The following is a 55,196-nucleotide window of genomic DNA, read 5'->3' on the forward strand; positions in this document are numbered from 1 at the left end:
GCTCGAGGCCGCCGCGGCGGCCGGCGTGCTCACGGGCTCCGCCCCGGACACGGTGCTCGGCACGGGCACGCAGACGGCGCGCGCCGCGATCGACGAGGGCCTCATCGGCACCCCCATCGCGGCGACCGCGACGATGCTGACCCCGGGCCACGAGCGCTGGCACCCGGCGCCGGACTTCTACTACGTGCCCGGCGGCGGCCCGCTGCTGGACATGGGCCCGTACTACATCCATGCCCTCGTGACCCTGCTGGGCCCGGTCGCCTCGGTGATCGGGGCGAGCAGCCGCACCCGCTCCGAGCGCACGATCGGCTCCGGCCCCCGCGCCGGGGAGTCGATCCCCGTCACCACGGACACGCACGTCACCGGGGTGCTCGTGCACGAGTCGGGGGCGCTGTCCACGCTCGTCATGAGCTTCGACGCGGTCGCGACGACGATCCACCCGATCGAGGTGCACGGCAGCGAGGGCACGCTCGCGGTGCCGGACCCCAACCGCTTCGACGGGGACGTCGAGCTGCGTCGCCTGGGCGGCGAAGGCTGGGAGACGCTGCCCATCAGCGCCGGCTACCCGGAGGCCTCGCGCGGCATCGGCCTGCAGGACATGGCCGAGCGCGGCGCGGGGCTGCGGGCCTCCGGCGCGCTCGGGCAGCACGTGCTCGAGGTGATGAACGGGGTGCTCGAGGCGGCCGCGTCGGGCTCCCGCGTCGAGATCACGAGCACCGTGGAGCGCCCGGCGGCGGTGCCGCTGGCAACCCGCGGCACCCCCGCCTCGACCCCCGCCTGAGCCCACAGACTGTCCCCTGCCCCCATCTCGACCGAAAGGACTGTCGATGCCTGCCTCCGAAGGCGCCAACTACGCCCCCGCCCCGATGCCGAAGCCGGTCGTGGAGCCCGGGGAGTTCGTGTTCGCCGCGATGCACCTCGACCACGGCCACATCGGCGGCATGACGCAGGGCCTGATCGGCGCCGGCGGCACGCTGAAGTGGGTGTACGACACGCAGCCGGAGCGCCTCGCGGCCTTCGCCGAGCAGTTCCCGGGCGTGAGGGTCGCCCGCAGCGAGGAGGAAGTCCTCGAGGATCCCGAGGTGCGCCTGGTCGCGGCCGCGGCGGTCCCCGGTGACCGCGCCGCGCTCGGCATCCGCGTCATGGAGGCCGGCAAGGACTACTTCACGGACAAGACGCCGCTGATCAGCCTCGAGCAGCTCGCCGAGGCGAAGGCGGCCGTGGAGCGCACGGGCCGCAAGTACGCCGTGTACTACTCCGAGCGGATCCACGTGGAGTCCGCGGTGCTCGCCACGCAGCTGATCCAGCAGGGCGCCCTCGGCGAGGTCGTGCAGGTGCAGGGCATGGGCCCGCACCGCCTGGGCGATCCGGCGAGCCGCCCCGACTGGTTCTACGAGCGGGCGCGCTACGGCGGCATCCTCACGGACATCGGCTCGCACAACTTCGAGCAGATGCTCACCTTCACCGGGTCCGACGACGCCGAGGTGCTCTCGAGCGCGATCGGCAACTTCGCGCATCCCGAATACCCCGAGCTCGACGACTTCGGCGAGGCGCACATCGCGCTCTCCTCCGGCGCCTCGGGCGCGGTGCGGGTGGACTGGTTCACGCCGGACGGCCTGCGCACCTGGGGCGACGGCCGCACCTTCGTGGTGGGCACCGAGGGCTACCTCGAGCTGCGCAAGTACATCGACGTGACGACGGACAACGGCCCGGACCAGGTCATCCTCGTGAACGGCGAGGGCGAGCAGCGGATCGAGGCGCACGGGAAGGTGGGCTACCCGTTCTTCGGGGAACTCGTGCTCGACGTGCTGAACGGGACCGAGAAGGCGATGACCCAGGCGCACGCCTTCAAGGCGGTCGAGCTCGCGCTCATCGCCCAGCGCGACGCCCGCGTGCTGCGAGCCGCCGGCCAGTGACGCTCTGAGCCACCCCTCGCGGCCCCGGCCTCCTTCGGGAGGCCGGGGCCGCGTCATGTCGTCATCGATGTGCGGTCGGCGATAGTTCGTGATCCGAACTTGTTTTAGTTCGCATTGCTCACTACATTGGGTGGACGTGAGCCCCTCCACCCCCGTCCCCCGCGACGACCTCCCCCAGCAGCTGACCCTCCTGTGCAGCCAGTTCGCCCGGATGGCCGCCCGCTCGGCGAAGGTGGGCGTCTCCTCCGTCTCCTGGCGCGTGCTCGCGACGATCCAGCGCCGCGGCCCGCTGCGGCTCAGCGAGATCGCCGAGCGCGAGAACGTCTCGCGCTCCACTGCGACCGCCGTGATCCAGCGGCTCGAGGACGAGGGGTTCGTGGACCGCGCGACGGACCCCACCGACTCCCGCTCCTGGCTGGTGAGCCTCACCGCGGCCGGGGACGAGCAGCTCGCCGTCTGGCGCGGCCAGATGGCCGAGCACGTCGGCCCGCTGCTGGAGCCCCTCCCCGACGAGGACCTCGAGACCCTTTCCCGCGCCGCCGGCATCCTCGCCGCGCTCGTGGAGACCCACGACGCCTGACCCCTCCCCCGAAAGAAGCCCTGCATGACAGCCAGCGCCCCCACGCTCCGCGACGCCTTCACCCAGCCCAAGGCGGTCTGGGCGATCGCCTTCGCAGCGACCGTCTCCTTCATGGGGATCGGCCTCGTCGATCCGATCCTCCCCGCCATCAGCGCCCAGCTCGACGCGACGCCCTCGCAGGCGATGCTGCTGTTCACGAGCTACCTGTTCATCACCGCGATCGCCATGTTCTTCACGAGCTGGTTCGCCTCCCGGGTCGGCGTGCGGACCACGCTGCTGATCGGGCTCGCCCTCGTCGTCGTCTTCGCGGCCCTCGCCTCGACCTCCGGCTCGGTCAACGAGATCATCGGCCTGCGCGCCGGCTGGGGCCTCGGCAACGCCCTGTTCATCTCCACCGCGCTCGCGGCGATCGTCGGCGCGACCGCGGGACCCTCGGGCGGCGCGATCATCCTGTACGAGACCGCGCTCGGGATCGGCATGGCGCTGGGCCCGCTGCTGGGCGGCCTGCTCGGCTCGATCTCCTGGCGCGCCCCGTTCATCGGCACCGCCGTGCTCATGGCGATCGGCCTCGTCGCGATCCTCGTGCTGCTGCGCCGTGAGCCGCGGCCGGCGCACGTCTCCCCGCTCGCCGCGCTGCGTGCCCTGCGCCACCCCGCGCTGCGCACCCTCGCCCTGACGGCGGTGTTCTACAACTTCGCCTTCTTCACCCTGCTCGCCTACTCGCCCTTCCCGCTCGAGGCCGCGGCCGCCGCGCAGGGCACGGAGTTCGGGGCCATGGGGATCGGCGGCGTGTTCTTCGGCTGGGGCCTGTGCCTCGCGATCACCTCGGTGTTCGTGGCGCCGGTGCTCACCCGCGCGATCGGCCTGATCCCGACCCTGCTGACCACCCTCGCGCTGCTCGCGGTGCTCATGGTGGGGCTGTTCGCGCTGCACACCTCGATGGTCCGGATCATCGCGCTCATCGTGGTGGGCGGGCTGCTGCTGGGCGTCATGAACACGGCGCTCACCGAGACCGTCATGGAGGCGACCGACCTGCCGCGCGGCGTCGCGAGCTCCGCCTACTCGGGCGTGCGCTTCCTGGGCGGTGCGATCGCGCCGGCCGTCGCCGGTCCGCTCGCCGCCGCGACCTCCGCGGGCATGCCGTACCTGCTGGCCGCGGGCACGCTCGTGCTCTCGATCCTCATGCTGATCATCGGCCGGCGCCACCTCGCCGCGGTGAGCCACCAGCCCGTCCACCTCGAGGCTGAGGAGGAGGCCGAGGCGATCGCCGTGGGCGACGGCGCCTGAGCCCCACGCATCTCCCGACGGGACGGCCGTCGCGCTCCCGCGCGGCGGCCGTCCCGTCGTCGTGACCCACGGAACCCTTGACCCTCTCCTCCTTAACGATATATCGTGATGCTGTCGCGACACGCACGGTGCGCGGCACCCCAGACCAGACAGAGGAGTTCCCCCATGCGACAGCATCATCACGATCATCACCACCACCATTCCCCCGACGACCCCCGCGAGGGCTTCCGCGGCGAGCGCCGCTACCGACCCGAGGACGGCGACCCGCGCGGTCGTCGCGGCGGTCGGGGCCACGGCCCGCGCGGCGGCGGGCCCGGCCGCGAGGGTCGCGGGGAGTTCGGCCCCGGTGAGGGCTTCGACCCCCGGGGCCCCCGTGGTCCGCGCGGTCCTCACGGCCGCGGCCGGCGCCCCCGCGGCGACGTCCGCACCGCCGTCCTGCTGCTCCTCGCCGAGGAGCCGATGCACGGCTACCAGCTGATGCAGACCATCTCCGACCGCACCAGCGGCCGGTGGACCCCGAGCCCCGGCGCGATCTACCCGACCCTCTCCCAGCTCGAGGACGAGGGACTGGTCGAGACCGCGAAGGAGTCCGGCCGCAAGCTCGCGAGCCTCACCGAGGCGGGCGCCGCGCACGTCGCGGAGCAGCGCGAGGGCTGGAGCGACCCCTTCGCCTCGCCCGGCGGCGACGCCGACCAGCAGATCCCCGACGTGCGCATGGCGCTGCACGACCTCGCGGGCGCCGTCCGCGAGGCGGGCCGCTCCGCGGACGCCGAGCAGCTGACCCGCGTGGCCGCGCTGCTCGCGACCGCCAAGCGGGACGTGTACGGGATCCTCGCCGCTCCCGTGTCGCAGCAGGACCCGGACGCCGAGGCATGAGTCGTCGGCCCCTCGCAGACCACCGCGCCCGCATCCCCTCCCCGGGGGTGCGGGCGCGGCGCATGTGGGGGCTCGGGCGGGAGGTCCGCATCGTCCCAGCGCGGGTGCACGGTCCAGGCGTGAGCGGTGCCGGAGGTGTCCCAGAGGTACTCCTCGTCGCCCAGTCCCTCGAGCCGGGGACGGAGGAACGGCGTCCCGTGGACATCGATCTGCCCCCGCAGCACGGTGGGCAGGTCGCCGTCCGCACCGCGGGTCTCGGTGGTCGTGCCGTCGTCGGCGCCTCGGAGGACAGTTCCTGTCCGCAGAGCGGGGCACACTGTCCCCATGAGCGAGGTGACGCGGCGTGCCCTGCGGCTGCTGGCGCTGCTGCAGTCCCGGACGGTGTGGACCGGGCCCGAGCTCGCCGACGAGCTCGCGGTCACCGTGCGCACCGTGCGCCGGGACGTGGACCGGCTGCGCGAGCTCGGCTACCCGGTGCTGACCTCCGCGGGCCACGGCGGCGGCTACCAGCTCGGTGCCGGTCAGGCCCTGCCTCCGCTGCTGCTGGGCGTGCAGGAGGCGGTCGCGGTCGCCGTCGGCCTGCGGCTCACGGCGAGCTCCGGGATCGACGGCCTCGACGAGGACGCCCTGCGCGCCCTCACCTCCCTCGACCGGATCCTCCCCCCGCAGGTGCGCTCGCAGATCTCGGCGCTCACGGGCGCGCTGCAGGTGGTCACGGGGCCCACGCCGTCGGCCCGCCCGGAGGTGCTGCTCGCCCTCGCGGGCGCCGTGCGCGACGGGGTGCGGGTGCGCGTGGACCACGAGCGGGCGGACGGCTACCGGGCCGAGCGCCGCCTCGAGCCCTACCGGATCCTGTCCTTCGAGCGGCGCTGGTACCTCTTCGCGTGGGACCTCGAGCGGGAGGACTGGCGCAGCTTCCGCCTGGACCGCATGCACGCCGTCCGCGCCTCGACCCTCACGTTCCCGCGTCGGCCCACCCCGGACATCGAGGCGACCGTGCGCGCGGCCGTCACCCACGGCCCCTACCCACAGGCGGCGACCGTGCGGATCGGCCTCCCCCTCGAGCAGGTCGCCGAGCGGATCCCCGGCCGTGCGGCGACCCTCGAGGCCGACGGGCCGGACGCCTGCATCCTCCGCGCCGGGGACGACGACCTGCGCTGGATCGCGGTGCGGCTCGCCCAGCTCGGCGCACCCGTCGAGGTCATCGACCCGCCCGAGCTGCTCGACGTCATCCGCGGGATCGGGGACTGGGCGAGCGCCGTCGGCCGGTCAGAGGATCAGCAGGGCGAGCGCTGAGACGACCGTCAGGACCAGGACGACCGACTCGAAGGCCTTCTGCGGGATGCGCCGCGCGATCCGGGTGCCGAGGAAGGCGCCGATCAGCACGACCGGCACCAGCAACAGGTCCATGACGAGCGTCGAGGAGGAGAGCAGGCCGAGGCTCGCGGAGAACGGCAGCTTGAGGATGTTGACGACCGCGAAGAACCAGGCGGAGGTGCCGAGGAAGGTCAGCACCGGCATCCGCATCGCGTAGAAGTACATCGACATGACCGGGCCGCCCGCGTTCGCGACCATCGTCGTGAACCCGCCGAGCAGGCCGTAGCCGGCACGTGCCGCGGTGACGCCGGCGCCGACGTGCTCCTCCCCCTCGGGCCGCTCGGGGGCGGGGCGGCGCCGACGGATCACCGTCACCGCGACGAGGGCCAGCAGGATCACGCCGATGGTCGTGCGGACCACGTCCCCGCCGGCCAGCCAGAAGAAGAGCGTGCCGACCACGAGGCCCACGAGCACGCTCGGGATGAGCCGCAGCAGCGTGCGGACGTCCGGCTCGCGGCGGTAGGCGTACAGCGCCGTCCAGTCGCCGACGATGAGCAGGAGCAGCAGCGCCGCCGTCGACTCCTTCGCAGGCAGGGCCAGGGCGAACAGGCCCACGGCGATCGTGCCGCCGCCGGGCAGCGCGGTCTTGGACAGCCCGACGACGAGCGCACCGAGGACCACGAGGAGCCACGAGGCGACGGACAGGGCGGGGAGCAGGGAGACGAGGTCCATCGGGGGACGGGATCCTTGGTCGAGCAGGGCGACGCCGGGCGGGCGCGGGGACGACCGATCCTCTCACCGGGCGGGGGTCGCGTGCAGGACGGGTCAGCTCCGACGCAGCCGCACCACACCGAGCAGCACCATCCCCGCGACGGGCAGCAGCGGCCATCCGGTCACGCCGCCCTCCCCCACGACGCCCACGGAGGCGACGACGCCGAGGCCCGCGACGACGGTGACGGCGGCGAGGACCGGCCGCCACGGGGCCGGGGCGGGGCGGCGATCCTCCCGGGGGTCCTCGAAGCGGCCCATGACCAGCACCACGAGTCCGGTGAGGGCGAGCAGCGCCGCGGCCCACAGCGGCCTGGTCGCCCACCAGGCGCTGCTCGACGGCTCGGGCAGCAGCACCCTCGCATCGAGGGCGAGCAGCAGGTGCGCGAGGGCGACCATGGCGGTCAGGTGCCACAGGAACCAGGTCATGATCCGACGGTTCACGAGCACGGTGACGAACCACAGGCGGGGCCGGCGCAGCAGCGTCTCGAGGGGCTTCTCGAGGCTCAGCACGAGCCCGGCCTGCAGCATCCCGAGGAACGCCATGGTCACGCGGGTGGGGCTCGAGTTGGAGAGGTCGTCGGCCGCGGAGGTGATCATCGAGACGGGGTAGGGCCCCGCGAGCACGAGCGTCAGCAGCCCGGCGAGCCCGATCGCCGCGAGCAGCAGTCGCCGCCGGAGGCCGTCGAGCCGACCGTCGAGCCACGCGTAGCCGAACTGGTGGAACGCCGCCCACACCAGCAGGTAGTTCGGGAAGCCGAGCAGCGGCTGGTCGGCGGCGATGCTGATCGCGTCGACCGCCCCGGCGAGCACGATGCCGCCGACGATCGACCACCAGCCCCACCGCTCCCACAGCAGCAGGCACGGCGGCGCGACGAGGATGACCATGAGGTACGCGGCGAGGAACCAGGTGGGGATCAGCGCCATCTGCGAGGCGAGCTGCACGCCCGCGTACGGCGCACCGGCGGCGACCGCCACGATCCCGATCACCTGCCATGCGAGGAGCAGCGGGATCAGCGGGATCCCGAGCCGGCGCAGGCGCGTGCGCAGCCATTGGCCGTAGCCGACGCCCTTGCGGCGGGCCGATCGCCAGGACAGGGCGTTGGAGTAGCCGCCCACCAGGAAGAAGATCGGCATCACCTGGAACACCCAGGTCAGCGGGTGGGTCCAGGTCGCGATGTCGAGCACGCCGTGGGGCAGGATCCCGCCGTCGGCGTCCACCGCGATGATCGTCCAGTGCCCGAGCACCACCACGGTGATCGCGGCGGCCCGCAGCAGGTCCACGACCCGGTTGCGGCTCGCCGGGGTGGCGGCGTCGACCTGCTCGGCACGGCTCGGTCGCGGGGTCGTCATCGGCCGAGCGTAGCCGCTCAGGGCAGGATCGCGTCCGTGTACCCGCCGTCGACGCGCAGCGCCCCGCCGGTCGTCGCCGAGGCGAGCGGGGAGCTGAGGTAGACGACCATGTTCGCGATCTCCTCCGGGCGGATCAGCCGCTGGACGAGGGACTGCGGGCGGTGCAGCCGCATGAACTCGGCCTCCGCCTCCTCCCACGGCAGGGACCCGTCGACGAGCTGGTAGACGAAGTCCTGCACGCCCTCGGTGTACGTGGGGCCGGCGATCACCGAGTTCACGGTGACGCCCGTGCCGGCGGCGTCCTTCGCGAAGCCGCGGGAGACGGCCAGCAGCGCCGTCTTGGAGACGCCGTAGTGGATCATCTCCGCCGGGGTGACGATCGCGGAGTCGCTCGCGATGTTCAGCACCCGGCCCCAGCCCGCCTCCTTCATGCGCGGCAGCGTCGCCCGGATCAGGCGCACCGCGGCAAGCACGTTGACCTCCCAGTACCGCTGCCACTCCGCGTCGGTGATCTCGAGCGCGGGCGTCGCACCGAACACCCCGAGGTTGTTGACCAGGATGTCGACGTCACCCACCTCCGCGAGCGCGGCGGCGAGGCCGTCCTCGGTGGTGACGTCCCCGGGCGCGGCGACCAGGAGCTCGCGCGGGACACCAACGCCGACGAGCGCGTCGACCGCCTCGGCGACCCGCTGGGCCGTGCGACCGTTGACGGCCACGCGGGCGCCCGCCTCGGCGAGCCGCTGGGCGATCGCGAGGCCGATGCCCTGCGTGGATCCGCTGACGAAGGCGGTGCGATCGGTGAGGTCGAGGGTGAGCATGCGGTCCTCCTTGATGGGTGCCGGCGATGTGCCGCGACCCTACTCGCAGCCCACCCCGTCGCCGTCGCCGTCGAGGTGCTTCGCGTAGCCGGGCTCGCCGCGGTGGATCGGGTCCGCGCCGGCCTCTCGGACCTCGGTGCAGTTCTTGTAGTACACCGAGCCACCGGAGGAGCTCTGCTGCTTCTCGGGCGCCTCCGTCGTCGGCTCCGCCTCGGCCTCCTCGGGGGCGGTCGTCACCACGTCGCCGTCGCCGCGGTCCGGCGTCGGGTCGTCGTCCTCGACCGCGGCGAAGCCGTCGCAGGTCCCGAGCACGCGCTCCATGGCGTCGCCCTCGGCGGGCTTCACCCACAGCTCGTACTTGGCCTTCACGGCGATCTGCCGTGCCACGTACTCGCAGCGGAAGTCCTTCGCGGGCGGCAGCCAGGTCGCGGCGTCACCGTCGCTCTTCTGCCGGTTGAGGCCCGAGTCCACCGCGAGGAGGTTCAGCGGGTCGTTCGCGAAGGCCCGGCGGGTGTCGTCGTCCCAGCTCGAGGCGCCGGTCTGCCAGGCGTCGGAGAGGGCGACGACGTGGTCGATGTCGACCTCGGAGTCACTGCGGTCGAAGTCGATCTCCTCGCCGCCGTAGGGGTCGTCGAGGGTGCCGGTGAGCACGACGCAGCCGTCGGTCCCGGCCTTGAGGGTGATCGCGGTGAGGTCGCGCCGCAGCACGTCGTTGCGGGTGTCGCAGCCGTTGCGATCCACGTCGTCGCGCCAGTGGAACAGCTCCCGGTCGTAGCCGGTCTTCGGTGCGCGGCCCTTCTCCTCGAGCCCCGCGAGCACGGCGAGCGCGGTGCCCGCCTCCGGGGCCTCCGTCGTGGGAGCCGAGGTGGTCGGGGCGGCAGTCGTGGGCGCTTCAGTCGTCGGGGCGGCCGTGGTCGGAGCCTCCGTCGTCGGCGCCTCCGTCGTCGGCGCCTCCGTCGTCGTCGGATCCGGCTCCTCGATCTGCTGCACGGCGGTCGGCGGTGCGCTGTCGGTGGGGGCCGGCGGTTCCACGGCGGAACCCAGCGCGATCAGCCCGACGAAGCCCGCGACGAGCACGGAGCTGATGATGCGGCTCGCCCATCGGGTGGGGGAATCGGAGACGAGCGGGCGGCCCTGCGCGTCGCGGGTCCGGCCGACGAGCAGGAGCACGAGGTCCACGAGCCACCAGACGTAGAGACCGCCGAAGGTGAGGAGCTTCAGCGCCCCTGTCCTCCACCGACCCAGGTAGAAGCGGTCGGCTCCCAGCGCCCCGAGGAACAGGGAGAGCACCCAGGTGATCGCATAGCTCTTCTGCCCGCGTCGCTGCGGCGATCGTCCGATCCGACCGTCGTCCTGCACCTGTCCGTCCTCCTCGCGACACCCCTTGTGTCCTCCTGACAAGAGTACGGACGAGTCCGATATCCGAGTCCCTGCTCCCGCGTGCTCCCCGAGGGCTGGCCGCAGGGCCCGACCTCTGCGCAGCGGCTCGATTCACCGGACGTCGCCACGTTCTGCGGGCCGAACGGCTGAGCGGTCCTCCGGCTCAGAAGGGCGGCGGCTCGGGCTCGGCGATCTCCTCGTCGAGCGGGGCGAGCGAGGCGATGAGGCGCTCCGCCTCGTGCTCCGCCCAGGCGTCCTCGAGCAGCTCCACCATGGCCGGGGTGAGCAGGTCCGTGTTCTGGCGGGTGTCAAGGGTGAGCAGCTGACCGATCTCCCAGTGGGTCGTCGTGCCATCCGGCGCCTTCTCGGGATCGATGAGGCGTTCCGTCTTCAACCGGTGGTGCCACCAGCACAGTCGGTGGAGGTTCCGGATCTCCGTCGCTCCCCCGCTCCCGGGGTCCTCGTGGCTGAACTCCTCGATGTGGTCGATCTCCGCCGGGGTGAGCCGGCCGCGGATGCAGCCGGGCACCGCACACACCGGGTCCCGCAGCCGCAGGTGCTCGGCCATCGCGGTCGTGGGCCGGTACTGAGCGGCAGGGACGGGGAGGAAGGCGCCGTCAGCCGGGTCGGTGAGGATCCGGTGCCAGGTGCGGGACCCTGCGGCGAGCCGGCGCGCGAGCGGCGCCGGCAGCGGGATGACGCCGTCGAGCGTGCCGGGGGCATCGGCGAGCCCCAGGAGGGTCAGCGCGGGGACCACGACGTTGACACGGGCATCCGCACCCCGGCGCTCGACGCCGGGCGTCTCCAGCTGGCTGCGGGTGAGGATCGCATAGCGCAGCGCGGCGAGCGGGAGCGGGTGACCGCTCGCGACGACGTCGCCGTCGAGGTCGAAGGGCACCGGCTCCCCGGCCTCGAGCGCGCGGCGCTGGGCGCGCTGGACGGACCGGGCGGTGCCGTCCACCTGCTTCATGAGCGCATAGATCTCGGGGATCGGGCCGAGGACCGAGAGGCAGGCGAGTCCCGAGCCCTCCGCCAGGATCTCGCATCGCACGTCCCGCATCGCCGCGGGGCCGGGGCGCGCAGCATCCGTGTCCCACCAGGTCACGAGCAGGGACAGCTCGCGACGGTAGCGATCCGCCGGGATGTTCTCGAGGTCCCATTCCGCGACATAGGAGTCCACCACGCGGCGCTGCTGCGGCGCGAGCGGGCGGACCTTGCGCACGAGGTGCTCGAAGGCGGGGACGGAGATCTCCCCCGCGGCGAGGCGCCGGAGGACGAGCGGCAGGTCGGTCACGGCGAGGCGTGCGTCGCGCAGCAGGCGCTCCGCGGTGGGGAGGTCCGTGCGCAGCGTGTTCGCGATGACGACGGCGTTGACGTCCGCCTGGTCGTCGGCGTCCTCGACCCACAGCAGGTGGATCTCGCCGATCTCCTCGGCGAGCTCGCGGGACTTGCGGCGCTGGCGCACGAGGAGACGCTCCGCGATCGGGACCTCGACGCCGTCCATGCGGACGTCCGACTCCGCGGCGATGCGCTCGAGGGTGAGCGGCCTGCGCGCGCGGATGATCCGTCGCGGCGGGAAGGACGGCGGCGCGGCGACGGCGAGCGGTGCCCCGATGGGCGCCTCGGCGCCTGCCGTCCCCTCACGCATCTCCCCCACCCCTCCCGTGCCGCCGACGGGCCATCAACCCGTCGCCTGTCATCCCAGTTTAGAACACGCGTTCGCCCACGGGAAGTGATTCGATGCGGAAACCTGAAATTGTGGACAACAGCGCGGTGGGGAGGAACGACTGGGCACCAACCTGCGCCGATCCTCCTCGGCGTCGTCGGCGGGACTCGCGCCGGTTATCCACCACCCCGTCCACCAACGTGGATAACCAGGCGATGTGGAGGAAACGCTCGAGCCTCGTCCGCCGCAGCGCGACGGTGCCCCGCGCCCGCCGCCTCCCCTGCACGGGGCAACCGGGGACGATGCCCTCGAGGAAGCGGTGGGGCTCCCGGGTGCGGGCGGCGCGGCGGCGCCCCGATCCCCAGCGGGGTGTGCTCGGGGCCGCGGGTGGCCCGAGCGCGGCCCCCTCCGCCGCGACGAGCGCGGTGAGCGGCGAGCGGGTCCCGGTCCGCACCCGGGCCGGCGGCTCTCGCGGGACCACAGGCGCAGGCCGAGTGCACGAGGGGATGCGCGTGAACGACCGGTCAGCTGCTCGCGATCGACGGCGGCATGATCACCCTGCGCACGCGGCGCTGATCAGGAGTCGACGAGCGTCACCGAGAAGGAGTAGCGGCTCGCGCGGTACACGTGGAAGCCGTACTCGACGACGCTGCCGTCGTTCGCGAAGGACTTCCGCTCCATCGTCAGCAGGGCCGCGCCGATCTCCTCGTCGAGCAGCTCCGCATGCTCCTCGTCCGCCACGGTCGCGCCGATCCGCTCCTGCGCGAGCACCGAGACGATGCCCCGCTCGCGCAGGCACGCGTACAGGCCGTTCGCGGCGAGCTCCGCGCGCGAGGGGGCGATCCGCTCGGGGACCACGTTGCGCATGACCGCGAGCGGCTCGTCGTCCGCGTAGCGCACGCGCAGCAGGTCGAGCACCTGGTCGCCCGGGGCGAGCTGGAGCCGGTCCACCGCCTCCGGGGAGGGACGGCCCACGCGGTACTCGACGATCTCCGTGCGCGGGGACTTCCCCGCCGTGCGGAGATCGTCGTAGAGGGAGGTCAGCGCCACCTGCCGGCTCACCGGGGCCTGCACCACCTGGGTGCCCACGCCGCGCTTGCGCACGAGCATGCCCTTGTCCACGAGGTCCTGGATGCCCTGGCGCACCGTGGGCCGGGACAGGCCCAGCCGCTTCGCGAGCGCGAGCTCGTTCTCGAGGCGGCTGCCCGGGGGCAGGGCCCCCGAGCGCACGGCCTCCTCGATGGCGCCCGCGAGCTGCAGGTAGAGCGGCGTCGAGGAGGACCGGTCGACCTGCACCTCCACGAGGGTCCCCTCGGGCGGGATCGTGGTCATCGCGGGCTCCTTCGTCGCCGGATGCTGGTCCGGACAAATATACGGGCGCTGTCAGCTGTCCTGCTTGAGCTTCGGGAGGTAGATCTCGCCGGTCGTGACGTCCTCCTCGAGCTGCTCGAGGGTGCGGCCGCGGGTCTCCGGCACCCACCTCAGGACGAAGAGGAAGGCGACGACGTTGAGCACGGCGAACACGAAGAACGTCGAGGAGAGCCCGAGCCCCGCGATGATCGAGGGGAAGAACAGGCCCAGGATCGAGTTCGTCATCCACAGCACGAACACGCTCACGCCCATGCCGAAGGCGCGCATCTTCTGCGGGAAGATCTCCGAGAGCGTCACCCAGGTCGCCACGTTCAGGCACAGCTGCATCGAGCCGACGAAGGCGGTGATGAGCGCGAGCAGCACGAACGGCTTCGCGGTCCCCTCCGGCATGACCGAGGCGGTCGTGCCGATGAGCACGTGGAACAGGGCGACCAGGCCGTAGCCCCACAGGAAGGTCTTGCGGCGGCTGAAGCGGTCCATCATCTGCAGCGCGACCACCGCGGCGACCACGGAGATCGTGGCGGGGGCGATGCTCGCGATGAGCGCGCCGCCGCGGCCGAAGCCCGCGACCTCGAGCACCCGCTCGCCGTAGTACTGGATCGCGTTGATGCCGGTGGTCTGCTGGAAGAAGCCCAGGCCGCAGCCGATCAGCACGATCTTCACGAGGTTCTTGTTCCGCAGGATCCCGGCGACGCCCATCGAGGTGCGCTGGGACTCCGCGTGGCGGGCGAGCGCGATGTCCTCGAGCTCGGGCTCGGCGCGGCCCTCGGGGCGCAGCCGGTCGAGGATCTCGAGGGCCTGCTCCTGGCGGCCCTTCTCGACGAGCCAGCGCGGGGACTCCGGCATGCGCACCATGCCGAACAGCAGCAGCACCGCGGGGACCGCCGCGAGCAGGAACATGACCCGCCAGATGCCGGGGAACTGCTCGCCCCAGACATTGCCGATGATCGCGTTCATGATGATCGCGAGCAGCTGGCCCAGCACGATCATGAACTCGTTGCGGCCCGCGAGGGAGCCGCGGATCTCGTAGGGGGCGAGCTCCGCGAGGAACACGGGAACCACCACGGAGGCGGCGCCGACGGCGAGACCGAGGACGATCCGGCCCGTGACCACGAGCGCGAGGCCCGGCGCGGTCACCACGAGCAGGACGCCCACGATGAACAGCACCGCCATGACGAGGATGGTGGTGCGTCGGCCGATCGCGTCGGAGACCCGGCCGCCCGTGAGGGCGCCGACGGCGCTCGCGAAGAGCAGGGAGCTCACGGCGACGCCGAGGCCGATCTCGGAGAGCCCGAGATCCTCGGTCATGAAGCCGCCGGCGCCGTTGATGACGCTCGTGTCGTAGCCGAAGAGCAGGCCGCCGAGCGTCGCGACGAGGGCGACGAGGCCCAGCCGGCGCTTGTAGGGGCCGGGGGTCAGCGGCGGGAGCTGCGTGGTGCCCTGGGAGACCGGGGGGACAGGACTGTGGGACATGTCGAGACTCCGTTGTCGTCGAAGGGTCAGGGACGGGGACGGGCGGTGACCGCGACGAAGCCCTCGGCGGTGAGGGCCTGCTCCGCGGCGCGGCAGGTGGCGGCGGCGAGGTAGCCGTCCCAGGAGGTCGCGGAGCGCTCGGCGACATTCGAGCCGTCGGCGATCGCGGCGATCCAGGCCTGCACCTCGGCGTCGTAGGCGTCGACGAAGCGGGGGCGGAAGTCCGCCGGCATCACCCCGCCCCAGGTGCCCCCCTCCTGGTGGGTGGTGACGCGGCCGTGCTCGAGGCCGATGGTCGCGATGCCCGCGGAGCCCACCGCCTCGGTGCGCACCTCGTAGCCGGACGCCGTGTTGACGTACAGCTCGTCGGTGACGATGCGGCCGGCGTCGGTGCGGAAGAGCAGGAGCATCGGGTCGTGCTGGCCCTCGGCGGCGCGCGGGCCGGCGACGGGCAGGATCACCTGCACGCCGGTGACCTGCTCGCCGAGGAAGTAGTGGATCGCGTCGACCTCGTGCACGGCGGAGTCGTAGACCATCATCGTGTCCGTGAAGCCGGGCAGGGTGTGGGCGTTGCGGTGCTTGAGGTTCAGCAGGCTGATCTCGCCCAGCGCGCCCGCCGCGATCGCGTCCCGCAGCTCCGCGTACTCGCGGTCGAAGCGGCGCATGAAGCCGAGGGACACGTAGGGCACGCCGGTCTCCGCGCGGGCCGCGGCCTCCGCCTCGACCACCTCGTAGGCGTCCTCGGGGTTCATCGCGAGCGGCTTCTCGCAGAGCACGGGCTTGCGGGCGTCGATGCAGGCGATCGCCTGGTCGCGGTGGAACTGGCCGGGGCTCGCGATGAGCACGGCGTCGACGTCCTCCGCGGCGATGAGCTCCTCGGGGGAGTCGACGACGCGGCAGCCGGGGACCGTCGCCGCGATCTCCTCCGCCTTCTCGCGGAAGTAGTCGGTGACGACGGCGACGCGGGCGCCCTTGATGCGCCGGGCGATGCGGGTGACGTGGTCGGCGCCCATCTGGCCCACGCCGATCACGCCCACGCGGATGTCGCTGACAGGGGCGGTGGTGGTCATCGGGTCTCCTCCCAGGTGCCGCGCACCCAGGTCTGGTCGGGGTGGTCGGTGATGTCCCAGGCGCGCTCCGGGGCGGGGCCCGCCATGACGTTGAGGTAGTACATGTCGTGGCCGGGGGCGGCCGCGCAGGGGCCGTGCCAGCCGTGGGGCACGAGGACGGTGTCCCCCGAGCGCACCTCGACGAGCAGGTCCAGCGGCTCGGCCTCGCGGCTCGAGGTGGTCCGGTGGAAGCCGAAGCCGGGCGTGCCGGCGGGGGCGTCCTGGATCTCGTAGTAGTAGATCTCCTCGAGCTCCGACTCCGATTCCGTGGTCTCGTCGTGCTTGTGCGCGGGGTAGCTGGACCAGTTCCCGCCGGGGGTGATGACCTCGCAGGCGATGAGGCTGTCGCAGTCGTCGAAGGAGCCGACGGTGCCGAAGTTGCGCACCTGGCGGGTCATCGTGCCGCCGCCGCGGCTCTCGACGGGGACGCCCTCGGCGCGGATCACCGCGGCCGGGAACGGCCGGGTCGCGACGGCGGCGGTGAGGGCGAAGCGGCCCCCGTCGTCGCTCGCGACGACGAGGTGGGAGTCGATGCCGACGTAGGCGACGTCGGTCGCCCCCGCGAAGACGCTCTCGCGGCCGCGCAGCACGAGCTCCTGCACGCCGCGGGCGTCGCTCACGGTCACGGTGCAGGCGCCGCTGAGCGGGACGACCATGAGCTCGGTGCGGGCGGTGCCGATCTCGGCGCGGCCGCCCGGCTCGAGGGCGAGCACGCGCAGGCCGGTGTGCTCCCAGCCGTCCCGCTCCCCCGGGTCCACGACGGTGTCGTAGGGGCCCTGGGCGGTCGAGCCGGCGGGGAGGTGCAGCTGTGTCCCGGTCATGGGGTTCTCCTTCCGGTGGGTCAGCGGATCATGGCGACGGAGGCGGCCACGGCCGCGGTGACGTCGTCGTCCGCCGGGTAGAGGAGGGTGCGGCCCACCACGAGGCCGCGCACGTTGGGGCGGTCCAGCGCGCGCTTCCAGGTCGCGCGGAGGGTCGCGGGGTCGTCCTGCGCGGGGTCGCCGCCCAGGATGAGGGTGGGCAGCGTGGTCGCGTCCATGACGCGCTCCATGTCGTCCACCGCGGGCAGCTTGAGCCACGTGTAGGCGCTCGTCGCGCCGAGGCCCTGGGCCACGTGGATCGAGCGGATCACGGCCTCCGGGGAGAGGTCGTTGACGACCTTCGTGCCGGGGCCGCCGGGCCGCGAGGACCAGAACGGCTCGACCATCGCGATGAGCTCGTGGCGGGCGAGGTCGGTGACGCCCTGCGCGGTCGCCTCGAGGATGAAGGAGGTGCGGTCGTCCTGCAGGTCGATGCGGGTGAGCATCTTGCCGCCGTCGAAGCCGGAGGCCTTGATCGACGCCGCGTCGTAGGCGGTGAAGCGGTCCTCGATCTCCCACGAGCCGCCCTGGAGGCCGCCGCGGTTCATCGAGGCGAAGACGATCTTGTCCTCGAGGGCGCCGAGCAGCAGGAGGTCCTCGAGGACGTCGGCCGTGCCGAGCACGCCGTCCACGCCGGGCACGGCGAGCGCCTCCCGCATGCGGTCGAGCATCTCGGTGCGCGAGGCCATGGCGGTGGGCCGCGAGCCGACGCCGAGGGCGCCGCGGGCGGGGTGGTCAGCCGCGATGATCATCATCGTGCCGTCCGTGTCCGCGACGGTGCGGCGGGAGCGGGAGGCGGCGAGCCGCGCGATCCGCGCCGGGTCCTCGATGCGGATGCGGGTGACGTCCTCGTAGGAGGTCGCGAACTCGCTCATGCGCGGGCCTCCTGGCCGGTGCCGCGGGAGCGCAGCGCGGAGAGCATCTGCTCGACCGTCTGCCCCTGGTTGGGGTCGCCGCCCGCGAGGAGCGTGTCGATCTCCTCGGTGGTGGGCATGGCGGTCGAGCACTCGAGGCGGCTCGTGACGATCGCCCCGGCCGCGTTGCAGCGGGTGAGGGTCTCCTCGAGGGACTGCCCGGTGAGCAGCCCGTGGCAGAGGGAGCCGCCGAAGCTGTCCCCCGCGCCGAGGCCGTTGATGACCTGGATGAGGTTGGGGGCGACCTCGACGCGCTCGTCACGGGTCTTGCCGAGCACACCGCGCGGGCCCTGCTTGACGATCGCGATCTCGACGCCGGCCTCGAGCAGGGCATCGGCCGCGCGCTCGGGCTCGGTCTCGCCGACGGCGACCTCACACTCCTCCTTGTTGCCGACGGCGACGGTCGCGTACTGCAGGGCCTCGCGGTACTGCTCACGGGCCTCCCGGGCCGAGTCCCAGAACATGGGGCGGTAGTCGAGGTCGAAGACGGTGTGGGTGGTGCGGCCGCGGGCCTGCAGGGCCGCGTGGTGGGCGCTGCGGCTGGGCTCCTCGGAGAGGCCGGTGCCGGAGAACCAGAACAGGGGGACCTCGCGGATCGCCTCGAGGTCGAGGTGCTCGGGGGCGATCTGCAGGTCCGGGGCGCTGGGCCTGCGGTAGAAGTACAGCGGGAAGTCGTCCGGCGGGAAGATCTCGCACAGGGTGATGGGGGTGTTCAGCTCCCCGTTCGGGACGACGAAGCGGCCGGAGACGCCGAGGCGCTCCATCTCCTGGACCACGTAGCGGCCGAAGGGGTCCTCCCCCACGCCGGTGATGACGGCGGGGCGGTGGCCCAGGCGCGCCGCGGCGACGGCGACGTTCGTGGGGCTGCCGCCCAGGAACTTGCCGAAGCTGCTGATGTCCTCGAGTCCCTTGCCGATCTCGAGCGGGTAGAGGTCCACGCCGCTGCGACCGACGGTGATGATGTCGAGCTCTGCCATGGGGATCCGTTCCTCCAGGTCCTGCGTCGTTGCGGGCGGGGCGCCGGCGGCTCGGCCGACGTCCCTGTCGGGATCATCCTCGCACCGCCGCTGCCATTTGTCCATACAAAGTCGGAGATTGTTCGGCGGTGTCTAGGTGAGCTCGCCGGTGAGGAACTGCGCGCGGCCGTGACCGAAGGACCAGTCCTCCCGCGCGTTCTCCACGACGGAGACCACGAGGTCCTCGGGACGCACGAGCCCCGCCCCGCCGAGCCGCTCCGCGAGGGCCGCGTAGACCGCCTGCTTCTGCGCGGCCGAGCGCCCCTGATGGGTGATCTGCACGATCACGACGCCCTCGCCGCGGTCGATGCCGAGGCCCGTGTCCTCCGCGATGATCGCGCCCACGGGCAGCGTCTCGAGGATCTGGTAGCGGTCCCCGGGCGGGGCCGCGAAGTGCTCGAGCATGACCTCCTGGACGAGGTCGGCCAGGCGACGGGACTGCTCGGGCGTGCGCACGGCCTGCTGCGTGATCCGGACGAGCGGCATCACAGACCCGCTTCCCGGGCCGCGGCGAGCAGGGCGCCGGCGCCGCGCTCGAGACCCTCGACGCGGTCGAACGCCGCGTCCTCGTGCTCGATGTTGATCGCGAGGTCGCCGTCCACCGCGGCGAGCGCGCGGAGGAAGCCGGCCCAATAGTCCACGTCGTGGCCCTCGCCGATCGCGACGAAGCGCCACGCCGGGTCCTCCGGCCAGGTCGAGCAGAAGTGGCCCACGCCCGTGGGCGTGCGCGCCGCCGGATCCTCCGGCACCGGACCGAAGACCGGGTCGAGCACACCGCGCACGGCCGCTCCGGGCAGCACCGTCGTGTCCTTCGCGTGCACGTGCGTGATGTGCGAGCCGAGGCGCTCGATGCAGGCCACAGGGTCCATCTGCTGCCAGAAGAGGTGGCTGGGGTCGAGGTTCACGCCGAGGTGCGTGGGCTCCACACGGTCCAGCAGCTGCTCGAAGGTCAGCGGCGTGAACACGAGGTTCCGCGGGTGCATCTCGAGGGCCACGCGCACGTCCCGCTCCCGGGCCAGCGCGTCGATCTCCTTCCAGAAGGGCACGGCGACGGACCACTGGTACCCGAGCACCTCGAGGTCGATCCCGTTCCACGGGTTCACGACCCAGCTGGGGTAGCGGGCGCCCGGGTCCGAGCCCGGCGTCCCGGACATGGCGACCACGTCCCGCACCCCCAGCTCTCCCGCGAGCTCGATCGTGCGCCGCAGGTCGTGGGCGTGGGGCACGCCCTCGGTGGGCAGCGGGGAGAGCGGGTTGCCGGAGACGGTGAGCCCGTTCAGCGTCATGCCGCGCTCGGTGAACTGGGCGAGCAGATCACGCCGGGCGCGGTCGCTCGTGAGCAGCGCGTCCACGTGCGCGTGCGGCGAGGGGATGAAGCCGCCGGTGTTGATCTCCGCGCCGGTGAGGCCCGCGCCCGCGAGCACGTCGAGGGCCTCGGGGAGGGTGCGGTCCTGCAGGCAGGCGGTGTAGGCGCCGAAGGTGAAGCTCATGATGCTCTCCTCTCGGGGGGAAGGTCAGTCGATCGCGACGGCCGCGCCGCCGGCCGCGGCGGAGTCGGCGACCGCGCCGAGGATCCGCATCTGGCGGTAGCCGTCCTCGAAGCTCGCGCAGGGCGGCAGCGCGCCGTCGGTGATGCCCGCGACCTGCTGCAGGAAGGCGTGCGCCTGGTAGGTGAACTGCTCGATCTGGTTCAGGCCCACACCGCCGAAGGCCATCGAGGAGCCGTTCGCGAAGTAGGGGAAGGAGGGGTTCACGAGCACCTGGCGCAGCCCGCCGAGGCCCTCCGGGGAGGAGGAGTCCGCGAGCTGGATCTCGCCCGTGCGGTCGAGCGACCAGGTGGCCGTGCCGCCCGTGCCGAGCACCGCGAGGTTCTTGTAGTTGGGCAGGCCGTGGGCCACGCGGGAGACGGAGAAGGTGCCCGCGGCGCCGGAGGCGAAGCGCGCGGTGAAGGTGGCCATGTCGTCGTTCTCGACCTCCTCCTTGGGGGCGTCGGCCGCCGCGGCGACCCCCCGGCCACCCGCGACGGCGCCGCCCGCGACGGGGCGCTCGGCGATCGTGCGCACGAGCTGCGCGCCGGAGACCTCGACGACGGGGCCCATGATGAACTCGGCCGAGTCCACGAGGTGAGAGCCGACGTCGCCGAGGGCGCCGGTGCCCATGGGGCCCTTGTAGCGCCAGGCCATGGGCACGTTCGGGTCCGCGCCGTAGTCGCACCAGTAGCGGGCGTCGAGGTGGGAGAGCTCGCCGAGCGCGCCCTCCTGGGCGAGCTGCGCGAGCTTCGCGATGCCGGCGTTGCGACGGAAGGTGTAGCCGGTCGCGAGCACGAGCTCGGGGTGCTCCTGCTGGAGGGCGGCCATGGCGGCGGCGTCCTCGAGGGTCCCGGCGAGGGGCTTCTCGCACAGCACGTGCTTGCCGGCCGCGGCCATGGCCTCGGCGATCTCGCGATGCAGGGCGTTGCCGACGACGATCGAGACCACGTCGATCGACTCGTCCTCGGCGACGGCGCGCCAGTCGCCCACGGCGCTCTCGTAGCCGTAGCGGGCGGCGGCGTCCTCGGCGAAGGGCAGGTGGGCGTCCGCGATGGTCGCGAGGCGCACGGGCGGCAGGCCCAGGTCGTAGACGGTGCCGGCCTGGCGCCAGGCGTTGGCGTGGGTGCGGCCGGCCATGCCGGCTCCGATCACGGCGACGGAGAGGGGTGCGGTCGTCATCGAGAGCTCCTGTCGGAGAAGGGAGAGTTTGTCAGCACAGTGCGCGAGCGTCATTGCTGGTTTGTTCTGTCGATACGGCGGATCGACCCTGACGAACGGGGACGCTAGCACGCGGTCCACGGCCCGCGGAAGGCCTTGGACACCTCTTTTGGCATCGCATGTTCTGACAAAGTGTTGACAGCGGGGAGCGTGCTCGTCATGCTGGTCCCCGTACGAACTCACCGTCGAGTCGCCCTGCCCGACGGTGCCATCCCGAGGCCCGCTCCCCCGGAGCGCGGCCGGTCACCCGGAGGCAGCATGAGCGTCCCCCGTCCTGCAGAGACCGCAGGCAGCGACACGATCCGGCTCACCGTCGGCCAAGCCGTCGTCCGCTTCCTCGCCGCCCAGCACACCGAGCGCGACGGCGTCCGGCAGCGTCTGATCCCCGGCACCTTCGGCATCTTCGGCCACGGCAACGTCGCCGGCCTCGGCCAGGCTCTGCTCCAGAACGCCGTCGACCCCGCCGAGGGCGAGGCGGACATGCCCTACTACCAGGCCCGCAACGAGCAGAACATGGTGCACACGGCCGTCGCCTACGCCCGCACCCGCCACCGCCTGCAGACCCTCGCCTGCACCGCCTCGATCGGCCCCGGCTCCACGAACATGGTCACCGGCGCCGCGCTCGCCACGATCGACCGCATCCCCGTGCTGCTCCTGCCCAGCGACGTCTTCGCCCACCGCGCCGTGGACCCCGTGCTCCAGCAGCTCGAGGACGAGCGCGCCATGGACGTGACCGTCAACGACGCCTTCCGCCCCGTCTCGCGCTACTTCGACCGCATCTGGCGGCCCGAGCAGCTCATCCCCTCCCTGCTCGCCGCGATGCGCGTGCTCACCGACCCGGCCGAGACCGGCGCGGTGACGATCTGCCTCCCGCAGGACGTGCAGGCCGAGGCCCACGACTTCCCCGCCGCCCTGTTCCGCGAGCGCACCTGGCACGTGGGCCGTCCCGTCCCCGAGCCCGCCGCCCTCGAGCGCGCGGCGGAGGCGATCCGCGGGGCCCGTCGGCCCGTGCTCATCGCGGGCGGCGGCGCGATCTACTCCGAGGCCTCCGCCGCCCTCGAGGCCTTCGCGGGCGCCACCGGGATCCCCGTGCTCGACACCCAGGCCGGCAAGGGCGCGCTGAGCGCGGACCACCCGCTGTGCATCGGCGGCGTCGGCGCGACCGGCAACGACGCCGCCAACACGCTCGCCGCCGAGGCGGACCTCGTGATCGGCGTCGGCACCCGCTACACCGACTTCACGACCGCCTCCCACACCGCCTTCCGGAACCCGGACGTGCGCTTCGTGAACCTCAACGTCAAGGCCTTCGACGCCGCCAAGCACTCCGCCGAGATGGTCGTCGCCGACGCCCGCGCCGGCCTCGACGCGCTGCGCGAGGCGCTCGCGGGCTGGCAGGCGCCCGCCGAGCACGGCGAGCGCGCCCGCACCCTGCGTGACCAGTGGGAGGAGCTCGTCGCCCCCTGCTTCGCCCCGCACGACCAGGAGCTGCCCGCCCAGACCGAGATCTTCGGCGCGCTCAACGAGCTCATGGGCGACGAGGACGTGGTCATCAACGCGGCCGGCTCCATGCCCGGCGATCTGCAGGCCCTGTGGAAGGCCCGCTCCCCGCGGCAGTACCACCTCGAGTACGGCTACTCCTGCATGGGCTACGAGCTGCCCGCCTCCCTCGGCGTGAAGATGGCCGCGCCGGAGGCGGAGGTCGTCGCGATCATCGGCGACGGCACCTTCCAGATGGCGCCGCAGGAGATCGCGACCATCGTCGCGGAGGATCTCAAGGTCATCCTCGTGATCCTCCAGAACCACGGCTGGTCCTCGATCGGCGCGCTCTCGGAGTCCCACGGCTCCCAGCGCTTCGGCACGAAGTACCGCATGCGCAGCGGCGAGAGCGGCCTGCTCGACGGGGACAAGCTCCCCTTCGACATCCCCGCGAACATCCGCTCCTACGGCCTCGAGGTCGCCGAGGTCAGCTCCACCGCCGACTTCCGCGACGCCTACCGCCGCGCCGAGGCCTCCGAGCACGCCACCGCGATCGTCGTCAACACCGACCTGTACGGCCCGCACCCGCCGGGCAGCGGCTGGTGGGACGTGCCCGTCTCCGCGACGAGCCGGCTCGAGTCCACCCAGGCGGCCCGCACCGAGTACGAGGCGGCCCTCGCGCCGCAGCGCCACTACCTCTGAGGAGAGACATCACCATGACCTACGACGTCCAGCACTGGATCGCCGGCGCCGAGACCCCCGGCAGCGGCTCCACCCAGCCCATCCTGAACCCCGCGACCGGTGAGCAGGTGGGCACCCTCCACCTCGGCGACGCCTCGACCGTCGACCGCGCCGTCGAGGTCGCCGCCGCGGCCCAGCGCGAGTGGGCCCAGGTGTCGCTGTCCAAGCGCACCCAGATCCTCTACCGCATGCGCCAGCTCATGATCGAGCACACCGACGAGATCGCCGAGGTCATCACCCGCGAGCACGGCAAGACCGTCGCCGATGCGAAGGGCGAGATCGCCCGCGGCCTCGAGACCCTCGAGTTCGCCACCTCCATCACCCAGGACCTCAAGGGCGGCTTCTCCGAGAACGTCTCGAGCGGCGTGGACGCGCACACCCTGCGCCAGCCGCTCGGCGTCGTCGCCGGCATCACGCCCTTCAACTTCCCCGCGATGGTGCCCTTCTGGATGCACCCCGTCGCGATCGCCACCGGCAACGCCTTCATCCTCAAGCCCTCCGAGCGGGACCCCTCCGCCTCGAGCATCGTCGCCCGCCTCTACCAGGAGGCCGGCCTGCCCGACGGCGTCTTCCAGGTGGTCCAGGGCGGCAAGGAGGTCGTCGACGCGCTGTGCGCCCACGAGGGCATCGCCGCCGTGAGCTTCGTCGGCTCCACCCCGATCGCCAGGCACGTCCACCATGCCGCCTCGGCGACCGGCAAGCGGGTCCAGGCCCTGGGCGGCGCGAACAACCACGCCGTCGTCATGCCGGACGCGAACATCGAGTTCGCCGCCGCGCAGATCGCCTCGGGCGCCTTCGGCTCCGCGGGCGAGCGCTGCATGGCCGTGCCGGTCGCCGTGACCGTCGGCGACGTCCACGAGCGGTTCCTCGAGGCGATCGCGGCCGAGGCGGGCAAGCTCCGCGTCGGCCCCGGTGACCGTGAGGACACCGACATGCCGCCGGTCATCACCGCCGATGCGAAGGCCCGCGTGCTCCGCATGACCGACGAGGCCGAGCAGGCCGGCGGGCGGATCGTCGTCGACGGCCGCGGCCTCGTCGTCGAGGGCTTCGAGAACGGCAACTTCGTCGGGCCGACGGTCATCACCGACCTCGACGCCACGCACCCGACCTACACCGACGAGGTCTTCGGTCCGCTGCTCGTGGTCATGCACGTCGACAACTTCGACGAGGCGGTCGCGCTCGTGAACTCCTCGCCCTTCGGCAACGGCACCGCGATCTTCACCGACTCCGGCCACTACGCGCGCCGCTACCAGGAGGAGATCCAGGTGGGCATGATCGGCGTGAACGTTCCGATCCCGACCCCCGTGGGCTACTACTCCTTCGGCGGCTGGAAGGACTCGCTGTTCGGCGAGCACCACGCGCACGGCCCCGAGGCCGTCGGCTTCTACACCCGCCAGAAGGCGATCACCACGCGCTGGCCCGCGCAGAACGAGACCGTCGAGAGCTCCATGAGCTTCCCGACCCACGACTGAGCCGGGCGGGCGGCGCGCGCTCCGTGCCGCCCGTCGGCCCCGTCGGCCCCGCCCCCATCCCCCTCGCCCCCACGCCTCCTTCTCCGCGATGGTCCGATTTCGTTCCAGATCCGACTCCGGAGTGGAACGGAATCGGACCATCCGCGAGGGGGCGGGCCGGGACCGCCAGCAACAGCCATGACCTCCGCATCGAAGGAGATGCCCCAGATGACCAGCACTTCCCCCGACGTCGCCGTCGACCGCTCGCGGAATCCCGAGAACCGCCTCACCATCGGCGTGTGCCCCGACCAGTGGGGCGTGTGGTTCCCGCAGGACGAGAAGCAGATCCCCTGGCGCACCGCGCTCGGCGAGATGGCGGAGGCCGGCTTCTCCGTCATGGAGACCGGGCCGTGGGGCTACTTCCCCCAGGACGCGACGGAGCTGCGCTCCGTGATGGACGAGCACGGCTTCCGGGTCGTCGCCGGCACCGGCTGGGGCGTGCTCCACCAGGAGGAGGCGTGGGCGGAGACCGAGCGCACCTTCCGCGCGATCGCACAGACCCATGCCGAGGTGGGCGCGGAGTACATGGTGCACCTGCCGCCGCTCTACCGCGACGACAAGACCTGGGAGTTCACCGACGAGCGGCATCTCACCGGGGACGCCTGGCGGCTCTACGTCCAGAACGCGAACCGGCTCGGGAAGCTCCTCAAGGAGGACTACGGGCTCACGATGGTGCTGCACCCCCACGGGGACAGCCACATCGAGACGCCCGAGGAGATCTCCCGGATCTTCGAGGCGACGGACCCGGAGCTCGTCTCCTTCTGCCTGGACACCGGCCACGTCGTCTACGGCGGCGGCGACCCCGTGCAGATGATCGAGGACTACCCCGAGCGGATCGGCTACGTGCACATCAAGGCCTTCGACCCGGATCTCACCCGGCAGGCCCACGAGAACGACTGGCCCTTCGGCGAGGCCGTCGCCAAGGGTGCCTCGGTGCGCCCGCCCGCCGGCCTGCCGGACATGAAGGAGCTCGTCGCGAAGCTGACGACGCTCGACCGGGACCTGTACGTCATCTGCGAGCAGGACCTGTACCCCTGCGATCCGGGGCTGCCGCTGCCCAATGCGATCGCGACCCGCGAGCACCTGGCCGAGTGCGGCCTGGGCGTGAAGTGACGGAGGCGCACCCATGGTGAAGGTCCTGCTGGATCCGAGCATGTACCACCCGCACCTCAGCGTCGCGGACGAGGTGCGCAAGGCCGCGGAGCTCGGCTACCGCTACCTCGAGCTGTCGCCGCGCGCGGACTTCCACGAATGGCACCACTACCCCAAGGTGGACCGCCACCAGATCGCCGAGGTGAAGCATGCGATGACGGAGACCGGGGTGCGGATCCACTCCCTCAACCCCGTCTTCGACTGGTCGAGCCCCGACGAGGAGGAGCGGCAGGCGCAGGTGCGGAACTGGCGGCGCCTGCTCGAGATCGCCGACGCCCTCGAGGTGCCGCTCATCGCGACCGAGTTCTCCGGCGACCCGAACAGCCCGCGGCGCAGCGAGTCGCAGTTCTACCGCTCGATCGAGGAGCTGATCCCCGACTTCGAGCGCTACGGGCTCGAGTGCACGATCGAGGCGCACCCCTACGACTTCGTCGAGGACAACGACCGGGCCGTGCAGATCGTGCGCGGCGTGGACCGCGACTGGCTGAACTACGAGTTCTGCTTCCCGCACGCCTTCCACCTGGGGCAGGGCCGCAGGACACCCCGCCAGATGATGGAGTACGCCGGGGACCGGCTGCGCCACCTGCACGTCGCGGACGTCTTCGACCACACGGCCAACGTCGGCAACCGTTACATCGTGAACCCGCCCGGGGTGGACGCCCGCGTGCACCAGCACAACGAGATCGGCAACGGCGAGATCGACTGGGACGACGCCTTCGCGTACCTCCGCGAGCGCGGCTACGACGGCACCGTCTCCGTGTGCGTGTTCGGCTGGGAGGAGGACGCCGACGCGATCCACCGCCGGATGCGCGAGCGGATCCTCACCGAGCTGGGCGGGGAGTGAGCATGCGGGAGATCCGCGTCGCCGTCGTCGGGCTCGGCTGGATGGGGCGGCTCCACGCCGCCTCCTACCAGCGGCTGCCCTCGCGCTATCCCGAGCTGGGCGTGCGGCCGCGGCTCGTCGTCGCGGCGGACCCGGTGGAGACGAACCAGCGGGCGGCCGTCGAGCAGTTCGGCGTCGAGCGGGCCGTGTCGAGCCTCGAGGAGGCCCTCGCCGATCCGGCCGTGGACGTCGTCTCGATCTGCTCGCCGAACTTCCTGCACCGCGAGCTCGCCCTGCTCGCCGCGCGGGCCGGGAAGCCGTTCTGGATCGAGAAGCCGATGGGCGTCTCCGCCGCGCAGTCGCGGGAGATCCGCGACGCCGCGCGCGAGGCCGGGATCGCCACGGCGGTGGGCTTCAACTACCGCCACGCCCCCGCGATCGCGCACCTGCGCGCGCTCGTCGCGGAGGGGCGGCTGGGCCGCGTGACGAACGTGCGCTGCCACCTCGACGCCGACTACGCCTCCTCGCCCGACGGGCCCCTCACCTGGCGCTACGACCGCCAGAAGGCGGGCAGCGGCGTGATCGGGGACCTGCTCTCCCACGGCGTGGACCTCGTCTCCCACGTCACCGGGCAGGCGATCACCGAGGTCAGCGCCATGACCGACGTGTTCATCCGGGAGCGGCCGATCCCGCTCGGCGCGGGCGTGGGCCACGGCGGCATGGAGCTGAGCGGCGAGCACGGCCCCGTGGGCAACGAGGACTGGGCCGCCGCGCTCGCCCACCTCGACGGCGGCGCCCACGCGACGCTCGAGTCCAGCCGCGTCGCCCGCGGCCACCGCTCCGACTACGCCCTCGAGGTGTTCGGCACGGAGGGCTCCGCCCGCTGGTCCTTCACCCGCATGAACGAGTTCGAGGTGATGATCGGCGACGGCGGCACCGAGCACGGCTACACGACCGTGCTCGCGGGCGCCGGCCACGGCGACTACGCGCGCTTCCAGCCCGGCCCCGGCATCCCGCTGAGCTTCGACGACCTCAAGACCATCGAGGGCGCGGCCTTCCTCTCCGACGTCACCGTCGGCTCGGCGCTCGCCCCGAACGCCGAGGACGGGCTGCGCGCGGCCGAGGCGTGCGAGGCGATCGTCCGCTCCGCCGCGAGCCGGGCGTGGGAGGCGGTCAGCGCGAGCTGAGGTCGGCCGCCTTGTCCGATTGCGCGCTGGGGTTCCGTTAGTGGAACTCAGGCGCGCAAACGGGCGGGCAGGTCAGGCGGCGTCGGGGCGGAGGCGGCGCTCGGGGTCGGGGATGCTCGCGAGCAGGGCCTGGGTGTACTCGTGCTGCGGGGATCCCAGCACCTCGCGCGCGGTGCCCTGCTCGACGGCCTTCCCGGCGCGGAGCACCGTGACGTGGTCCGCGAGGGAGCCGACGACGGCGAGGTCGTGGCTGATGAAGACGCACGCGAAGCGCGCCTCCTCGATCGCCTCGCGCAGCACCTCGATGACATGCGCCTGGATGGTGACGTCGAGGGCGCTCGTGGGCTCGTCGGCGACGAGCAGGGAGGGCCTGCGGATCAGCGCACGGGCGATCGAGACCCGCTGGCGCTGCCCGCCGGAGAGCTCGTGCGGGAGCCGGCGCGCATAGGAGGCGGGCAGGCGCACCTGCTCGAGCGCCGCCGCCACCCGCCGCGCGGCATCGGCGCGGCTCGTGGTCCCCTCGAGCTGCAGCGGCTCCCCCACGCTCCAGCCCACGGTGCGCCGCGGGTTGAGCGAGGAGGCAGGGTTCTGGAACACCATGCCCACCTGGGCGTACGCCGCGCGTCGGGCGGCATGGCCCAGGGTGCGCGGGTCCACGCCGCCGAGCTCGAGGGTGCTGGCCTCGACGGGGACGAGGCCCGCGAGCGCCTTGCCCCAGGTGGACTTGCCGGAGCCGGACTCGCCCACGAGACCGTGGATCTGCCCGGGCCGGATCTCCATGCCGACCCCGTCGAGCGCCCGGTGCGCGCCGCCGCGACGGCGGTACTCGACCGAGAGCCCCTCGACGCGCACGACGGGCTCCCCCTCCTCGGCGGCGCCGTCGGCCGCGGAGGCGTGCTCGAGGGCCTCGGCGAGCCGGGGCACGGCGGTGAGCAGCTCGCGGGTGTAGGGCGCCGAGGCGTTCCCGAGCACCTCGCGCACGCTCCCCGTCTCGACGACGGCGCCGTCCTTGAGGACGACGACCTCGTCCGCGATCTCGCCCACCACGCCCATGTCGTGCGTGATGAGCAGGACCCCCACCGCGCGCTCCTCGACGATGCGGCGCAGCAGCTCGAGGATGCCGCGCTGCACGGTGACGTCGAGGGCGGTGGTGGGCTCGTCGGCGATCAGCAGATCCGGGTCGCCGCTCAGGGCGAGGGCGATGACGACGCGCTGCATCTCGCCGCCGGAGAGCTCGTGCGGGTACGAGGCGGCCGTGCGGTCCGGGTCCGGGAGGCCGACGGAGGCGAGCAGCTCCCGCGTCCGCTCCCGCACGCGGGCCGCGCCGCGGAGGTCCTCACGCACCGCGAGCACGTCCCGGAAGGCCGCGGAGACCTTCATGACCGGGGACAGCGACTGCCCCGGCTCCTGGAAGACGGTGCCCACGCGGTGCGCGCGCACCTGCCGCAGCGGCCCCGGCGCGAGGCCCACGAGCTCCTCCCCGTCCAGCCGCGCGCTGCCCCGGACCTCCGCGCCCGCGGGCTGGAGTCCGATCGTGGACAGGGCGCTGATGCTCTTGCCCGAGCCGGACTCGCCCACGAGGGCGGTGATCCGGCCGCGGCGCACGGTGAGGTCCAGGCCGGACACGATGGTCCGGCCCGCGATCGCCACGTGCAGGGCGTCGAGGACGAGGAGGTCGCTCGCGGTGGTCATCAGCCCAGCGTCACCGTGAGGTAGTTCGGGTAGGCCGGGAACTCGCCGATGACGAAGTCCTTCACGCCGGAACCGTGGAGGAAGGAGTTCTTCGAGTAGATGAGCGGCACCAGCGGGGAGTCCTGCAGGATCTGCTTGTCCACGGCGGCCCACTTCGCGGCGGCCTCGTCGGCGTCGACCGTCGAGGAGGCGTCCAGCAGGGCCTTGTCCACCTCGGGGTTCGAGTAGCGGGCGAGGTTGTAGTTGCCGCCTCCGATCTGGCTCGAGTCGAACAGCGGGGTGAGGTTCGCGTCCGGGGAGGGGACGTCGGGCTGCCAGGAGCCGAGCACCAGGTCGTAGCCGGAGCCGTCGCCCGCCGGGACCTCGGAGGTGTAGGCGTTCTCGTCGAGCGGCTGGATCGTCACGGTGATGCCGGCGCGGGCGAGACCCTGCTGGATCGCCTCCGCGGCGGCGGTCTCGTCCTCGGTGATGACCAGGCGCAGGCTGAGGTCCTTCACGCCGGCCTCGGCGAGCAGGGACGTCGCCTTCTCGGCGTCGCCCGCGGGCGCGTCGCCGTACAGCGAGTACTCCTCGCGGCCCTCGATGCCGGGGGTGATGAGGGTCGTCGCGTAGTCGCCGGAGATCTCGCCGCCCTTGGCGGTGCGGTAGGCCTCCTTGTCCACGGCGTACTGGATCGCGGTGCGGACCTTGACGTCCTTGAGCGCCTCGGACTGCGTGTTCATGGCGAGGTACTCGAGCGCGCCGGGGCCGGAGGTGACGAGGCGGTCGCCCACCTTGGGGTCGTTCTGCGCCTGGACGAGCTGGGCGGCCGGCACGAAGCTGGCGAGGAAGGCGTCCTGGGCGTCGGAGCGGTCGGCGATGAGCGACTGGGCGACGACGCTGGAGTCCTGGGCGAGGGCGAACTCGATGCTGTCGGGGCCGCCGGTGCGGGCCTGGTCCGTCGAGGAGTCCCACTTCTCGTTGCGCTCGAGGACGACCTGGCTGCCGGCCTTGTACGAGGCCACGCGGTAGGGGCCGCTCGCGACCGGCTTGGTCGCGTAGCTCTCGGGCTCGCCGGAGTCCTCGGGGACGGGCGCGAAGGCGGGCGTCGAGGCGATCCAGCCGAAGGCGCCGTAGGGGCGGTTGAGGTGGAAGACGAGGGTCGTCTCGTCCTTCGCCTCGATCGAGTCGAGGTGCTTCCCGGAGAAGGGGCCCTCGTAGTCCTCGCCGCCCTCGAGCAGCACCTTGTGGTAGGTCAGGCCGCCCGTGAGCTCCTTCGCGAAGGAGCGCTCGAGGCCGTACTTCACGGTCGCGGCGGTGATCGCCGTGCCGTCCTCGAAGGTGAGTCCGTCCTGGAGGGTGAAGGTCCAGGTCTTGCCGTCGTCCGACGGGGTCCCGGTGTCCGTGGCGAGGTCGGGGATGAGCTCGGTGGGGGCGTCGGCCGAGGTCTTCCAGGCGGTGAGGCGGCGCGCCGTGAGGCCCAGCGAGGTGATCGCGAGGCTCTGGCTCGTCGCGGGGTCGAAGCTCATGTCCTCGCTGGTGGAGAAGATCGTGAGGGTGCCGCCCTGGGCGCCGCCGGCGTCGGACGAGGAGGAGGAGCCGCCGTCGGTGCACGCGGCGAGCGCGCCGAGTCCGAGGACGACGGGGCCGGCGGCGAGGAGGCCGCGACGGGGGAGGCGGGGGCTGGTCATGAGGATGTCTCCTGGGTGGTGGGGGTGGCGGGGCGGCGGCCGCCGACGGCCAGACGGCGGTCGAGCAGGGGCCGGGCGAGGTCCGCGGCGAGGTTCGCGAGGACGATGAGCAGGGAGCCGACGAACGTGGTCCCGACGATGACGGGGAGGTCCGCGGTGGAGGTCGCGTCGAGCAGCAGCGCGCCGAGGCCCGGCAGGCCGAAGATCCGCTCCGTGATGACGGTGCCGCCGAGCAGGGCGCCGAGGTCGAGGGCGACGAGGGTCGTGAGCGGCAGGGCGAGGTTGCGCAGGGCGTAGCGGTCGATGCGGCGCTCGGGGAGGCCGGCGGCGCGGGCGGTGCGCGCGTAGTCCAGGCCCAGCTGCTCGATCATCGAGGAGCGGACGAGCCGGGCGTAGACGGCGCCGTTGAGGAAGGCGAGCGTGGCCCACGGCAGGATCAGGTGCAGCGCCCACGGGCCGGGGCCGTCGGCCAGGTTCTCGTAGCCGCCGCTGGGCAGCAGGCCCAGGCGCAGGGCGACGACGACCACCGCGAGCAGGCCCACGACGAAGGCGGGGGCGGAGGCCGAGATCACCGAGACCGCGGTGACGACCCGGTCGAGGATCCCGCCCTGGCGACGGGCGGCGAGGGCGCCCGCGGCGATGCCGAGGACGGACTGCAGCACGACGGCGCCGATCGCGACCGAGACGGTGACCGGGAACCGCTCACCGATGAGGGTCGTGACGTCCTGGTGGTATTGGAAGGAGTAGCCCAGGCACGGGGCGGCGCAGTGCACGAGCACGTCCCCGGAGCCGTAGGTGCGGCCCACGACGATCGCGGCGAGGAAGCTGCCCAGCTGCGCCCACCAGGGGCGGTCGAAGCCCATGAAGCCGCGCGCGGCCTCGAGGTCCTCCGGGGAGCAGGGCTTGCCGCACATGCGCAGGGCGGGGTCGATCGGGGCGAGGTAGAAGATCGCGTAGGTGAGCGCGAGGACGACGAGCAGCACGCCGAGGCTGCGGGCCACGCGCTGGAGGGCGGGGATCACGGGCGGCCTCCCCGCGGGTCGAGGGCGTCCCGGAGGGTGTCGCCGAGGATGGTGAAGGAGAAGGTCACGAGGAACAGGGCCGCCGCGGGGAAGAGCAGGAAGGCGGGGTCCACGAGCAGCCAGTTGATCGCGTCGCCGATCGAGCGGCCCCAGGACGGGGTGGGTGGGAGCATGCCGACGCCGAGGAAGGACAGCGTGGCCTCCGCGGCGATGCGCCCGGGCAGCGAGATGCAGGAGAAGACGATGACGGTCGAGGCGACGTTCGGCAGCACCTGGTGGCGGAAGACGTGCCCGAAGCGTGCGCCCATGACGCGGGAGGCGACGACGTAGGGCTGGCGGACGATGACCCGGGTCTCCGCCGCGACGACGCGCGCGATCGAGGGCCAGCCGAACATGCCGATGACGAGGGTGAGCAGCAGGGCGCGGGGCGCCTCGAGCGGGAACAGCGCGCTGAGCGCGATCGCGAAGATGAGGAAGGGGAAGCCGAGGGTCACGTCGGTCGCGAAGTCCACGAGCTTCTCGACGACGCCGCCGACGGCGCCCGCGACGATCCCGAGCACCACGCCGATCACGGTCGCGAGCAGGGTCGAGGCGAGGCCCACGAGCAGGGACACGCGCGCCCCGTAGACGACGAGGGAGAAGAGGTCGCGCCCGGTGCCGGGCTCGACGCCGAACCAGTGGTCGCCGCTCACGCCGCCCAGCGCGCCGGCGGGCGCGGTGTCGGGGCCCAGGGCGTCCGCGTGGTACGTGAACGGGTCGTTGCCGCTGAGCGCGGCGAGCTGCGGCGCGAGCAGGGCGGCGAGCACGCTCACCAGCACGACGACCGCGGCCGCGAGCGGCAGCGGGCGCAGGAAGGCGCGGCCCACCGAGCGGCGGGCGGGGCGCTCGTCGAGCGAGGCGGCCGCCTCCGCCGGCAGGGCATCGCTGGTCGTCATCATCAAGGCTTTCGATTGTCCCAACGTGAACGTTGGTCAGTATCCCACCGCCCACCCGCCGCGGTCGCCCCGGAGGACACATGCGGTCAAGGCCACAGGCGGATCAGTCGGTGCGGGCGAGGTGCTCGTGGATGCGGGAGACGACCCCGGCCCCCTCCCCCGTCGCCGAGGCCACGCGCTTCATCGAGCCGGAGCGCACGTCCCCCGCGCAGAAGACGCCCGGCACGGAGGTCTCGAGCTCCGCGGGCGGCAGCCCGCCGCGCCAGTCCTCCCCCGGCACGTCACGGCCGGTGAGCACGTAGCCCTTCGCGTCGCGACGCACCGCGGCGGGCAGCCACTCGCAGTGGGGCTCCGCGCCGAGCAGCAGGAACAGGCCCTGGACGGGTCGGCGCTCGCGGGAGCCGTCGCGCTCGAGCTCGAGCCAGGCGAGGTCGCCGTCCTCCGCGCCGCCGTCGACGACCTGCGTGGAGCCCTCGACGGTGATCCGCGGGTTCGCCGCGATCTCGGTGATGAGGTAGGCGCTCATCGTGGAGCGGAGGTCCGGGCGGCGCACCGCGATCGTCACCGAGCGGGCGAAGCGGGCGAGGTGCACGGCCGCCTGACCGGCGCTGTTGCCGCCGCCGACGACGACCACGTCCTGCCCCTCCATCTCGCGGGCGGCGGTCATCGCGGCGCCGTAGTGCACGCCGCGGCCCACGAGCTCCTCGAGCGCGGGCACCCCGAGCCGGCGGTAGGCCACGCCCGTCGCGACGACGACGGTGCGGGCGAGCAGCTCCCCCGCCTCGGTGCGCACCCGGTGCGGGGCGCCGTCCTCGCCGGGCACGAGCTCCTCCGCCTCCCAGCCGGGGAAGAAGCGGGCGCCGAAGCGGATCGCCTGGCTGCGGGCACGGGTGGACAGGCGCATGCCGGAGATGCCGCGCGGGAAGCCGAGGTAGTTGCGGATCATCGAGCTGCTCCCGGCCTGCCCGCCGACGGCGCCCGCCTCGAGCGCGAGCGTCGTGAGCCCCTCGCTCGCCGCGTAGACGCAGGCGGCGAGGCCCGCGGGCCCCGCGCCGACGACGACCACGTCGAGCACCTCGTCGACGTCCGCGAGGGAGGCGGCGTCGGACCGGCCGAACAGCTCACGGGCGAGGGTGCGCACGTCCGGCACGTGGCGGGGCGGGCGGTCCTGCGTGACGACCTGCGGGTACGGGCCGACGTCGCCCGGGCCGGGCGGGTGCACGCCGTGCGGGGTGCCGCCGCGGAAGAGGTAGTCGTGCAGCTCCCGCGCGACCGGGTCCCCGGGCGGAGCGATGATCCGCACGGTCTCCACCTGCGGTGCGGCGATCGTCGCGGTCCACTCGTTCAGCAGCTCGACGACGGCGGAGTGGAACTCCTCGTCCCGCACCCCGCGCGGCATGAGCAGGTGCGCGTCGAAGGCGCCCATGGCGACCTTGTGGCGCAGCGCCTGCGCGTGCTCGAGGAACTGCGGCCAGGGGGTCACGGCGAGCCGGCGCGCGGTGGGGACGAGGGCCCGCTGCTCGTGCAGGGCGTGCTTGAGGGAGGGCGTGGGCAGGGTCGTGTCGAGCACCATCAGGGCGAGCGGGGCGCCCTCCTCCTCGGCGCGGCGGATCAGGGCGACGCCCTCCTCGAGGGACGGCGCGACGGTCACCGCGTACTCCGCGGCGTAGCGGCCGAACTGGGCCCGCAGCACCTTTTCGTTCTCGGCGGTGACCAGCAGGATCATCGGATCGCTCATGAGGGCTCCTCGCGTCGTCAGGCGGTCGCGTGGTGGATGTAGCACCAGCGCCAGGTCTCGCCCGCCTCCGCGGACTGCATGACTGGGTGGCCGGTGTCGTGGAAGTGGTTCGTCGCGTGCTGCGCCGGGGAGCTGTCGCAGCAGCCCACGTGCCCTCACTCGAGGCACTGGCGCAGGGCGACCCAGCGGGCACCCTCGGCCACGCAGCTCGCGCACACGGGGTCCTCTGGCGTCTCCGCGATGGGGAAGGCCTGCAGCTCCTCGCACCAGCCGCCCTCGCCGGCGCCGGTCGCGACCATGTCGCCGTGCGCGCCCTCCGCCTCGTCGAGCATCGACTCCTCGAGGTCGAGCATGCCGAGCACCTCGCGGATCACGTGGGACGGGGTGCGGCCCTTGCTGCGGATCTCGAGCACCTTCGTGCGCTCGGCGCGCAGCATCCTCCGCCGCACGCGGGTGTACGCCTGGCTGGGCGTCTCGTCGTCCGAGGAGGTGGACAGCCGCTCCCAGGCGGCGAAGCTGCGCTGGTCCACGCGGGCACGGACCCCGGCGATCACGTCCTCCGGGGTCTCCCCCGCGCAGGTCTCGAGCTCGGCGAGGCCCGCCTCCCCCGCCTTGTGCAGCACGGTCGCGCGGGCGAGGGCCTCGACGGCCGGGTCCTCGGGGCGCACCCGCAGCAGCCGGGTGAGCCACGGCAGGCTCAGACCCTGGAGGTAGAGCGTGCCGAGCACGACCGTGAGCGAGGCGAGCACGAGCAGGTCGTGATGCGGCACGGAGGCGGGGATGACGAAGACCGCCGCGATCGTCACGACGCCGCGCATGCCGGCCCAGGAGACGACGAGCGCATGGGACCACGGCTCCCGGTCCCGGTCCTTACGGGTGAGGTTCTGGATCCCGTGGACGAGGCTCACCCACAGCACGCGCAGCACGATCACCGCGGCGAGCACGGCGAGGCAGAAGCCGATCGCCCGGAGCGCGGAGACGCTGCCGTCGAGGCCCGCGACGATGCTCGCCGCCTGCAGGCCGATCAGCAGGAAGACGGCGTGCTCGAGCAGGTAGGCGATGCTCGTCCAGGTCACGCGCTCGGTGATGCGGGAGGCGGAGGTCTGCACGATCGGCGCCTTGTGGCCGATCAGCAACCCCGCGACGACCACCGCGATCACGCCCGAGGCCTCGATCTCCTCCGCGACCAGGTAGGCGGCGAAGGGGATGACGAAGGAGATGCCGGTGTCGATGAGCGGGTCGTGGACGAGCCGGCGCACCTGCACCACGACGAGCGCGACGATCAGGCCGACGATCAGCCCGCCGCCCGCGGCGATGACGAAGTCCTCCGCGATGGTGGCGACGGCGACCGTGCCGGAGATCGCGGCGATCGCGGTGCGCAGGGAGACCAGCGCCGTCGCATCGTTGAGCAGCGACTCGCCCTCGAGGACGGTGACGATCTGCCGGGGCAGGCCGATCCGTCGGGCCACGGCGCTCGCGGAGACCGCGTCCGGCGGGGCGACGACGGCGCCGAGCGCGATCGCGACCGGCCAGCCGACGTCGGGCATGATCGCCATGACCACGGCGGCGACGCCGAGCGTCGTGAGGACGACGAGCGCGACGGAGAGCAGCAGGACGGGGACGATGTTCGCCTTGATGTCCTGGATCGAGGTCTGCAGCGAGGTCGAGTAGAGCAGCGGCGGCAGCAGGCCGAACAGCACGAGCTCCGGGGAGAGCTCGACCGCGGGGATCATCGGCAGGAACGAGCCGACGAGGCCGACGGCGAGCAGCACCATGGGTGGCGGGAGGCGCAGGCGCTCGGCGAGCGCGGTCCCCGCGAGGGTGGCGACCGCGAGGCCCACGACGAGAAGGAGGATGTCCACTCCAGGGATCATGCCGCACCCGGGCCGCGTCCGGGAGGCTCCGGGCGTACCCCCAGGGGGCGGCGATAGGCTCGGGGGGTTCCGCCCTCGACCAGGACCGGGGTGACCGTGACCGATCCCAGTGACCGCCCGGACCCGGGGCCCACCGCGCCCGGGGAGCAGGACCTGCCCTGGAAGGCGACGGCGGAGCGCCGCGACCTGTGGGGGCCGGTCGAGAAGCCCCTCGAGGGCACCGTGCACACCCCCGGAGCCCCGCGCGGCGGGCGCCTCCTCGGCCTGGGGCTGCCGCTCCTGCTGGGGGTGGTCGCCGGGGCCGCGACACTCCTCCTCGGCATCGGCGGGATCGGCGGCATCGCCCTCGCCGCCGGGGTCGGCGTGATCGCCGCGGGCGGCAGCGGGCTCGCCGTGCGCACCCTGCGTCCCGAGCCGCCGCTCCTCGAACCCGCCGGGACGGAGGTCGCCGACGGCACCCGCACCCTGCTCGAGGGGATCCTGCGCGACACCGCCGCGGGCCGCGAGCGGATCGCGGGACTGCGCGCGAGCAGCCGCGACGCGGCCGTCGGCCCCGTGCTGGGTCGCGCGGAGGACCTCTACACCCGGATCGAGGCGCTCGCCCGCACCGAGGAGGTGCAGTCGCGGCGGCCGTCCGACGGCGGCCTCGCCCTGCTCGAGGGCATGGCGGACCGCTACGTGCCCGAGCTGCTCGACGCCGTCGAGGACACCGCCGGGTTCCTCGCGACCTTCGCGGGCGCCGCCCGTGAGGACGCCCTGACGAACCTCCGCGGCATCGACGAGCAGCTCACCGTGCTCGGCGAGAGCCTCGAGGAGATCGAGAAGGACCTCGTCGCCGGCGTGACCCGCTCCCTCGACGTGCACGCCGAGTTCCTCCGCACCCGCTTCGCGGACCACCACGTCACCCCGACCATCGACCTCTGACCCGCACGAGACCAGGAGAAGCCATGGACAAGCTGCAGCCGCCCACCCCCGAGCCCGAGTTCGTCGCCGCGGAGCCCGTCGAGGAGCTCAGCGAGGAGAAGGCCGTCTCCCTGCTGAGCGACCTGCCCGCCGATCAGGCGAAGGCGCTCGAGCAGCGGGCCGGCAGCTGGATCGACGAGGTCTCCGCGCTGAACCCGCACTCGCAGGAGTTCAGCGCGCAGGTCGCCGCGATCGGCGCGGTCGCCAAGAAGACCTTCGAGCGCACGGGCGCCTCGAGCTCCCGCTTCATGGAGCAGTCGATGCGGGACGCCCGCGACGGCGGCGCCCAGGAGAAGGTCGCCCAGAGCCTCGTCCAGCTCCGCACCCGCATGGAGGACCTCGCGCCGAAGCCGGACACCTTCGCCACCAAGGCGCTGTCCTTCCTGCCCGGCCGCGGCGCCGCGAAGCGCTACTTCCGCGGCTTCGAGTCCAACCAGAAGCAGCTCGACGAGGTGCTCCAGGCGCTGGGCCGAGGGCAGGAGATGCTGCAGCGGGACAACGCCGAGCTCGCCGTGGAGCGCCGCTCCCTGTGGGAGGACCTCCAGAACCTCCAGAAGGCCTCCCACCTGCTGGGACAGCTCGACTCGCAGGTCGTGGACCGCGCCGCGCAGGCGCGGGCGGAGGGCCGGGCCGACGTCGCCGACGGCCTCGAGCGGGACGTGCTCTTCGCGGTGCGCCAGCGCCGCCAGGACGTCGCCACCCAGATCGCCGTGACCGTCCAGGCCTACCTCTCGATGGGCCTCATCGAGGACAACAACACCCAGCTCGCGCGCGGCGTGGACCGGGCCCGCACCACGACCGTGACCGCGCTGCGCACCGCCGTCATCACGGCGCAGGCGCTCGAGAACCAGCAGATCGTGCTCGACCAGATCGACGCGGTCAACCGCACCACGAACGACCTCATCGACCGCACCTCCCAGATGCTCGCCCAGAACACGGCGCGCATCCAGGAGCAGGCGGCCACCTCGGGCGTCTCCCCCGAGACGCTGCAGCGCGCCTTCGACAACCTCTTCACGACCATGGACGGCATCGACGCCTTCCGCGCGAAGGCCAACGAGAACTTCCTGACCACCGTGAACACCCTCGAGCAGCAGGTGGGGCGTGCCCACCCGTACGTCGAGCGGCTCCAGCACGACCCCACCGAGGACCGCACCCTCGAGGGCGGGACCCGCACGACCCTGTCCATCGAGGACTGAGCCGGCGCACGCGAGCGGCCCCTGCCCCCGGTGACTCGGGAGCAGGGGCCGCCTGCGTGCTGCGGGTGGGACCTCAGACGGAGGTGTCCACGCGGGTGCCGTCCGGCTGGACGCCCGGGGTGGCCTCGACCGGGTTCCGGCCGGCCCAGGCGCGCATGCCGATCGCGGCGCCGATCGCCCCGAGCACGAGGACCGCGCCCAGGAAGAACATGCCGTTGACCGGGTTGCCGGTCGCGTCGGAGACCGCGCCGACCACGTAGGGGCCGACGAAGCCGCCGACGTTCCCGAAGGAGTTCACGAACGCGATGCCGATGGCGGCCGTGGCGCCCACGAGGTAGCGGGTGGGCAGCGCCCAGAACACGCCGGCGACCGAGTAGAGGAAGAACGCCGCCATGGACATGGCCGCGATCTGCAGCGGCCCCGGCGGGGCGACGGCGGCGAGCAGGATGCCGATCGCCGCGCCCACGTAGATGACGATGAGCGGGATCCAGTTCTCGCTCATGCGCGCGGCGAGCCGCGAGGTGACGAAGATGCCGATCACGCCGAAGAGGTACGGGATCGTGGCGAGCCAGCCCGTCTCCGCGGAGGAGTCGCTGAATGCGCTGATCACCGTGGGCAGCCAGAAGCTCAGGCCGTAGATGCCGACGGTCGAGGGGAAGAAGAGCAGGGCGAACACCCACACGTACTTCGAGCGCAGGGCCCGCAGCGGGTTCGCGTGCGACTCCTGGCCGTAGAGCAGGCGGTCCTTGTCCAGCTCGCTCTCGATCCAGGTCGCCTCCGCGTCGGACATCCACGGGGCGGAGCGCGGGGTGTCCCGCAGCCACAGCAGGGTGGGGACCGCGGCGGTCATCGCGACGACGCCCGCGAGGATGAACAGCCAGTGCCAGCCCTGCAGGCCGAACCAGCTCAGCTCGAGCACCACGCCGGAGAGCGGGCCCATGACGAGGAAGGCGATCGGGGCGGCGAGCACGAAGGTGCCGGTCGCCTTGGTGCGATGACGCTGCGGGAACCAGAAGGTCAGGTAGAACAGCACGCCCGGGTAGAAGCCGGCCTCGGCGACGCCCAGCAGGAAGCGCAGCAGGTAGAACAGGCCGGTCGAGTTCGTCAGCGCGGTGAGGGCCGTGATGAGACCCCACGTGAAGAGGATCCGCGCGAACCACTTCCGGGCCCCGACCTTGGGGAGGACGTAGTTCGAGGGGACCTCGAAGAGGAAGTACGCGAGGAAGAACAGGCCCGCGCCGAGGCCGAAGGCGGCGTCGCTGAGGCCCACCTCCGCGGACATCTGGGTCTTCGCGAAGCCGAGCACGGAGCGGTCGATGTACGCGATCGTGTACAGGACCATGACGAAGGGCACGATGCGCCAGGTGATCTTGGAGATGAGCCGGCGCTCGTCGATCTGGGCGGATGATTCCACGGTGAATCCTCAGGGCGAGTAGGGCAGGGGGATGCGCCGCCGGGCCGGCGGGCGCATGGCCCGCCGGCGGCGGTCAGGGTGCTGCTGGGGTGGAGGCCCGGGTCAGGAGGCCTTGGGGGCGGGGCCGAGCTCGGCGAGGAGCTGCGACATCCTCGCGTAGGCGTTGTTGCGGTAGGCGACGAGCTCGGCACTCGTGGCCTCGTCGTAGGTGCCGAGCAGGCCGGCGCCGTTCTTCACGCCCTTGCGGTCCGCGGCGACGGCGTCCTTCAGCAGCTGCGGGGTCGCGAGCCGCTCGCCGAAGGCGTTCTCGAAGGTCTCGAAGCAGTTGACGTAGACGTCGAGGCCGGCCTGGTCGGCGATCGCGAAGGGGCCGAAGAAGCCGAGGCGGAAGCCGAAGGTGGTGCGGACGATCGTGTCGACGTCCTCCTTCGTGGCGACGCCCTCCTCGACGATCGACATGGCCTCCTTGAGCAGCACGTACTGGAGGCGGTTGAGGACCATGCCGGGGGTGTCCGCGACCTGCGCGCCCTGGTTGCCGGAGCGCTCGAGCAGCTCCTTGACGGCCGCGACGGTCTCCGGCGTGGTGGCCTCGCCGGCGACGAGCTCGACGCCCGGGATGAAGGGGGCCGGGTTGGAGAAATGCACGGTGAGGAAGCGCTCGGGGTGCTTCACGGCGCTCTCGAGCTCCTTCACCGGGATGGTGGAGGTGTTCGTGCCGATGATCGTGTCGGGGCGCGCGTGCTCGGAGATGAGGCCGAGCACCTGGCGCTTGACGTCGAGCCGCTCGAAGACGGCCTCCTCGACGAGGTCGACGTCCGCGACGGCCTCCTCGATGGTCCTGCCCGCGGAGATGTTCTTCTCGACGAGGTCCGCGCTGCCGGGGGCGAAGAGCCCCTGGGCCTCGAACTCGCGGGCCTCGTTGCGGAGGCGCTCGAGGGAGGCGTTCGCGGTCTCGACGCTGACGTCGGCGAGGGTCACGTCGAGGCCGGCGATCGCGAGGACCTGGGCGATGCCGCCGCCCATGTAGCCGGCGCCGACGATCGTCACGGTGGAGATGGTCATGCTGGGGGACTCCTTCGTCTGTGCTGGGCCGCGGGCCCGGGTCGTGCCCGGTGTCTCTCGCCGCGGCGACAGCAGTGATCCTATGGGATATCTGGTGAGGGTGGGAGGGGCCGGTCAGACCATGTGCTTGCCGCCGTCGACGAAGATCGAGTCCCCGTTGACGAAGCTCGAGTCCTCGCTGGTCAGGAACTTGATGAGACCCGCCACCTCCTGCGGCTGGCCGACGCGCTGGAGCGGGATGTCGGAGGACATCCCCGCCTTGCGCTCGTCGGTGAGGGTGCCGCCCATGATGTCGGTGTCGATCGGGCCCGGGACGATGGCGTTGCAGGTGATCCCGTGCTTGCCGAGCTCACGGGCGCCGCCGCGGGTCAGACCCAGCACGGCGGCCTTCGCCGCGGCGTAGCCGATCTTGGAGAAGGTGCCGCCACCGTCGTAGGCGGTGATCGAGGCTGTGTTGACGATGCGGCCGCCGTGACCGCCCTCGATCATGCGGGTCGCCGCGGCCTGCATCATGAACAGGGTGCCCTTGGCGTTGACGTTCATGACGCGGTCCCAGGTCTCGCCGTCGAGCTCGAAGATCGAGTGCGGGCTGGGGATGCCGGCGAGGTTCACCTCGGCGATGACGGGCGGGAGCTCCCGGTCGATCACCGCGAAAGCGGCCTCCACGGACTCCTTGTCGGAGATGTCGACGCCGACGCCGATCACCGTGCGGCCCGACTCGGCGGCGAGCTCCGCCGCGAACTCCTGCACGGCGGCCTCGTCGATGTCGAGGGCGGCGAAGTCCCAGCCGGCGGCGGCCAGGGCGCGGGCGACGTGGCGGCCGATGCCGCGCGGGGCACCGGCCCCGGTGACGACGGCGGTGCGCTTCTCAGGGAACATGCTGGTCATTGCTGCTCCTTCGCAGGGTGATGACGGGGGGATCGGGGTCAGGCGAGGGCCGAGGTGAGCACCTGGCGCACGTACTGCACGTTCTCGGCGATGACGCCGAGCGAGTCGGATCCGTAGTGCTCGCAGCAGAACGGGCCGGTGTAGCCGAGGTCCACGGCGCGGCGGATCACCTGGCGGTAGTTGATGTAGCCGTACTTGAGCGGGGTCGGTGCGGTCGCGTAGGCACCGGTCGCCGGATCGAAGTCCCGCGAGTAGTTCTTGATGTGCCAGAAGTTCGCGTGCGGCAGCACCTTCTCGAACATGTCCTGCCAGGGCTCGACCTCGCGGTGCAGGCGCACGATGTTGCCGATGTCGGGGTTCAGGCCCACGTTCGCGTGGTCGACGTCGCCCAGGAAGGAGACGGCGTCGTCGGCCGTGCCGACGTAGGTGTCCTCGTACATCTCGAGGCTGATCTGCACGCCGCTCGCCTGACCGAGGTCGCCGAGCTCGCGGATCCGCTCGATCGCGAGGTCGCGCAGGGCCGGGTCGTCGTGGTGGCCGTCCTCGAGCCAGAACCACACGGAGCTGTTCTGCGCCGGGGTCGTGGCCTGCATGAAGCCGGTGTTCACGACGGTCACGCCGAAGCTCGGGGCGAGCTCGACGAAGCGGCGCGCGTCGGCGAGGTTCTGCTCGCCGTTCCGGGCGTCCACGACGGAGTTGCGGGTCATGGAGATCGAGGAGAGGGACAGGCCCTCGCCGTCGAGCACACGGCGGAACTCCTCGAGGCGCTCGTCGGAGAGCTTCGCGAGCGGCAGCCAGGCGTCGGTGGGGTCGACCTGGTCGACGCCCAGCTCCTTGACCTGTCGCAGCTGCGAGGCCCAGACCGAGGACGAGGCCTCCAGGGTCGGGGTGCCGTCCGGCGTGGTGTTGCCGAAGGACAGCATGTTGGCGCCGATCGGCCAGTTCTCAGCGGTGAGCATCAGATGCCTTCCTCGATGAAGTGTTCGCCGGGAATCCTATAGGAAGATCCGGGAGGTGGCGACCCGCGGCTCTCGTCGACCCCGCCGAGGCCGCTCGAGCCCCTCCTGCCGCGCCCACCCTGCGGCAGCATCCGAGCCGGTAGGAGCAGATCCTTCCCGCCGTCTCGCCGCGGGCCGCATGTTCCTATAGGATCGTCTCCGTCGACGGGTCGTCCCCACGCCCCGAGCGGTCGACGACGACCCCGCCCCGTCCACCGCGCCGCACCGCCGCCGGCGCCCGCCCAGGAGTTCCCGATGACGAAGCTCTACAACGACCCCGCCCAGTTCGCCGCCCAGGCGGTCCGGGGTCTCGCCCTGTCCCACCCCGAGCACGTCGCCGAGGTCCACGGCGGCGTCGTGCGCCCCACGCTGACCCCGAAGGGCCAGCCCGCCCTCGTGATCGGCGGCGGCTCCGGCCACTACCCCGCCTTCGCCGGCTGGGTGGGCCCCGGCATGGGGCACGGCGCCCCCTGCGGCAACGTCTTCGCCTCGCCGTCGGCCTCGCAGGTGTACTCCGTCGCCCGCAACGCCGAGAACGGCGGCGGCGTGATCCTCGGCTTCGGCAACTACGCCGGGGACGTGCTGCACTTCGGCCTCGCCGCCGAGAAGCTCCGCGCCGAGGGCGTGGACGTGCGCATCGTCAAGGTCAGCGACGACATCGTCTCCAACACCCCTGACCTGCACCGCGACCGCCGCGGCATCGCCGGCGACCTGCCCGTCTTCAAGATCGCGGGCGCCGCGATCGAGGCCGGCGCGGACCTCGACGAGGCCGAGCGGATCGCCTGGAAGGCCAACGACGCGACCCGCTCCTTCGGCGTCGCCTTCGACGGCTGCACCCTCCCCGGCGCGGACGACGCCCTCTTCCACGTGCCGGCCGGCCAGATGGGCGTGGGCCTCGGCATCCACGGCGAGCCCGGTGTGCGCGACGAGCCCGTCGGCACCGCCGACGAGATCGCGACCCTGCTCGTCGAGGGCCTGCTCGCCGAGCGGCCCGAGGGATCCTCCGGTCGCGCCGCCGTGATCCTCAACGGCCTCGGCACCGTGAAGTACGAGGAGCTCTTCGTGGTCTACGCGAAGGTCGCCGAGCTGCTCGAGGCCGCCGGCATCACCCCGGTGCGCCCCGAGGTCGGCGAGTTCATCACGAGCCTCGACATGGCCGGTCTCTCCCTCACCCTCGTCTTCCTCGACGAGGAGCTCGAGCAGCACTGGCTCGCGCCCGTCGACACCCCCGCCTACCGCCGCGGCGCCGTCGCCCCCGTCGAGCGCGAGCGACGCGAGAGCTACTGGACCCCCGGCGCGGACCCGGTCCCCGCCGCGAGCGACGACTCCCGCACGACCGCCGCGAAGGTCGCGGACGTCCTGGACCTGTTCCAGGCCGTCTGCGCGCGCGAGGAGGCGGAGCTGGGCCGGATCGACCAGATCGCGGGCGACGGCGACCACGGCCAGGGCATGGCCTACGGCTCCACCGGCGCCGCGAAGGCCGCCCGCGCCGCGCTCGACGAGGGCGCCGGCGCGCGCACCCTGCTCGTCCGGGCCGGTGAGGCGTGGTCCGAGTCCGCCGGAGGCACCTCCGGCGCGCTCTGGGGCGCGGCGCTCACCGCCGCGGCGGGCGTCTGCTCCGACGACGACGGCGCCACCCCGCGCACCGTCGTCGACGCCCTCGACGCCGGCATCGACGCGGTGCTGCGCCTCGGCGGCGCCCAGGTGGGCGACAAGACCATGGTCGACGCCGCCGTCCCCTTCCGTGCCACCCTGGAGAAGGCGTTCACCGGGGAGAACCCGGCCGCCGCGATCCTCGAGGCCGCGGGCGCCGCCCGCGAGGCGGCCGCCGCGACCGCGGAGATCACCGCCCGCCTCGGCCGCTCCCGCGTGCTGGGCGAGCGCTCGCTCGGCACCCCCGACCCGGGCGCGATCTCGTTCTCGATCCTCATGACCGAGCTCGGCGAGCACCTGTCCTGACGTCCTGACCAGCACCACCACCCCTGAGGAGATCACCATGGCCCTGCGCATCGTCACCGGATCCGACAACGCCGGCTACGGCCACAAGTCCGCCCTGAAGGAGCTGCTCGAGAACGACCCGCGCGTCGAGTCCGTGACCGACGTCGGCGTCGGCGGGCGCGAGGACGGCGAGCTGTACCCGAACGTCGCCGTCGCCGCGGCGGAGAAGGTCGCCGCCGGCGAGGCGGACCGCGCCCTGCTGATCTGCGGCACCGGCCTGGGTGTCGCGATCGCCGCGAACAAGGTGAGCGGCATCCGCGCCGTCACCGCCCACGACCTCTACTCGGTGCAGCGCTCCGTGCTCTCGAACAACGCGCAGGTCCTCTGCATGGGCGAGCGCGTGATCGGCCTCGAGCTCGCCAAGGAGCTCGTGAAGGTGTGGCTCGACCTCGAGTTCGACCCCACCTCCTCCTCCGCCGAGAAGGTCGACGCGATCTGCGCCTACGACGGGTCGCTCGAGCAGGCCTGAGCCACGCGCGGCCGGGGCCAGGATGCGACGTCCTCCCGTCCTCGGCCGGGCGTCCGGCGCCGGGCGCGGCGCGCGGAAGAATCAGCAGCATCCCTGACGAGCACACGAGGAGGAGCCGCATGAGCACCCTGTGGGTGGGCACCAGCTGGAAGATGACCAAGACCCTCGCCGAGGCGCGGGCCTGGGCGGAGGGGCTGCGCGAGCACCTCGACACCGTCCCGGACGGGGTGCAGCCGTTCGTCATCCCCTCCTTCACCGCCACGACCACGGTGCGGGAGATCCTCGGCGAGGACTCCCCCGTGCTGCTCGGCGTGCAGAACGCTCACTGGGAGGACACCGGTGCCTGGACCGGTGAGGTGTCCGTCCCCCAGGCGAAGGACGCCGGTGCGCAGATCGTCGAGATCGGCCACTCCGAGCGCCGCGAGCACTTCGGCGAGACGGTGGAGACCACGCGGCTCAAGGTCGCCGCTGCCCTGCGCCACGGCCTCACCCCGCTGCTGTGCATCGGGGAGAGCGCTGAGGTGAAGGAGGCCGGCGGCTCGAGCGCGTTCATCCTCGAGCAGGCCGCGGGCGCTCTCGAGGGCCTCTCCGCGGAGGAGCTCTCCCGCGTCGTCATCGCCTACGAGCCGATCTGGGCGATCGGCGAGAAGGGCCGGCCGGCGACGGCCCCGGAGCTCGTGGAGCCCTTCGCCGCCCTCGGCGCGCAGTACACCGGCCGCGTCGCCGGGCTGCTCTACGGCGGCTCCGTCAACCTCGGCAATGCCGCGGATCTGATCGACATCGACCACGTGACCGGCCTGTTCGTGGGCCGCACCGCGTGGGAGCTCGAGGGCTACCTCGAGCTGCTCGCGATCGCCGGGCGGTCCTGAGACCCCACTCGGGGAGCGGTCGTATCCTGGTCCGCACGGCGAGGTCAGGGGGAACCATGGCACAGCGGATCGGCACGCTCCGGGTCCGGCCGCGGCGACGCGGCCGATGGCTCACGCTCGGTGTGCCCGTCACCGCCGGGTTCGTGCTCGGCCTCGGCAGCTTCCTCACCCTCGGCGTCGCGAGCCTGATCGGCGGCGGCACCCTGCTCGCCCCGCTGCTCGCCGGCCTCGGTGTCGGCGTGCTCGTGGGCGGCGCCCTGGGCCTCGCCCTTCGCAACCGTCGCGCCGCCCCCGTGCGCCTGCAGGACTCGGGCGTCGCCATGCCCGAGGGCACGCTCCCCGCCCTCGAGGGGATCGTGCGCACCACCCGCCGTCGGCGCCGTGACCTGCAGCGGGTGCGCCGGCACGTGCGCGACCGCACCGTGCGGCCCGTCCTGCGGCGCGCCGAGACGCTGCTGCTGCGGATCGACGCGCTCGTCGCGAGCCCCGCGCTCCAGACCCGCCGCCCCTGGGACGACGACGTGCTGCTGCTCGAGGGCATGGCCGAGCGCTACGTCCCCGACCTCGTGCGCGCCGCGGAGGACAACGCGGGCTTCCTCACCGCCCCCGGCGACGGCCCGCGGCAGACGGCGCTCGCGAACCTCCGCAGCATCGACGCCCAGCTCGACGCCCTCGCCATGCGGCTCGACGAGGTCGAGGGGCGGCTCGTCTCGGGCGTCACCCGGGAGCTCGACGTGCACGCCGAGTTCCTGCGCGTGCGCCTCGCCCAGGGCGAGCCGGTGCGGGTCAGTCCTCCGCAGCGCTGAGCGAGCGGGCGAGCACCCCGTCGAGGTGCGCGGCGAGGGCCTGCAGCGCCCCGTCGTGATGGTGCTGGCGCACCTTATCCAGCACGATCCCGTGCTCCTCGTGGGCCACGCGGCCGTCGAAGGTCTCGGGCCCGCCGGACCAGGTCTGCCGCATGCGGTGGCTGTAGGTGCTGAGGTTCTCGACCATGGTGCGCAGGTAGCGGTTGTCCGCATGGGCGAAGAACACCTGGTGGAAGGCCCAGTCCGCCCGGAAGTGCTCGTTGAGCAGCTCGTAGTCCTCGGCGCCCGCGGCGTCGATCTGGGCGAGCACCTCGGCGTGGCGGGCGTGCGCGGCCTCGAGATCGGCGACGAGCGCGTCCCACTGGGTGAAGGCGCGACCCAGGGCCGCGGACTCGACGACCTTGCGGGCGTCGAGCAGCTCGGTCATGTGCTCGGCGTCCAGCGGCGGGGCGACCACGTAGCCGCGCAGCGCCACGTACTCCACGAGGCCGGAGCGCTCGAGGGCCACCATCGCCTCGCGCACCGGGGTGGGTGAGACCTCGAGGTCGCGGGCGAGGCCGTCGATGCTGAGGCGGGAGCCGGGGGCCCAGCGGTTCTCGAGGAGGCGCTGGAGGATGAGCTCCTCGACCTCGTCGCGCAGGACCTGACGTCGGATGGCCATGGGGAGGATCCCTTCGGGCGGGGTCGGCGGCTCCAGGGATCCTGAAGATCGGGCTTCCCATAGGATAACGACCCAGCGCGACGAGCAGGCGTTCCCCGGATCTCGCGGGCAGGGACTCCCCCGCCCGGCGGCGTCCCGGCCGCTCTCGTGTTCGCCCCGGGCAAGGACGGCGGCCCCCGTCGGCCCGTGATCTCGAGGAGGCCATCACGACCACCATCGCCCCGCGCCGCTTCGGCGCCCTCCGTGATCCGCACTCCCGGCCGTACCTGATCACCTCGGGGATGTCGATGATGGCGGACAACATCGAGCACGTCATCACCTACTGGTTCCTGTGGCAGGCCTTCCACTCCCCCGCGCTCGTCGGGTTCCAGGTGATCAGCCACTGGCTGCCGTTCCTGCTGTGCTCGGTGTGGTTTGGGGAGCTCGCCGAGCGGCACGACTGCCGCCGGATCATCCAGATCGCGCAGGGGCTGTTCGCCTTCGTCTCCGTGGCCTGGGGCGTCCTCTTCCTCACCGGCACGCTGACGATGTGGGAGGCGTGCATCCTGCTCGTGCTGCACGGCTGCGCGGGCGCCCTCTGGGGACCGGCGGAGCAGCTCATGCTCCACGACTTCGCGGAGCCGCGGGAGCTGCCTGGCGCGGTGCGGCTGAACGCGACCTTCAAGAGCCTCGGCGTGCTCGCCGGGCCGATCGTCGGCTCCGCGCTGCTGCTCGCCCTGGGCCCGGCGATCGGGATCCTCGTGAACGTCCTGTTCTACCTCCCGATGACCCTCCTCATGCTGCGCACCCCCTACACCGGGCACACGCGGGACGGCGTGGTGCGGCGCGAGCGGCTCGGCCCGCTGCGCTCCCTCGCCGTGCTGCGCACCGTCGCCGGGGACCGCGTGCTCGTCGCGATGATCGCCCTGGGCGGGCTCATCGCGGTGGGCGTCGGCTCCTCCCTGCAGGTCGCCATGCCCTCCCTCGCCGACGCGCTCGGCGCCGGGGACGCGGGCGCCGCCTACGGCCTGCTCCTCTTCGCGAACGGTGTGGGCGGCGTGGTGGGCGGCGTGCTGCTCGAGGCGACGGGCGTGATCCGGCCCAGCTCCCGCGCCGCCGTCGTCGCGACCTTCCTCTTCGGGGTGACCACGATCGTCGTGGCGACCTCCCCGAGCTACCTCGTCACCGTGCTCGCGCTCGTCATCGGCGGCGTCGCGAACATGGCCTCGATGACGATCGGCCAGGCCGTCGTGCAGCTGCGAGCGCCGGTCGATCAGCGCGGCCGCGTGATCGGCGTGTACAGCATGCTCACCACGGGCCTGCGCACGGGCAACGGGGTGACCCTCGCGGTGCTCGGCTCCCTGATCGGCGTGACCGGGACCGTGCTCGTGGGCGGCGGCGTGCTCGCCGTCGGGGCGGTCGTCATCGCGGCGCTCATCGCGCTGGCGACCGCCCGACGGCGCGCGGCGGGCTAGAGCGAGGCGAGCGGCACGGGCTGCCCCGTGCGCACGGACTCCTGGGCGGCGGCGACCACGCGCGTGGTGCGCAGGCCCACGTCGCCCGTCGGCTCGACCGCCTCCCCGGCGCGGACCGCGGCGAGGAACGCTCCGAGCAGCTCCGCGTCGAGGTCCGTCCCGAAGGGCAGCCAGCGGCCGGGCCCGCCCACGTGCTGGGCGAAGGCGTCGATCTCGAGCTGGCCGCCCGTGCCCACGGCCTGCAGGGTCAGCCCGCCCCAGGTGGGGGCGTCGGCCGGCTGCGACCAGGAGCAGTCGATCGTCGCGAGGACCCCGCCGGGGTAGGTGAGGGAGACGAGGCCGCCGGTCTCCGCGGCGAGGCCCTTCTCGCCGGCGCTGTCGGACCACAGGATCCGGTTGGTGACGGCGCGGACGCTCTCCGGCTCCCCGAACAGGGAGTCGAGGATCTGGGCGAGGTGCACGGTGTGGTCCACGAGCGCGCCGCCGCCGGCGAGCTCGGGATCGGTGAACCAGTCGCGGCCCGCGGGGAGCTTCCCGTTGTTGGTGCCGGTCAGGCCGATGACCTCGCCGAGGGTGCCGTCCGCGACGGCGGCGCGCAGCGCCTGCACGGCCGGGGAGAAGTGCACGGGGAACGCCGTCATGAGCACCGTGCCCGCCTCGCGGCAGGCGGCGACCATCTCCTCGGCGTCGGCGACGGTGGTCGCGAGCGGCTTCTCGCACAGCACGTGCGCACCGCGCCGCGCGGCCTCGAGGACGAGCTCCTTGTGGTGAGCGTTCGCGCTGGTCACGACCACGGCGTCGGGGCCGCCCGGCCAGTGGTCCCAGGCCGCCTGGAAGCTGTCGACGACGACGGGGGCGTGCACGTCGCCGAAGCCGTCGGGATCCGCGACGACGAGCTCGACGTCGTCGCGGGCCGCGAGCAGGGCCGCGTAGCCGGCGGCGTGGGTGTGCGCGCAGCTCAGCAGCGCGACCTTGAGCGTGGGGGTGGTGGTCAGCACGTGATGCTCCGTCCGGTGCGCAGCGACCTCAGGGCGGCGTCGGCGATCTCGACGGCGTAGGCGCCGTCCGTCCCGTCGACCCGGGTGGCGGCGCCGGCGGTGAGGGCGGCCGAGAACTCGCGGATCTCCTCGGTGTAGGGGCTGGCCATCGTCGCCACGTCCGGGAGGAAGCCGTCGCCGGTGGCCTGTCGGGCGGAGGCGACGGCGTCGAAGGCGATGCCCGTCTCCGCGGCCGAGTCGTAGCGCAGCCGCCCACCGGTGCCGGCGAGGTCGAAGGTGTAGCGGAACGCGGTGCCCGGGGCGCCCCACAGGCCGCGGCAGTGGCTGATCGCGCCGGAGCGGTGGCTGAGGACCACGTGGGCGGTGCGCACCTCGTCGGAGGAGCTCGCGGTGCGCTGGGAGGCGTGGACCTCCGCGACCTCGCCGGCCATCCAGATCGCCTGGTCGAGGTCGTGGATCATCTGGTCCATGACGATGCCGCCGGAGCGGGACTCGTCCCCGAACCAGGGCTGGCGCGGGAAGGAGCCGGTGCGCTCGAAGCGGAGCACGGCGAGCGCGCCCAGGTCCCCGGCGTCGATCGCCTGCTTCGCGGCCGCGTACTGGGGGAAGTAGCGGACGACGTGCGCGGGCAGCAGGCGGCGGCCCACCCGCTCGGCGTGGGCGAGGAGCTCCCGGGACTCCGCCGGGTCGAGGGTCAGCGGCTTCTCGCAGACCACGTGCCGCCCGGCGTCCAGGGCGGCGCGCACGGCGGGCGCGTGGTCGGGCGTGGGGGTGCAGACGTCGACCACGTCGACGGCGGCGAGCAGGGCGTCGAGGTCCGGGTGCACGGTAGCACCGACCTCCGCCGCGAAGGCGTCCGCGCCGTCGAGGCTGAAGCAGTGCAGCTCGGCGCCCTCCGCCAGCCAGCCGGGGGCGTGGGCACGGGAGATGCCGCCGGTGCCGACGATGCCGACGCGGAGGGGACGGGAGGGCGCGGGGCCGTCACTGGTCCTGGACATGGTCCGAACCTATCGTGCCGCCGGCCCGGCAGGTCAGGACCGCCGGGGGCGCGCGCTCACACCCCCTCGACCTCGGGCCGCGAACCCTCCCGCTCCCGGAACAGGCTCGCGAAGAACACGGCCACGCCGACGGCGAGCGCCGCCGGGATCAGCCAGATCGCCCGCCAGGCATGGCTGCCGTCGGCCGCGAGGAAGGCGTCGACGATCGGACCGGAGATCAGCGAGCCGATGAGCAGGCCCACGCCGTAGGTCGCGAGCGAGATGAGGCCCTGCGCCGCGCTGCGCACGTGGGCCGGGGCGAAGCGGTCCGTGTAGATCTGCCCGGCGACGAAGAAGAAGTCGTAGCAGACCCCGTGCAGCAGCAGCCCGATGATGACGAGCCACAGCAGGGAGCCGGCGTCCCCCACCGCGAACAGCGCGTAGCGCGCCGCCCACGCGACCATGCCGATCAGCAGCGTCCACTTGATGCCGAGCTTCTTCAGCATGAGCGGCATGATCAGCAGGAACAGCGCCTCGGAGACCTGCCCGAGAGACTGCACCGCCGCTGCTGACCGCACCCCGATCTCGTTGAGGTAGAGGTTGGTGAAGTTGTAGTAGAAGGCGAGCGGGATGCAGATGAGGATCGAGGAGAGGAAGAAGACGAGGAAGGAGCGGCTCTTCAGCAGCGCGAGGGCGTCCAGGCCCAGCACGTCCCGCACGGTGGCGCGGCCCTGGGCGGGCTGCGGCGGCGTCTGCGGGAGGGTGAAGGCGTAGATCCCCAGCAACGCCGAGCCGATCGCGGCCATGACGAAGGTGTTCTGGAGCGCGCCGCCTGCCTCCCAGCCGAGCCAGCCGATGAGCAGGCCCGCGATGATCCAGCCGATCGTGCCGAACACGCGGATCGCGGGGAACTGCTTCTCGGGGCTCGCGAGGCGCCGGAAGGAGATCGAGTTCGCGAGCGCGAGGGTGGGCATGAAGGAGACCATCGCGAGCAGTGCGAGCACGAAGAACGGCCCGAACTCCTCCTGCCGCCCCGCGAGGAGCAGCATGACGGCGCTGACCAGGTGCAGCACGCCGAGAATCCGCTGGGCCGCGAAGAAGCGGTCCGCGATGAGACCCACGATGAACGGGGCGAGGATCGCGCCGAGGGATTGGGTGAGGAAGGCGAGGGAGATCTGGCTGCCGCTCGCCTGCAGATCGGTCGCGAGGTAGGTGCCGAGGGTGACGAACCAGGCGCCCCAGACGAAGAACTCCAGGAACATCATCGTCGAGAGCCGCGCACGGGTGAGGAGGTCGAGGTCCATGCCCTGTCAACCTAGCCCGCCCGCCCGCCGCGCGGGAGGGTTTGGTGGGAACTATGGAGGGTTGGGGGTTCACCGTCATGCACGCTCCTGCGACGCTGACGGCGCGCGATGGGGACTAGGGCGTGTCTCCTAAGTTCGTGAGGACGCGGGGGTGACGGTAGGTCAATGAGCCGGCGAAGCGTGTTGTCCGATACCCAATGGGAGACGATCCAGCCCTTGCTCCCCGCTCAGCGCCCCTGGTCAGGGAGGCCGAGACGGGATCATAGACAGGTGGTCGAGGGGATCATCTACCGCTACCGGTGCGGGATCGCCTGGCGCGATCTCCCCGCCGACTTCGGGCCCTGGCAGACAGTCTGGAAGCGCCACCGCGCCTGGGCAGTTGATGGCACCTGGGACCAGGTCCTCGACGCGCTCCTGGTCCGTGCCGACGCGGACGGTGACCTGGACTGGTCGGTCGCGGTCGACTCCACGATCTGCCGCGCTCACCAGCACGGCACCACCCTCGAGCGCACCACAGGGGGCGCAGTGGAATCACAAGAATCTCCGCGTCGAGCCAGCTGATCACGCGCTGGGCCGTTCCCGCGGCGGGCTCTCGACGAAGATCCATCAGCTCGTCGATGGACACGGCCTACCGCTGGTAATCCTCTGCGGACCCGGTCAGGGAGGGGACTCACCGATGCTCGCCCCACTGCTCGACGCCCTCTCCGTCGCCCGCAAGGGACCAGGTAGACCGCGCACCAGACCGGACATGTTGCGCGGCGACAAGGCCTGCTCCTCCCGCGCCACCCGCCAGACTCTGCGCCGTCGCGGGATCAAGGCCGTGATCCCCGAACCCAGCGACCAGCAGCAACACCGTCGCAACCGCGGTTCACGCGGCGGACGCCCCGTGGGTCTCGACATGGAGGCCTACCGCGGCCGCAACGTCATCGAGCGCGGCTACAGCGACGTGAAGCAATGGCGCGACCTGGCCACCCGCTACGACAAACTCGGCCTGACCTTCCGAGCCGGAGCCGTCCTCCGCACGATCATCCAATGGCTCAACCACCTCGTTTGACGAGGTTTCGGGATATCGCTCCCAGACCTACACACTCGTCCGTTCCGGGGAGCTGCGCTCGATCCAAGTCGGCGGCCGTGGGCAGTTGCGCGCCGAGCACCCCGAGCTCGAGGCGTCCATCCAGCGCTGCGGCGAGGAGACTGCGCAGCTCGTCGCGCGCAAGGAGGAGGCGACCCCATGAGGTCGACCCCTCCCGTACTCGCCGGCGGTGCAGGCCGGCCCGCAGTCCGACCGGCCACCCCGGGTGAGCAGTCAGCGTCTCCGCCAGACCCGGCAGAACTTGCGCACCGCTGACTGTAAGCATACAGTTACACCTGACATCGTTCGATTACGATCCGGAGGGGTGATGGACGCAGCACGGCTCGCTCAGATGCTCAGTGCTCTCGGAAGTGAGCCTCGGTTGCGAATTATCGCCTCCTTAGAGACGGAGTCGACCCATGTCAGTGAGCTGGCCCGCCGACTCGGGATGTCTCGGCCACTGCTCTACCAGCACCTCAACCGCTTGGAAGCTGCTCGGCTCATCGAGAGTGGCCTGGAACAGCTCGGAGAGAGCCGAGTGAGGAAGCACTACTGGGTCGCTCCGTTTCAGCTTGAAATAACTCCAGACCACATTGTGCACCTGATTAATCAAGAACAGGAAAGGGAATCTTCATGACACTTACCGCTATCGTATTTGTTATCATCCTCGCCGCCGCACTACCACTCGCGATCTTCGTTGTTCTTACCGTCTGGGTGGTACGCACCGTCACCAGCGCACGACGCGAAACGGCGACGGCGATCGATGGTTCGAACCAACTCATCGTGGAGCACCTA

49 protein-coding genes (1 of these 49 only partly in view) are annotated in these 55,196 nt (G+C 72.5%); 20 read left to right on the forward strand and 29 right to left on the reverse strand.

The window, feature by feature from the left end:
- The 6 genes from ACYVAP_RS15265 to ACYVAP_RS15290 all read left to right on the forward strand — a co-directional run.
- Positions 1-781, forward strand: partial view of a Gfo/Idh/MocA family protein gene (locus tag ACYVAP_RS15265; RefSeq protein ID WP_498861343.1) — the 3' portion only. The gene continues 311 nt to the left of window position 1, outside the view; the window shows 781 of its 1,092 coding nt (coding positions 312-1,092); its start codon lies beyond the left edge, outside the window; it ends in the stop codon at positions 779-781.
- A 46-nt stretch (positions 782-827) separates the two neighbouring features.
- Positions 828-1,916, forward strand: a complete 1,089-nt coding sequence (locus ACYVAP_RS15270) for a Gfo/Idh/MocA family protein (RefSeq protein ID WP_498861344.1) — start codon at positions 828-830, stop codon at positions 1,914-1,916.
- A 136-nt stretch (positions 1,917-2,052) separates the two neighbouring features.
- Complete coding sequence (locus tag ACYVAP_RS15275; protein WP_264449958.1) at positions 2,053-2,496, forward strand: MarR family winged helix-turn-helix transcriptional regulator; 444 nt, start codon at positions 2,053-2,055, stop codon at positions 2,494-2,496.
- A 24-nt stretch (positions 2,497-2,520) separates the two neighbouring features.
- Positions 2,521-3,783 (forward strand): MFS transporter, encoded by a 1,263-nt coding sequence (locus tag ACYVAP_RS15280; RefSeq protein WP_498861345.1) that lies wholly within the window; start codon positions 2,521-2,523, stop codon positions 3,781-3,783.
- 165 nt (positions 3,784-3,948) lie between these two features.
- Positions 3,949-4,659, forward strand: a complete 711-nt coding sequence (locus tag ACYVAP_RS15285; protein ID WP_498861346.1) for a PadR family transcriptional regulator — start codon at positions 3,949-3,951, stop codon at positions 4,657-4,659.
- Positions 4,660-4,983: 324 nt separating this feature from the next.
- The gene (locus tag ACYVAP_RS15290; RefSeq protein WP_498861347.1) at positions 4,984-5,955 is read left to right on the forward strand and encodes a helix-turn-helix transcriptional regulator; all 972 of its coding nucleotides are present in this window, start codon (positions 4,984-4,986) and stop codon (positions 5,953-5,955) included.
- On the opposite strand, the gene ACYVAP_RS15295 is transcribed toward ACYVAP_RS15290, so the two are convergent.
- From ACYVAP_RS15295 to ACYVAP_RS15360, 14 genes are all read right to left on the reverse strand, one after another.
- Positions 5,929-6,708 (reverse strand): sulfite exporter TauE/SafE family protein, encoded by a 780-nt coding sequence (locus ACYVAP_RS15295; RefSeq protein WP_498861348.1) that lies wholly within the window; start codon positions 6,706-6,708, stop codon positions 5,929-5,931. The two genes, ACYVAP_RS15290 and ACYVAP_RS15295, sit on opposite strands and share 27 nt — an antisense overlap.
- A 93-nt stretch (positions 6,709-6,801) precedes the next feature.
- Positions 6,802-8,097 (reverse strand): acyltransferase family protein, encoded by a 1,296-nt coding sequence (locus ACYVAP_RS15300; RefSeq protein WP_498861349.1) that lies wholly within the window; start codon positions 8,095-8,097, stop codon positions 6,802-6,804.
- Positions 8,098-8,114: 17 nt separating this feature from the next.
- Positions 8,115-8,915 carry an SDR family NAD(P)-dependent oxidoreductase gene (locus ACYVAP_RS15305; RefSeq protein ID WP_498861350.1) on the reverse strand — a complete coding sequence of 267 codons (801 nt, stop codon included), beginning with the start codon at positions 8,913-8,915 and terminating at the stop codon, positions 8,115-8,117.
- Positions 8,916-8,954: 39 nt separating this feature from the next.
- A complete protein-coding gene (locus ACYVAP_RS15310; protein ID WP_498861351.1) occupies positions 8,955-10,274 on the reverse strand; it encodes a GmrSD restriction endonuclease domain-containing protein in 1,320 nt (439 codons plus the stop codon).
- 184 nt (positions 10,275-10,458) lie between these two features.
- The gene (locus ACYVAP_RS15315) at positions 10,459-11,943 is read right to left on the reverse strand and encodes an HNH endonuclease signature motif containing protein (protein WP_498861352.1); all 1,485 of its coding nucleotides are present in this window, start codon (positions 11,941-11,943) and stop codon (positions 10,459-10,461) included.
- Between the two features lie 594 nt (positions 11,944-12,537).
- Positions 12,538-13,293, reverse strand: a complete 756-nt coding sequence (locus ACYVAP_RS15320) for a GntR family transcriptional regulator (RefSeq protein WP_498861353.1) — start codon at positions 13,291-13,293, stop codon at positions 12,538-12,540.
- Between the two features lie 51 nt (positions 13,294-13,344).
- Positions 13,345-14,805, reverse strand: a complete 1,461-nt coding sequence (locus ACYVAP_RS15325) for a sugar porter family MFS transporter (RefSeq protein WP_498861354.1) — start codon at positions 14,803-14,805, stop codon at positions 13,345-13,347.
- Positions 14,806-14,831: 26 nt separating this feature from the next.
- Positions 14,832-15,875, reverse strand: a complete 1,044-nt coding sequence (locus tag ACYVAP_RS15330; protein WP_498861355.1) for a Gfo/Idh/MocA family protein — start codon at positions 15,873-15,875, stop codon at positions 14,832-14,834.
- Complete coding sequence (iolB, locus tag ACYVAP_RS15335) at positions 15,872-16,735, reverse strand: 5-deoxy-glucuronate isomerase (protein WP_498861356.1); 864 nt, start codon at positions 16,733-16,735, stop codon at positions 15,872-15,874. The genes ACYVAP_RS15330 and iolB overlap by 4 nt, the downstream gene beginning before the upstream one ends.
- A 20-nt stretch (positions 16,736-16,755) precedes the next feature.
- On the reverse strand, positions 16,756-17,649 hold the full coding sequence (locus ACYVAP_RS15340) for a Cgl0159 family (beta/alpha)8-fold protein (protein ID WP_498861357.1): 894 nt from the start codon (positions 17,647-17,649) through the stop codon (positions 16,756-16,758).
- Complete coding sequence (gene iolC / locus ACYVAP_RS15345) at positions 17,646-18,665, reverse strand: 5-dehydro-2-deoxygluconokinase (protein ID WP_498861358.1); 1,020 nt, start codon at positions 18,663-18,665, stop codon at positions 17,646-17,648. Before iolC ends, ACYVAP_RS15340 begins: the two co-directional genes overlap by 4 nt.
- Positions 18,666-18,797: 132 nt before the next feature.
- Positions 18,798-19,190, reverse strand: a complete 393-nt coding sequence (locus ACYVAP_RS15350) for a tautomerase family protein (protein ID WP_137769317.1) — start codon at positions 19,188-19,190, stop codon at positions 18,798-18,800.
- Complete coding sequence (locus ACYVAP_RS15355) at positions 19,190-20,194, reverse strand: sugar phosphate isomerase/epimerase family protein (RefSeq protein ID WP_498861359.1); 1,005 nt, start codon at positions 20,192-20,194, stop codon at positions 19,190-19,192. The genes ACYVAP_RS15350 and ACYVAP_RS15355 overlap by 1 nt, the downstream gene beginning before the upstream one ends.
- Before the next feature lie 24 nt (positions 20,195-20,218).
- Complete coding sequence (locus ACYVAP_RS15360; RefSeq protein WP_498861360.1) at positions 20,219-21,412, reverse strand: Gfo/Idh/MocA family protein; 1,194 nt, start codon at positions 21,410-21,412, stop codon at positions 20,219-20,221.
- A gap of 297 nt (positions 21,413-21,709) precedes the next feature.
- Here ACYVAP_RS15360 and iolD point away from each other — a divergent pair, with 297 nt between their 5' ends.
- The 5 genes from iolD (at position 21,710) to ACYVAP_RS15385 (ending at position 28,341) form a co-directional block, all read left to right on the forward strand.
- Positions 21,710-23,629, forward strand: coding sequence for a 3D-(3,5/4)-trihydroxycyclohexane-1,2-dione acylhydrolase (decyclizing) (iolD, locus tag ACYVAP_RS15365; RefSeq protein WP_498861361.1), 1,920 nt, complete (start codon positions 21,710-21,712; stop codon positions 23,627-23,629).
- Positions 23,630-23,643: 14 nt separating this feature from the next.
- Complete coding sequence (locus ACYVAP_RS15370; protein ID WP_498861362.1) at positions 23,644-25,140, forward strand: CoA-acylating methylmalonate-semialdehyde dehydrogenase; 1,497 nt, start codon at positions 23,644-23,646, stop codon at positions 25,138-25,140.
- A 207-nt stretch (positions 25,141-25,347) separates the two neighbouring features.
- Positions 25,348-26,292, forward strand: coding sequence for an IolE/MocC family protein (locus tag ACYVAP_RS15375; protein ID WP_498861363.1), 945 nt, complete (start codon positions 25,348-25,350; stop codon positions 26,290-26,292).
- A 13-nt stretch (positions 26,293-26,305) separates the two neighbouring features.
- A complete protein-coding gene (locus tag ACYVAP_RS15380; RefSeq protein ID WP_498861364.1) occupies positions 26,306-27,175 on the forward strand; it encodes a sugar phosphate isomerase/epimerase family protein in 870 nt (289 codons plus the stop codon).
- A gap of 2 nt (positions 27,176-27,177) precedes the next feature.
- Positions 27,178-28,341, forward strand: coding sequence for a Gfo/Idh/MocA family protein (locus ACYVAP_RS15385; RefSeq protein ID WP_498861365.1), 1,164 nt, complete (start codon positions 27,178-27,180; stop codon positions 28,339-28,341).
- Between the two features lie 72 nt (positions 28,342-28,413).
- On the opposite strand, the gene ACYVAP_RS15390 is transcribed toward ACYVAP_RS15385, so the two are convergent.
- From ACYVAP_RS15390 to ACYVAP_RS15420, 7 genes are all read right to left on the reverse strand, one after another.
- The gene (locus ACYVAP_RS15390) at positions 28,414-30,033 is read right to left on the reverse strand and encodes an ABC transporter ATP-binding protein (RefSeq protein WP_498861366.1); all 1,620 of its coding nucleotides are present in this window, start codon (positions 30,031-30,033) and stop codon (positions 28,414-28,416) included.
- Positions 30,033-31,703 (reverse strand): ABC transporter substrate-binding protein, encoded by a 1,671-nt coding sequence (locus tag ACYVAP_RS15395; RefSeq protein ID WP_498861367.1) that lies wholly within the window; start codon positions 31,701-31,703, stop codon positions 30,033-30,035. Before ACYVAP_RS15395 ends, ACYVAP_RS15390 begins: the two co-directional genes overlap by 1 nt.
- Positions 31,700-32,725 (reverse strand): ABC transporter permease, encoded by a 1,026-nt coding sequence (locus tag ACYVAP_RS15400; RefSeq protein ID WP_498861368.1) that lies wholly within the window; start codon positions 32,723-32,725, stop codon positions 31,700-31,702. The genes ACYVAP_RS15395 and ACYVAP_RS15400 overlap by 4 nt, the downstream gene beginning before the upstream one ends.
- Positions 32,722-33,660, reverse strand: coding sequence for an ABC transporter permease (locus ACYVAP_RS15405; protein WP_343903768.1), 939 nt, complete (start codon positions 33,658-33,660; stop codon positions 32,722-32,724). The genes ACYVAP_RS15400 and ACYVAP_RS15405 overlap by 4 nt, the downstream gene beginning before the upstream one ends.
- 103 nt (positions 33,661-33,763) lie before the next feature.
- The gene (locus ACYVAP_RS15410) at positions 33,764-35,398 is read right to left on the reverse strand and encodes an NAD(P)/FAD-dependent oxidoreductase (protein ID WP_498861369.1); all 1,635 of its coding nucleotides are present in this window, start codon (positions 35,396-35,398) and stop codon (positions 33,764-33,766) included.
- Positions 35,399-35,415: 17 nt separating this feature from the next.
- Positions 35,416-35,547 (reverse strand): UBP-type zinc finger domain-containing protein, encoded by a 132-nt coding sequence (locus ACYVAP_RS15415; RefSeq protein WP_498861370.1) that lies wholly within the window; start codon positions 35,545-35,547, stop codon positions 35,416-35,418.
- 6 nt (positions 35,548-35,553) lie between these two features.
- Complete coding sequence (locus tag ACYVAP_RS15420; protein WP_498861371.1) at positions 35,554-37,260, reverse strand: cation:proton antiporter; 1,707 nt, start codon at positions 37,258-37,260, stop codon at positions 35,554-35,556.
- A 108-nt stretch (positions 37,261-37,368) separates the two neighbouring features.
- Here ACYVAP_RS15420 and ACYVAP_RS15425 point away from each other — a divergent pair, with 108 nt between their 5' ends.
- Positions 37,369-38,196, forward strand: a complete 828-nt coding sequence (locus ACYVAP_RS15425) for a hypothetical protein (RefSeq protein ID WP_498861372.1) — start codon at positions 37,369-37,371, stop codon at positions 38,194-38,196.
- A 23-nt stretch (positions 38,197-38,219) separates the two neighbouring features.
- On the forward strand, positions 38,220-39,431 hold the full coding sequence (locus ACYVAP_RS15430) for a toxic anion resistance protein (RefSeq protein WP_498861373.1): 1,212 nt from the start codon (positions 38,220-38,222) through the stop codon (positions 39,429-39,431).
- A gap of 73 nt (positions 39,432-39,504) precedes the next feature.
- Here the strand turns inward: ACYVAP_RS15430 and ACYVAP_RS15435 are convergent, their stop codons facing one another.
- The 4 genes from ACYVAP_RS15435 to ACYVAP_RS15450 form a co-directional block, all read right to left on the reverse strand.
- Positions 39,505-40,845 carry an MFS transporter gene (locus ACYVAP_RS15435; RefSeq protein WP_498861374.1) on the reverse strand — a complete coding sequence of 447 codons (1,341 nt, stop codon included), beginning with the start codon at positions 40,843-40,845 and terminating at the stop codon, positions 39,505-39,507.
- A gap of 102 nt (positions 40,846-40,947) precedes the next feature.
- Complete coding sequence (locus tag ACYVAP_RS15440) at positions 40,948-41,907, reverse strand: 3-hydroxyacyl-CoA dehydrogenase family protein (protein ID WP_498861375.1); 960 nt, start codon at positions 41,905-41,907, stop codon at positions 40,948-40,950.
- Between the two features lie 114 nt (positions 41,908-42,021).
- Positions 42,022-42,795 carry an SDR family NAD(P)-dependent oxidoreductase gene (locus tag ACYVAP_RS15445; RefSeq protein WP_498861376.1) on the reverse strand — a complete coding sequence of 258 codons (774 nt, stop codon included), beginning with the start codon at positions 42,793-42,795 and terminating at the stop codon, positions 42,022-42,024.
- A gap of 38 nt (positions 42,796-42,833) precedes the next feature.
- The gene (locus ACYVAP_RS15450; protein ID WP_498861377.1) at positions 42,834-43,754 is read right to left on the reverse strand and encodes a sugar phosphate isomerase/epimerase family protein; all 921 of its coding nucleotides are present in this window, start codon (positions 43,752-43,754) and stop codon (positions 42,834-42,836) included.
- A 294-nt stretch (positions 43,755-44,048) separates the two neighbouring features.
- Here ACYVAP_RS15450 and ACYVAP_RS15455 point away from each other — a divergent pair, with 294 nt between their 5' ends.
- The 4 genes from ACYVAP_RS15455 to ACYVAP_RS15470 all read left to right on the forward strand — a co-directional run bounded on the left by ACYVAP_RS15455 (position 44,049) and on the right by ACYVAP_RS15470 (position 47,935).
- On the forward strand, positions 44,049-45,752 hold the full coding sequence (locus tag ACYVAP_RS15455) for a dihydroxyacetone kinase family protein (RefSeq protein WP_498861378.1): 1,704 nt from the start codon (positions 44,049-44,051) through the stop codon (positions 45,750-45,752).
- Between the two features lie 37 nt (positions 45,753-45,789).
- Entirely contained in the window at positions 45,790-46,260 is a 471-nt protein-coding gene (locus ACYVAP_RS15460; RefSeq protein WP_498861379.1) for a ribose-5-phosphate isomerase, read from the forward strand.
- 119 nt (positions 46,261-46,379) lie between these two features.
- Positions 46,380-47,129, forward strand: a complete 750-nt coding sequence (locus tag ACYVAP_RS15465; protein ID WP_498861380.1) for a triose-phosphate isomerase family protein — start codon at positions 46,380-46,382, stop codon at positions 47,127-47,129.
- A 56-nt stretch (positions 47,130-47,185) separates the two neighbouring features.
- On the forward strand, positions 47,186-47,935 hold the full coding sequence (locus ACYVAP_RS15470; RefSeq protein ID WP_498861381.1) for a hypothetical protein: 750 nt from the start codon (positions 47,186-47,188) through the stop codon (positions 47,933-47,935).
- Here ACYVAP_RS15470 and ACYVAP_RS15475 read toward each other — a convergent pair.
- On the reverse strand, positions 47,916-48,596 hold the full coding sequence (locus tag ACYVAP_RS15475) for a GntR family transcriptional regulator (RefSeq protein WP_498861382.1): 681 nt from the start codon (positions 48,594-48,596) through the stop codon (positions 47,916-47,918). The genes ACYVAP_RS15470 and ACYVAP_RS15475 overlap by 20 nt on opposite strands.
- 269 nt (positions 48,597-48,865) lie before the next feature.
- Between ACYVAP_RS15475 and ACYVAP_RS15480 the strand changes: the two genes are divergently transcribed.
- Positions 48,866-50,050 (forward strand): MFS transporter, encoded by a 1,185-nt coding sequence (locus ACYVAP_RS15480; protein ID WP_498861396.1) that lies wholly within the window; start codon positions 48,866-48,868, stop codon positions 50,048-50,050.
- Here the strand turns inward: ACYVAP_RS15480 and ACYVAP_RS15485 are convergent.
- The 3 genes from ACYVAP_RS15485 to ACYVAP_RS15495 are packed head-to-tail and all read right to left on the reverse strand — an operon-like array spanning position 50,047 to position 53,329.
- Positions 50,047-51,048, reverse strand: a complete 1,002-nt coding sequence (locus ACYVAP_RS15485) for a Gfo/Idh/MocA family protein (protein WP_498861383.1) — start codon at positions 51,046-51,048, stop codon at positions 50,047-50,049. The genes ACYVAP_RS15480 and ACYVAP_RS15485 overlap by 4 nt on opposite strands.
- The gene (locus ACYVAP_RS15490; RefSeq protein ID WP_498861384.1) at positions 51,042-52,046 is read right to left on the reverse strand and encodes a Gfo/Idh/MocA family protein; all 1,005 of its coding nucleotides are present in this window, start codon (positions 52,044-52,046) and stop codon (positions 51,042-51,044) included. Before ACYVAP_RS15490 ends, ACYVAP_RS15485 begins: the two co-directional genes overlap by 7 nt.
- Before the next feature lie 56 nt (positions 52,047-52,102).
- Entirely contained in the window at positions 52,103-53,329 is a 1,227-nt protein-coding gene (locus ACYVAP_RS15495; protein ID WP_498861385.1) for a nucleoside permease, read from the reverse strand.
- A 165-nt stretch (positions 53,330-53,494) separates the two neighbouring features.
- Here ACYVAP_RS15495 and ACYVAP_RS15500 point away from each other — a divergent pair.
- Positions 53,495-54,383 (forward strand): IS5 family transposase gene (locus tag ACYVAP_RS15500; protein WP_498861386.1). Its coding sequence is split into 2 segments (ribosomal slippage): positions 53,495-53,845 and positions 53,847-54,383, totalling 888 coding nucleotides; the frame shifts between segments, so codons are not numbered across the junction.
- Between the two features lie 370 nt (positions 54,384-54,753).
- Positions 54,754-55,038: an ArsR/SmtB family transcription factor gene (locus ACYVAP_RS15505; protein ID WP_260983883.1), complete on the forward strand. Its 285-nt coding sequence runs from the start codon at positions 54,754-54,756 to the stop codon at positions 55,036-55,038.
- Positions 55,039-55,196 lie beyond the last annotated feature (158 nt).

It is taken from the genome of Brachybacterium horti (assembly GCF_054777615.1).

Excerpts from the sequence above, each read along its gene's own strand:
- ACYVAP_RS15325 (WP_498861354.1), bottom strand. The coding sequence starts at position 14,805 with ATGTCCCACAGTCCTGTCCCCCCGGTCTCCCAGGGCACCACGCAGCTC.
- ACYVAP_RS15475 (WP_498861382.1), bottom strand. The coding sequence starts at position 48,596 with ATGGCCATCCGACGTCAGGTCCTGCGCGACGAGGTCGAGGAGCTCATC.
- ACYVAP_RS15505 (WP_260983883.1), top strand. The coding sequence starts at position 54,754 with ATGCTCAGTGCTCTCGGAAGTGAGCCTCGGTTGCGAATTATCGCCTCC.
- ACYVAP_RS15450 (WP_498861377.1), bottom strand. The coding sequence starts at position 43,754 with ATGCTCACCGCTGAGAACTGGCCGATCGGCGCCAACATGCTGTCCTTC.
- ACYVAP_RS15495 (WP_498861385.1), bottom strand. The coding sequence starts at position 53,329 with ATGGACCTCGACCTCCTCACCCGTGCGCGGCTCTCGACGATGATGTTC.
- ACYVAP_RS15405 (WP_343903768.1), bottom strand. The coding sequence starts at position 33,660 with ATGACGACCAGCGATGCCCTGCCGGCGGAGGCGGCCGCCTCGCTCGAC.
- ACYVAP_RS15380 (WP_498861364.1), top strand. The coding sequence starts at position 26,306 with ATGGTGAAGGTCCTGCTGGATCCGAGCATGTACCACCCGCACCTCAGC.
- ACYVAP_RS15470 (WP_498861381.1), top strand. The coding sequence starts at position 47,186 with ATGGCACAGCGGATCGGCACGCTCCGGGTCCGGCCGCGGCGACGCGGC.
- ACYVAP_RS15375 (WP_498861363.1), top strand. The coding sequence starts at position 25,348 with ATGACCAGCACTTCCCCCGACGTCGCCGTCGACCGCTCGCGGAATCCC.
- ACYVAP_RS15445 (WP_498861376.1), bottom strand. The coding sequence starts at position 42,795 with ATGACCAGCATGTTCCCTGAGAAGCGCACCGCCGTCGTCACCGGGGCC.
- ACYVAP_RS15305 (WP_498861350.1), bottom strand. The coding sequence starts at position 8,915 with ATGCTCACCCTCGACCTCACCGATCGCACCGCCTTCGTCAGCGGATCC.
- ACYVAP_RS15360 (WP_498861360.1), bottom strand. The coding sequence starts at position 21,412 with ATGACGACCGCACCCCTCTCCGTCGCCGTGATCGGAGCCGGCATGGCC.
- ACYVAP_RS15330 (WP_498861355.1), bottom strand. The coding sequence starts at position 15,875 with ATGACCACCACCGCCCCTGTCAGCGACATCCGCGTGGGCGTGATCGGC.
- ACYVAP_RS15355 (WP_498861359.1), bottom strand. The coding sequence starts at position 20,194 with ATGAGCTTCACCTTCGGCGCCTACACCGCCTGCCTGCAGGACCGCACC.
- ACYVAP_RS15300 (WP_498861349.1), bottom strand. The coding sequence starts at position 8,097 with ATGACGACCCCGCGACCGAGCCGTGCCGAGCAGGTCGACGCCGCCACC.
- ACYVAP_RS15460 (WP_498861379.1), top strand. The coding sequence starts at position 45,790 with ATGGCCCTGCGCATCGTCACCGGATCCGACAACGCCGGCTACGGCCAC.
- ACYVAP_RS15315 (WP_498861352.1), bottom strand. The coding sequence starts at position 11,943 with ATGCGTGAGGGGACGGCAGGCGCCGAGGCGCCCATCGGGGCACCGCTC.
- ACYVAP_RS15490 (WP_498861384.1), bottom strand. The coding sequence starts at position 52,046 with ATGTCCAGGACCAGTGACGGCCCCGCGCCCTCCCGTCCCCTCCGCGTC.
- ACYVAP_RS15295 (WP_498861348.1), bottom strand. The coding sequence starts at position 6,708 with ATGGACCTCGTCTCCCTGCTCCCCGCCCTGTCCGTCGCCTCGTGGCTC.
- iolB (WP_498861356.1), bottom strand. The coding sequence starts at position 16,735 with ATGACCGGGACACAGCTGCACCTCCCCGCCGGCTCGACCGCCCAGGGC.
- ACYVAP_RS15465 (WP_498861380.1), top strand. The coding sequence starts at position 46,380 with ATGAGCACCCTGTGGGTGGGCACCAGCTGGAAGATGACCAAGACCCTC.
- ACYVAP_RS15270 (WP_498861344.1), top strand. The coding sequence starts at position 828 with ATGCCTGCCTCCGAAGGCGCCAACTACGCCCCCGCCCCGATGCCGAAG.
- ACYVAP_RS15290 (WP_498861347.1), top strand. The coding sequence starts at position 4,984 with ATGAGCGAGGTGACGCGGCGTGCCCTGCGGCTGCTGGCGCTGCTGCAG.
- ACYVAP_RS15280 (WP_498861345.1), top strand. The coding sequence starts at position 2,521 with ATGACAGCCAGCGCCCCCACGCTCCGCGACGCCTTCACCCAGCCCAAG.
- ACYVAP_RS15285 (WP_498861346.1), top strand. The coding sequence starts at position 3,949 with ATGCGACAGCATCATCACGATCATCACCACCACCATTCCCCCGACGAC.
- ACYVAP_RS15390 (WP_498861366.1), bottom strand. The coding sequence starts at position 30,033 with ATGACCACCGCGAGCGACCTCCTCGTCCTCGACGCCCTGCACGTGGCG.
- iolD (WP_498861361.1), top strand. The coding sequence starts at position 21,710 with ATGAGCGTCCCCCGTCCTGCAGAGACCGCAGGCAGCGACACGATCCGG.
- ACYVAP_RS15430 (WP_498861373.1), top strand. The coding sequence starts at position 38,220 with ATGGACAAGCTGCAGCCGCCCACCCCCGAGCCCGAGTTCGTCGCCGCG.
- ACYVAP_RS15455 (WP_498861378.1), top strand. The coding sequence starts at position 44,049 with ATGACGAAGCTCTACAACGACCCCGCCCAGTTCGCCGCCCAGGCGGTC.
- iolC (WP_498861358.1), bottom strand. The coding sequence starts at position 18,665 with ATGGCAGAGCTCGACATCATCACCGTCGGTCGCAGCGGCGTGGACCTC.
- ACYVAP_RS15385 (WP_498861365.1), top strand. The coding sequence starts at position 27,178 with ATGCGGGAGATCCGCGTCGCCGTCGTCGGGCTCGGCTGGATGGGGCGG.
- ACYVAP_RS15320 (WP_498861353.1), bottom strand. The coding sequence starts at position 13,293 with ATGACCACGATCCCGCCCGAGGGGACCCTCGTGGAGGTGCAGGTCGAC.
- ACYVAP_RS15370 (WP_498861362.1), top strand. The coding sequence starts at position 23,644 with ATGACCTACGACGTCCAGCACTGGATCGCCGGCGCCGAGACCCCCGGC.
- ACYVAP_RS15395 (WP_498861367.1), bottom strand. The coding sequence starts at position 31,703 with ATGACCAGCCCCCGCCTCCCCCGTCGCGGCCTCCTCGCCGCCGGCCCC.
- ACYVAP_RS15340 (WP_498861357.1), bottom strand. The coding sequence starts at position 17,649 with ATGAGCGAGTTCGCGACCTCCTACGAGGACGTCACCCGCATCCGCATC.
- ACYVAP_RS15410 (WP_498861369.1), bottom strand. The coding sequence starts at position 35,398 with ATGAGCGATCCGATGATCCTGCTGGTCACCGCCGAGAACGAAAAGGTG.
- ACYVAP_RS15350 (WP_137769317.1), bottom strand. The coding sequence starts at position 19,190 with ATGCCGCTCGTCCGGATCACGCAGCAGGCCGTGCGCACGCCCGAGCAG.
- ACYVAP_RS15440 (WP_498861375.1), bottom strand. The coding sequence starts at position 41,907 with ATGACCATCTCCACCGTGACGATCGTCGGCGCCGGCTACATGGGCGGC.